41 protein-coding genes (1 of these 41 running past the window's edge) are annotated in these 57,671 nt (G+C 55.5%); 31 read left to right on the top strand and 10 right to left on the bottom strand.

Annotation, left to right across the window (positions count from 1 at the left end):
- The 20 genes from QWI16_RS00730 to QWI16_RS00825 form a co-directional block, all read left to right on the top strand.
- Positions 1–141: EF-Tu C-terminal domain-related protein (locus QWI16_RS00730; protein ID WP_502552980.1), on the top strand; the 141-nt coding region annotated here is incomplete at its 5' end.
- Positions 142–363: 222 nt separating this feature from the next.
- Positions 364–1,416 (top strand): LacI family DNA-binding transcriptional regulator, encoded by a 1,053-nt coding sequence (locus QWI16_RS00735; protein ID WP_302710797.1) that lies wholly within the window; start codon positions 364–366, stop codon positions 1,414–1,416.
- Between the two features lie 280 nt (positions 1,417–1,696).
- The gene (locus tag QWI16_RS00740; protein ID WP_302710798.1) at positions 1,697–4,540 is read left to right on the top strand and encodes an ATP-binding protein; all 2,844 of its coding nucleotides are present in this window, start codon (positions 1,697–1,699) and stop codon (positions 4,538–4,540) included.
- A gap of 15 nt (positions 4,541–4,555) precedes the next feature.
- Complete coding sequence (locus QWI16_RS00745) at positions 4,556–5,290, top strand: response regulator transcription factor (protein WP_302710799.1); 735 nt, start codon at positions 4,556–4,558, stop codon at positions 5,288–5,290.
- 158 nt (positions 5,291–5,448) lie between these two features.
- Positions 5,449–5,703, top strand: coding sequence for a hypothetical protein (locus QWI16_RS00750; protein ID WP_302710801.1), 255 nt, complete (start codon positions 5,449–5,451; stop codon positions 5,701–5,703).
- Positions 5,704–5,736: 33 nt separating this feature from the next.
- Positions 5,737–7,872, top strand: coding sequence for a pilus assembly protein TadG-related protein (locus QWI16_RS00755; RefSeq protein ID WP_302710802.1), 2,136 nt, complete (start codon positions 5,737–5,739; stop codon positions 7,870–7,872).
- Entirely contained in the window at positions 7,869–8,873 is a 1,005-nt protein-coding gene (locus tag QWI16_RS00760; RefSeq protein WP_302710803.1) for a hypothetical protein, read from the top strand. Before QWI16_RS00755 ends, QWI16_RS00760 begins: the two co-directional genes overlap by 4 nt.
- Entirely contained in the window at positions 8,848–9,531 is a 684-nt protein-coding gene (locus QWI16_RS00765; RefSeq protein ID WP_502552981.1) for a hypothetical protein, read from the top strand. Before QWI16_RS00760 ends, QWI16_RS00765 begins: the two co-directional genes overlap by 26 nt.
- Entirely contained in the window at positions 9,531–10,589 is a 1,059-nt protein-coding gene (locus QWI16_RS00770; RefSeq protein WP_302710806.1) for a hypothetical protein, read from the top strand. The genes QWI16_RS00765 and QWI16_RS00770 overlap by 1 nt, the downstream gene beginning before the upstream one ends.
- A gap of 98 nt (positions 10,590–10,687) precedes the next feature.
- Positions 10,688–13,018, top strand: a complete 2,331-nt coding sequence (cpaB, locus tag QWI16_RS00775; protein ID WP_302710934.1) for a Flp pilus assembly protein CpaB — start codon at positions 10,688–10,690, stop codon at positions 13,016–13,018.
- 25 nt (positions 13,019–13,043) lie between these two features.
- Complete coding sequence (locus QWI16_RS00780) at positions 13,044–14,342, top strand: type II and III secretion system protein family protein (protein ID WP_302710807.1); 1,299 nt, start codon at positions 13,044–13,046, stop codon at positions 14,340–14,342.
- Positions 14,343–14,350: 8 nt separating this feature from the next.
- Positions 14,351–16,021, top strand: a complete 1,671-nt coding sequence (locus QWI16_RS00785) for a TadA family conjugal transfer-associated ATPase (RefSeq protein ID WP_302710808.1) — start codon at positions 14,351–14,353, stop codon at positions 16,019–16,021.
- On the top strand, positions 16,018–16,890 hold the full coding sequence (locus QWI16_RS00790) for a type II secretion system F family protein (RefSeq protein ID WP_302710809.1): 873 nt from the start codon (positions 16,018–16,020) through the stop codon (positions 16,888–16,890). Before QWI16_RS00785 ends, QWI16_RS00790 begins: the two co-directional genes overlap by 4 nt.
- A gap of 9 nt (positions 16,891–16,899) precedes the next feature.
- Complete coding sequence (locus QWI16_RS00795; protein WP_302710810.1) at positions 16,900–17,784, top strand: type II secretion system F family protein; 885 nt, start codon at positions 16,900–16,902, stop codon at positions 17,782–17,784.
- Positions 17,785–17,831: 47 nt separating this feature from the next.
- Positions 17,832–18,131 (top strand): DUF192 domain-containing protein, encoded by a 300-nt coding sequence (locus tag QWI16_RS00800; RefSeq protein ID WP_302710811.1) that lies wholly within the window; start codon positions 17,832–17,834, stop codon positions 18,129–18,131.
- Positions 18,116–18,631: a tetratricopeptide repeat protein gene (locus tag QWI16_RS00805; RefSeq protein WP_302710812.1), complete on the top strand. Its 516-nt coding sequence runs from the start codon at positions 18,116–18,118 to the stop codon at positions 18,629–18,631. Before QWI16_RS00800 ends, QWI16_RS00805 begins: the two co-directional genes overlap by 16 nt.
- A complete protein-coding gene (locus QWI16_RS00810; RefSeq protein ID WP_302710813.1) occupies positions 18,612–19,451 on the top strand; it encodes a TadE/TadG family type IV pilus assembly protein in 840 nt (279 codons plus the stop codon). Before QWI16_RS00805 ends, QWI16_RS00810 begins: the two co-directional genes overlap by 20 nt.
- A 401-nt stretch (positions 19,452–19,852) precedes the next feature.
- Positions 19,853–20,827 carry a TRAP transporter substrate-binding protein gene (locus QWI16_RS00815; protein WP_370659902.1) on the top strand — a complete coding sequence of 325 codons (975 nt, stop codon included), beginning with the start codon at positions 19,853–19,855 and terminating at the stop codon, positions 20,825–20,827.
- Positions 20,828–20,836: 9 nt separating this feature from the next.
- Positions 20,837–21,331, top strand: coding sequence for a TRAP transporter small permease (locus QWI16_RS00820; protein WP_302710815.1), 495 nt, complete (start codon positions 20,837–20,839; stop codon positions 21,329–21,331).
- A 57-nt stretch (positions 21,332–21,388) separates the two neighbouring features.
- Positions 21,389–22,693: a TRAP transporter large permease gene (locus tag QWI16_RS00825; protein WP_302710816.1), complete on the top strand. Its 1,305-nt coding sequence runs from the start codon at positions 21,389–21,391 to the stop codon at positions 22,691–22,693.
- A 463-nt stretch (positions 22,694–23,156) separates the two neighbouring features.
- Here QWI16_RS00825 and QWI16_RS00830 read toward each other — a convergent pair whose 3' ends face one another.
- On the bottom strand, positions 23,157–24,098 hold the full coding sequence (locus QWI16_RS00830) for a sugar kinase (RefSeq protein ID WP_302710817.1): 942 nt from the start codon (positions 24,096–24,098) through the stop codon (positions 23,157–23,159).
- Between the two features lie 326 nt (positions 24,099–24,424).
- On the opposite strand from QWI16_RS00830, the gene uxaC reads away from it, so the two are divergent.
- The 6 genes from uxaC to QWI16_RS00860 all read left to right on the top strand — a co-directional run bounded on the left by uxaC (position 24,425) and on the right by QWI16_RS00860 (position 36,080).
- On the top strand, positions 24,425–25,840 hold the full coding sequence (gene uxaC / locus QWI16_RS00835; RefSeq protein WP_302710818.1) for a glucuronate isomerase: 1,416 nt from the start codon (positions 24,425–24,427) through the stop codon (positions 25,838–25,840).
- Between the two features lie 24 nt (positions 25,841–25,864).
- The gene (locus QWI16_RS00840) at positions 25,865–27,340 is read left to right on the top strand and encodes a mannitol dehydrogenase family protein (RefSeq protein WP_302710819.1); all 1,476 of its coding nucleotides are present in this window, start codon (positions 25,865–25,867) and stop codon (positions 27,338–27,340) included.
- Positions 27,337–28,470 carry a pectinesterase family protein gene (locus QWI16_RS00845; RefSeq protein ID WP_302710820.1) on the top strand — a complete coding sequence of 378 codons (1,134 nt, stop codon included), beginning with the start codon at positions 27,337–27,339 and terminating at the stop codon, positions 28,468–28,470. The genes QWI16_RS00840 and QWI16_RS00845 overlap by 4 nt, the downstream gene beginning before the upstream one ends.
- A gap of 122 nt (positions 28,471–28,592) precedes the next feature.
- Positions 28,593–28,829 (top strand): DUF2789 domain-containing protein, encoded by a 237-nt coding sequence (locus QWI16_RS00850; RefSeq protein ID WP_302710821.1) that lies wholly within the window; start codon positions 28,593–28,595, stop codon positions 28,827–28,829.
- Positions 28,830–28,990: 161 nt separating this feature from the next.
- On the top strand, positions 28,991–29,614 hold the full coding sequence (locus QWI16_RS00855) for an energy transducer TonB (RefSeq protein WP_302710822.1): 624 nt from the start codon (positions 28,991–28,993) through the stop codon (positions 29,612–29,614).
- A gap of 268 nt (positions 29,615–29,882) precedes the next feature.
- Positions 29,883–36,080, top strand: a complete 6,198-nt coding sequence (locus tag QWI16_RS00860) for a discoidin domain-containing protein (RefSeq protein WP_302710823.1) — start codon at positions 29,883–29,885, stop codon at positions 36,078–36,080.
- 26 nt (positions 36,081–36,106) lie between these two features.
- Here QWI16_RS00860 and QWI16_RS00865 read toward each other — a convergent pair whose 3' ends face one another.
- Positions 36,107–36,619 carry a hypothetical protein gene (locus tag QWI16_RS00865; protein ID WP_302710824.1) on the bottom strand — a complete coding sequence of 171 codons (513 nt, stop codon included), beginning with the start codon at positions 36,617–36,619 and terminating at the stop codon, positions 36,107–36,109.
- Between the two features lie 239 nt (positions 36,620–36,858).
- On the opposite strand from QWI16_RS00865, the gene QWI16_RS00870 reads away from it, so the two are divergent.
- The 4 genes from QWI16_RS00870 to QWI16_RS00885 all read left to right on the top strand — a co-directional run bounded on the left by QWI16_RS00870 (position 36,859) and on the right by QWI16_RS00885 (position 42,513).
- Positions 36,859–37,416, top strand: coding sequence for an RNA polymerase sigma factor (locus QWI16_RS00870; RefSeq protein ID WP_302710825.1), 558 nt, complete (start codon positions 36,859–36,861; stop codon positions 37,414–37,416).
- Positions 37,409–38,467: a FecR family protein gene (locus QWI16_RS00875; RefSeq protein WP_302710826.1), complete on the top strand. Its 1,059-nt coding sequence runs from the start codon at positions 37,409–37,411 to the stop codon at positions 38,465–38,467. Before QWI16_RS00870 ends, QWI16_RS00875 begins: the two co-directional genes overlap by 8 nt.
- 244 nt (positions 38,468–38,711) lie before the next feature.
- Positions 38,712–41,393, top strand: a complete 2,682-nt coding sequence (locus tag QWI16_RS00880) for a TonB-dependent receptor (protein WP_302710827.1) — start codon at positions 38,712–38,714, stop codon at positions 41,391–41,393.
- A 172-nt stretch (positions 41,394–41,565) separates the two neighbouring features.
- The gene (locus QWI16_RS00885) at positions 41,566–42,513 is read left to right on the top strand and encodes a sensor domain-containing diguanylate cyclase (RefSeq protein WP_302710828.1); all 948 of its coding nucleotides are present in this window, start codon (positions 41,566–41,568) and stop codon (positions 42,511–42,513) included.
- 33 nt (positions 42,514–42,546) lie between these two features.
- Here QWI16_RS00885 and QWI16_RS00890 read toward each other — a convergent pair whose 3' ends face one another.
- Positions 42,547–44,229 carry a carbohydrate-binding protein gene (locus QWI16_RS00890; protein WP_302710829.1) on the bottom strand — a complete coding sequence of 561 codons (1,683 nt, stop codon included), beginning with the start codon at positions 44,227–44,229 and terminating at the stop codon, positions 42,547–42,549.
- A gap of 464 nt (positions 44,230–44,693) precedes the next feature.
- Here QWI16_RS00890 and QWI16_RS00895 point away from each other — a divergent pair, with 464 nt between their 5' ends.
- A complete protein-coding gene (locus QWI16_RS00895; RefSeq protein WP_302710830.1) occupies positions 44,694–45,545 on the top strand; it encodes a transporter substrate-binding domain-containing protein in 852 nt (283 codons plus the stop codon).
- A 133-nt stretch (positions 45,546–45,678) separates the two neighbouring features.
- Here QWI16_RS00895 and QWI16_RS00900 read toward each other — a convergent pair whose 3' ends face one another.
- The 7 genes from QWI16_RS00900 to QWI16_RS00930 form a co-directional block, all read right to left on the bottom strand.
- Complete coding sequence (locus tag QWI16_RS00900; RefSeq protein WP_302710831.1) at positions 45,679–46,473, bottom strand: gluconate 5-dehydrogenase; 795 nt, start codon at positions 46,471–46,473, stop codon at positions 45,679–45,681.
- A 21-nt stretch (positions 46,474–46,494) separates the two neighbouring features.
- Positions 46,495–47,334 (bottom strand): 5-dehydro-4-deoxy-D-glucuronate isomerase, encoded by an 840-nt coding sequence (gene kduI / locus QWI16_RS00905; RefSeq protein ID WP_302710832.1) that lies wholly within the window; start codon positions 47,332–47,334, stop codon positions 46,495–46,497.
- A gap of 11 nt (positions 47,335–47,345) precedes the next feature.
- On the bottom strand, positions 47,346–49,850 hold the full coding sequence (locus QWI16_RS00910; protein ID WP_302710833.1) for a glycoside hydrolase family 88 protein: 2,505 nt from the start codon (positions 49,848–49,850) through the stop codon (positions 47,346–47,348).
- A 611-nt stretch (positions 49,851–50,461) separates the two neighbouring features.
- On the bottom strand, positions 50,462–51,445 hold the full coding sequence (locus tag QWI16_RS00915; RefSeq protein ID WP_302710834.1) for a family 43 glycosylhydrolase: 984 nt from the start codon (positions 51,443–51,445) through the stop codon (positions 50,462–50,464).
- 359 nt (positions 51,446–51,804) lie between these two features.
- The gene (locus QWI16_RS00920; protein WP_302710835.1) at positions 51,805–53,196 is read right to left on the bottom strand and encodes a glycoside hydrolase family 28 protein; all 1,392 of its coding nucleotides are present in this window, start codon (positions 53,194–53,196) and stop codon (positions 51,805–51,807) included.
- Positions 53,197–53,469: 273 nt separating this feature from the next.
- Complete coding sequence (locus tag QWI16_RS00925) at positions 53,470–56,202, bottom strand: TonB-dependent receptor (RefSeq protein WP_302710836.1); 2,733 nt, start codon at positions 56,200–56,202, stop codon at positions 53,470–53,472.
- 301 nt (positions 56,203–56,503) lie between these two features.
- On the bottom strand, positions 56,504–57,671 hold the 3' portion of the coding sequence (locus tag QWI16_RS00930) for a glycoside hydrolase family 28 protein (RefSeq protein WP_302710837.1). 245 nt of this gene lie beyond the right edge of the window; the window shows 1,168 of its 1,413 coding nt (coding positions 246–1,413); its start codon lies off the right edge, out of view; it ends in the stop codon at positions 56,504–56,506.

Here is a 57,671-nt window from a genome sequence, read left to right on the forward strand (position 1 = left end):
GAGATGGTTATGCCGGGCGATAACATTCAGATGAGTGTTACGCTGATTCACCCGGTAGCGATGGAAGACGGTCTGCGCTTTGCGATTCGTGAAGGTGGCCGTACCGTTGGTGCTGGCGTGGTAGCCAAAATCATCGAGTAATCCTGGCATTAAGCGATGTGAAGAAGGCCGCAATAGCGGCCTTTTTTGTATCTGCAGCAATCACGACCCCTGAGGCTTTGGGCGAAAAGGATGGTCGGTCTGTAGTGTGCAATGGCGTTTTTAGGGCATTTGTGTTATCTATGCAACTTCTGAGGTCGGCGCCAAATCGGTCCCTTGCATGCCAGCATGCAACCAAAACAAGCCGCTGAAAAAGGTAGATGAATGAGCAGTCGAGATCGCGCGGGAAAGCCGAAAAAAGTCACAATGAAGGACGTCGCCACTATGGCAGGGGTGTCCATTATGACTGTTTCCCGGGTGCTCAATAACGACAAAGTCTCAGAGTCCACCTACGAGCGGGTGATGGAGGCGGTGACCAAGCTCAATTACCGTCTGAACGTCTCGGCCCGCAGCTTGTCCGGCTCGCAGTCTTACCTGCTCGGTTTTTTCTACGACAATTCCATTGGCAGCTATATCAGTCAGTATCTGATCGGGGTGTTACAGCGCTGCAATGAGCTAGGCTATCACCTGGTGCTTGAGTCGTGCGGCTTTGGTGCCGATAACGTGGAGGAGATCATCAGCGAGCTCACCAGCCGCTATATGCTCGATGGCATTATTCTGCCGCCACCTCTGAGTGAATATTTACCCCTGCTTGACGCACTGGACGAAGCGGGTTTGCGTTACGTCAGAGTTGGGCCCGGGCTGGAGCTGGATCGCTCTGCCTATGTGTCGATTGATGACTACAAGGCGACCTACGAGATGACCGAGCACCTTATCAAAGAAGGGCACCGGAACATTGGGTTTATCAAGGGTGATTGCCATCAGGGGGTTGCCGCCAACCGGTTTCGTGGGTTTAGCGACGCCTTGGCCCATTATGGCATCTCTATGGAGGAGGCCGTGGTGGCGGAGGGCGACTTTAATTTCAACGGTGGCATGACCGCCAGTGAGGAAATTCTTAGCTCCGGTAAGCCTGTTACGGCCATTTTTGCCAGTAACGATGACATGGCCAGTGCGGTTATCGCCTCAGTGCACAAGCGCGGCTTGAGGGTGCCGGAAGACATTGCTGTTGCCGGTTTTGACGATACCTCTATTGCCCGGACCATCTGGCCTCAGTTGACGACGGTCAAGCAGCCCATCGATCAGATGTCGGCCGATTCGGTGGATCTGCTGATAGAGGCCATTAAGGCCGACAGCATCCTAGGCATCAAGCTCAATAAGCGCGCTATCCTGCCGCACTCTATCGTCGTTCGCGGCTCCACCCGCCCACTGGATAAATAAATCCGCTCTCTGGGCCTAAGGTTGACGGCATTACTTTTTGTTGTTATGTTATCGTTAACGGTAACGTAATCGGTTTGTGGTTATACGCCGTTCGGCGGCCTAGAGAAGATATGGGCTCTTCGGCGCCGCCGGGTACGAAGTTCGTTTATACATGAGCAACTTTGTTAGATAGCGTGCACTTTAGCGGGCCGGTTCGGCCCGCTTTTTTTATCTGCCAGTCGCAGATCGGCGTCGAGTGGGTTAAGCTCAGAGCTTAGGTCGGTTTTGGCGACAGGGAACCATGCGCGAGCTAATCAACAGACTTTTTTCCCCAATGGTGCTGGCGATCCTGGCGCTTATAGCCCTTATTGTTTACACCGTTTGGCAGCAGCATGCCGCGCAAGTAACCTCGGCGCCGGAGGTCAGCGATGGCAAAGTACAGGTGCCGGCCGGCCATGCTGACAAGCTGGCACTGAAAGGCTACTGGCGTTTTTACTGGCAGGAGCTGCTGGCCCCAGAGCAATTGCATGGCGATTACCAGCTCGCCTGGCTTCCCGCCCGCTGGAACCAGCCGCTTAAAGGCGGCGAGCCCCTGCCGGGTAATGGCTATGCCACTTATGTGGCCGATATCTACTTCGAAGAGCCACCCAAGGGGCTGGGCCTGCGTCTGCCCACCCTCTACCGCTCGGCAAAGCTTTGGGCAAACGGCGAGCCTCTGGTCTCTGTTGGTCGCCCCGGTACGAGTTTGGAAGAAGAAGTTCCCCGCGACGAGATCAAGCTGGTTCGACTCGGTGATGACATAGGCCATCACTTGCAGCTGGTGGTGCAGGTGTCGAGCTTTCATCATGTCGATGGTGGCATTCACCACCCAATTGTCATCGACCGCTGGGAGCAGTTGGTGAGCGCCGAGAAATGGCGCGTGCTGCGTGGCATTTTTTTGATGTCCTCGACCTTAACACTGGCGATTTACCTGCTGGTTATGTGGGGGAATGCGCACGCCGGTCGTGAGTATCTGTACCTCGGCTTGGGGCTTTTTTGGTACAGCGTGCGTATCTTTGGTACGGAAAAGCTGATTTATTATCTGTTTCCCGACTTTTCGGTGCTCTGGTTAATGCGCGCCGAATACTACGGGATGTTTCTCTGTATCCCGGCTTACATGCTGTTCATTCAGGCCTTGTATCCGCGGGATATTCACTACTGGGTGATTCGCGGCTTCTGGTACGCGGGTGTGGCCGCATCGGTGATAACAACCTTGGTTGGCACTCGCTGGTTTTCCATGTTGCGAGACCCGTTTGAAGCGCTCTGTGTGGTCTACTTTGTCTATTTTATTGGCTGTCTGATTTTGATTGTCTGGCGTCGCCGACCATGGAGTGCGTTGGTGAGTTTTCTGGGCGGAGTCATAGCGCTGCTGTTTGTGAATGAGGTGCTCTATTACCGGGAAGTGGTGAGTGTGCACCTGACCCCATGGGTCTACGTGTTTGTGGCCCTGACCAGTATTATCTTTCTGGGTCAGCGGCTCAATGCGCTATTGTCCATAGAGTCTGAGCAGAAAAGCTACCTGCAAAAGGCAGTCGACCAGAGAACCCAGGAGTTACAAAAGCGCCTGGAGGAGCTCGATGAGGCCAGACGTCACGCTCTTGAGCTGGCACAAAAGCGCAGCGAGTTCATGGCTGTGCTAAGCCATGAAATACGCACACCGCTATCGGGCATGTTAGGGGCAATGCGGTTAATTGGGCGCAGCAACACGGGCGATAAGCAGCTTATTGGCCACGCCATTGAGGCGGGCGAGTCACTGCTTACCGTGGTGAATGACTCGCTTGATGTCAGCCGTCGCAGCTCCCTGGGCAAATCACCAGGCGGCCGGATTCATGTCGAGCGGTTGTTCCGCTCTGTGACAGAGCTGATGGCGATCACCGCCGCCGAAAAGGGCTTGGCACTGGAGCTCGATCTGGACTCCGGGGCCAAAGGGGATGTATGGATTCAAAGCGACCCGCAGAAGATTCGCCAGATAGTGACCAACTTGCTGCACAACGCCATTAAGTTCACCGATCTCGGTGAGGTGGATCTCAAGGTGTCGCTCTCGCAGTGGCGCTCTTCAATTTCAGCAGAAAAAGGGCGTCACGCCTCCCTCACCCTTGAGGTGACTGATACCGGTATAGGCATTGATGAGCAAGACCAGACGAGTGTTTTTGAAGAGTACGTGCAAGTGGGCGGCGGTGGGGGCGCGGCCGGCGCGGGCCTTGGTCTCGCTATTACCCGAACCTTGGTGGAGGAGATGGGCGGCAGTATTGAGCTGCAGTCCACACCCGGTATTGGCTCTAGTTTTACCGTGGTTTTGCCGGTGGTAGTCGTCGAGCCCGAAGCGATGGGGCCGGATGCTGTGCGCGCCGCAACGCCGGTGGAGCCGGTGAAAGGGCTGCGTGTCCTGGTGGTCGAAGACGACCAGGTCAACCGGACTATCGTCGTACAGCTGCTGGAAACCGACGAGCACGCCGTCTCAGCCACAGAGCACCCGCTCAAGGCGCTTCAGTATTTACAGGGTTATCCCTACCAGCTGTGTCTGTTCGATATCCGCTTGCCGGACATGGATGGCATAGAGTTGCTAGAGCGTGCCCGCGCACTCGTGGGCGGGAGGGGTCCATTGTTTGTGGCCTTAACGGCTAATACCAGTGAAGGCGATGTGGCCCGCTATCGCGCAGCAGGTTTTGATTATGTGATTGAAAAGCCCGTGGACAAGGCCCACTTGCGCTTTGTGCTGGCCCGCGCCCTGACCGGCAAGGTGAGCAGTGATATTTTCTTCCTGCATAACGACATGGCCACAGGGCCGGGCCAGCTGCTGGTCGATCGCCGCCTGTGGCAGAATATCGTGGAAGACCTCGGCACGGAAAAGGCGCGCCAGCTGCTGAGCGATGCCCAGGATTCATTGCAGCAGTCGCTCACCGAGCTGGAGGTGGCGCTGGGCAAAGGCAATCTACGCGACATTAGCGAGTGCGCCCACAAAATCAAGAGCGCTTCCAAGTCGGTGGGTATGGTCAGTGTGGCGACCATTGCCCATCACATAGAGTCAGACCCCAGCAGAGCATTCAGCGCCTTGGCCAACCTGGGCAATATGGTTGAAACCTCCTTTGAACAGCTGCGGGCTTAGGGGATAATAGCGCCAATGGACCCGCAAACTCCCAAAATTCTAGTGGTGGAAGACGAGCTGACCGCCCGGCACCTTCTGGTGGGCTACCTGGAGGAGCAGGGCTGGACCGTGGACACCTTGCGTGACGGCCGCCATGTGGTGGCGGCTGTGCTCGAACACGACTATGACCTTATTTTTCTCGATATCCGGCTGCCTGGCGGCGACGGTTTGAGCATTTGCCGCGAGGTGCGCGCTCAGCACCCGGCCGGTATCATTTTTACCACTGCCTTGGACGATCCAGTAGAGCGCATCGTCGGTTTGGAGTCCGGGGCGGATGCCTACTACTCCAAACCCCTGCCCATGCGTGAGATGATCGCCGGTAGCAAGGCGCTGTTGCGCCGGGTGCAGCAGATCAAGCAATTAAGCCGCAGCACCATGGCCGTGCAGGCAAGGCGCTATCTGTTCAGTGGTTGGCACGTAGATGGCGCCCGGCAGCTGGTGGTCGGTGATGGCGAGGTCTCCCTAAGCCACAATGAGTCAGTGGTGTTGCTGGCGCTGTGCGAATCGGCGGGCAAGCCGGTACGGCGCGATACGCTGATGAAATCGTTAGGAAAGTCTGACTGGCTGCCCTTTGACCGCACCTTGGATGTGCTGATTGGCCGGCTGCGAAGCAAGTTGCGTCAGGTCGTGCCCGACGGCGCCAACCTCATCTGCGCCCAGTACGGTAAAGGCTATATGTTGAATGCCGTGCTCTTGGAAAGCACCCCCTAGGACTTTTAGCCTTCTCTCCGAAATGTAACATTTTCTTACATTTGTTGCATTTGCCTGTATATCTTTGCGAAATCTGTCACAGAAAATCTGTTAGTCTTTGTAAAGCGCCTGCATTCAATGGGGGGTGGGCGCGAGGGTGATTATTTCGGAGAATTATTATGAAAATCCAACAAAAAATGAAGCAGCTCGGCCAGGGCATGACCGAGTACATTATTATCGTAGCGCTGATTGCCATCGCGGCCATCACCGTTTACAACCTCTTTGGTGACACCGTACGTAACCAAGTGGGTGATATGGCGGCAGAACTGGGTGGTGGCGACTCAACCAACGAGGCGCAAGGCACTGGTACTGCTGCGCAAGGCGAAGGTGCTGCCGACTACGGTCTGGACGACTTTACCCAAGACGACACCTGATACCTGGGCTCTCGCCGAGCTCTACGTTCATAGATGAATTCCATCAGGTCCGAAAAAGGGCAGGCCTTTATATTTGGCCTGCTCTTTCTTGCCGTCGTGGTGATGGCGCTGCTGATCCTGTACAACCAGGGTCAGTTGGTGTCAAACCGTGTTCAGCTTGAGAACGCGGCGGACGCGACTGTCTACTCCCAGGCTAAGCTTGCAGCCCGCAACCAGAATTTTATTGCCTACACCAACCGCGCCATGGTGGCCAATGAGGTCTCCATAGGGCAAATGGTGTCTCTGTTGTCCTGGGCGAAACATTACAAGCAAGTCCAGGCTTTCACTTCCTACCCGCTGTATCGCTTTCCAGTGGCGCCGCCATCGCCAACGACCTTTGCTGACATCCTCAATGCAACGACTATACCCTATCGCGTGATGGGCGAGGCTGTATCCGCAGCGGCAAAGCCCATGGTCGAGGTGTGGCCTACCGTGGTGTCTTACTTCAATAGTACACTTGGCGTTTTTCAGAAAATGTTCGCCTTGGCTACTCTGGCTGCGCAGGTAGAGGTAGGTATGGGGGTGGTGGAGGATCATGAGGATGATCCTGATGATCCCAATATGTATATACCTGTAGTGGGTTGGTACTTTTTTACGCAAAATGCTCTTTTAACTTACTTTGGTGAAAACTTTAGCCCCACTAACCTCGCCGACTTGGTGGGGGATGCGACGGCAGACAAGGACTGGTCGGCAGACGCGGAAGATTTGTCGCGGGATTTTCTCGGCGGCCAGGTGGGCGAGCTGGAAAATATGATTAACGATAACTCGCCCGGGTTATCGCGTAAAAAGTCAAAGAATACCAGTGGCGGCGCCAATTCCAATGTGAATACTGGCGAGCAAGCCGAGGCCAATGCTATTGAGGCCTACCAGCGCTACATGGCAATCGTCAATCGCAATCGCGCCAGTTTTACTGAAGATCGCCACTGGCAGTTGTGGGCGGAAATACCGGACATCATCCCCGAAATTACTTTATCCCTCGGGATTATTACGCTGACCATTGATTTGGACTTCTCCATCGGCGGCGGGATCAAAAACGATGGCGGTACCGTATATATGTCAAACGATCCGCTAGAGGCGGATTCGGATATTGCCAAGCTCAACTGGTCGGCAATCGATGTTCTGTCTTTTGGCCTGGAATTCGATATTGGTCTATTTGTCGAGATAGAGCTGTGCCTGCCGATTGTTGGCTGCGACTCCTGGACATTGCTGGATTTTAATTTTGTCTTGCCCATTGGCTTTCCGCTTGCGGGCGCCACTCATCAGGTGGTGAGTGCCAACTCTCACGCAAAAAGGGTGCTTTCAGACTGGGGCTTACCCTTCAATAACGACACAGGTAAGTACGGCGGAGACTCAGAGGACCCGGACAATAACGGTGCCTTTGATGGTTTTCATCTGCAAACCCTGGCCTGGGGGCAAGCGTCTCCCAGCTTGTTGCCCGGTATGTATGGGTTGAGAACATCCCAGGATGTCACCGACAGTTACGCTGGGCCCCCTTCATTTTTCAGCCTTGGAGGAAGTTTTCAGGAATCCGGCAAAAGCTACGAGTTCACAACAGCTCTGGCAAAGAGTTTGGATGATGTGCAGACCTCAGATAATGACAGCCTCGGCATCGATTCGAATGACGAAAGTTGGGATGATGGCAGCATCCAGTACACCAATTTTGATGTCAAAACACGCTCGCGCGCAGAGGGAGACGATTTCGCGGCGGACTACCAGCAATTTATATGGAACGATGATCGGCCGATGATGACGGTCAGCTCCGCCGAAACCTATTTTGCCAACCCCATGCAGGCGCTGAGTGACGGAAGTGCGGAGCCTGCGAGTCTGTTCAGCCCGTTCTGGGATGCCCGTCTAAGGGAGCCAAGTGCCATCGCTATTCTCATTGCGACTGGCGAGATTGACTTTGAAGATATGTTTGAAGGTCTGAGTAACACAGCGGTCGGCATGGTGGATTGGCTGCTTAATGCCATCGGTGACCGTCTCGTGGATACTGGTGTGGAGTATCTGGTCGATCAGCTGGACCCGCCGTGGGGAACCTTGGTGGAGGGCCCGATACACGACGGCGCCAGTCAAGTGAAAGATATTGCCGTGGATGCTGTAGTTGATGAGCTGGAGGAGTTTTTGCCATGAGCAGTCCTCAGTCGATCCGAAGAATGAAGCGCAGCCGTGGCCAGGCAATGACAGAATTTGTGGTCAGTGTCGGTTTTATTTTTCTTGTGCTGTTCGTGGTGGTTCCAACCTTTGGCAAAATCATTGATATTAAATTGCAAAATCAGCAGGCCGCTCGCTACGTTGCATGGGAGCGAACCGTGTGGTTGCGGGATATGAATGCCTGGAATTCAACGGGTAACAACAATACCGAAGACTTTGTTATTAGCGCCGATGAGTTTGAGAGCATTGCTTTAAGGGGCGATGATGCGTTGGTCAACACGGTCAATAATCGCTTCTTCAGCGGTAATGGCGCCGCCGCCATCAAGCCGATTCTCTCTTCCGACGTGGATGCCGGGGGCGGCGATACGAGCCCACTTTGGACCTATCATCAATCTGGACAGACGATGTTTGAAGGGGTTGAGGTACTTAACACCAATGAGCAGGATACCCCGAGCGTGGCTTATGATGTCTTGGATATTCTGGAGACAGGTTTAGATGCTATTACAACGCCGATTGAATTTATGCTCAATGCGATTGGCGGCGACAACCCCGACCTGCTGCAGCTCGACTATAATCTGAATGGTTACTTTAGCCCTACGGTGCGAACGTCGTTGAATGCGGGCAACGCCAAAGGTGGCGGCGGTGGTGTATGGGACCGCGACAGTAGCGGCTGGGGCGGAGGTATTGAGGATGCGATCTTCCAGAACTGGGACGGCCGCTTTACAGCAAATTCCGCAATTCTTGCAGACGGTTGGAATGCTCAGAGTGTGGGTTACTACGCCGACAGGGTGGATAACTTCGTCCCGAGTACGGTGTTTGATAACGCTCTTTTTGACGTTTTAAAAACCGCAGCCAGCATTCTTGAGGCGGGCCCTGATAACAGTGCTATTTATCGCCTGGATTTTGGTGATATCGGGGTTGAGCCCATGCCGCAGGGTGACCCAACATGTGACGATGGACATTGTTATTTCGATGAGTAAAGTACTAAAACTGTGCGTCTTGATAACCTTACTGGTTGGAGTCCAGGCTACAGCGGACTGTGACTTTTCCGACTTTCCGACTATGGCGGAAATGAAAGTCAGCGCTTTAATGAACGACGCACAGTACAACAATAGGCCGATGATGGTGCGCTCGTTCAGCGCAGGTACGTCTATAGATTCGGTCGTCGGCTTTTACCGGCGTCAGTGGGATGATCGTTATGCGGAGAGCAAGTTTGGCCCTTGGCAGCAAATCAGCACTCTGGAGAGCGATTGTTTTTTTACGGTTCAGTACGCAGGTGCTGGTGAGGGCGCTTTTGGCCGCTTGCTCATTAGTATGGTACCTGAAAGCGAGAGTAATGCTGTGCTCGGCGTTGGCGTTATAAAGCCAGGGGATGCTTTGGTTGTGTCTGATTTGTTGACCGATGATGGCCCTAAGGCAGGACGCGTGACGGTTATTACCAGTGAGCAGTCAGTTTCTGAACTGGTCAATTTTTACCGTACTGAGATGGCTATGGATAGCTGGTCTCTGGAGCAGAGTTTTAGTGAAGGCGGCGGTTCCGTATTGGTGTTTCGCAAAGGTGTGGATGAAAGCAACATTGTCATTATGCCCGCCGGTGATGCCAGTCAAATCCTGATCAATGAGACGGAGATCAACTGATGCTAAGCCGAACCCGGGCGCAAAGCCGTTGGTGGCAGCTTGGTCAATCGATGGCCGAGTATCTGGTTGTTATGGCTGCTCTTGTTGGTGGGCTGCTGGTGGCGAATCGCGGAGCCTGCCCTGATCACTACGAGGACTGTATTGAATACCTCCTTACCGTTATGCACGATAACTACGATGGCTACTCTGCATCCATTTCAGCCGTTCATGAGTACGCGGACGATTACGAGGTCGCCGAAGCTCCTGCAAGCTCTGATGGGGATGGCTCTGATGATGGAGGCGACGGCGGTGGCAGTGCTGGGGGCGGTGGTTCAACAGAGCCTGAAGCGGCGATCAGCCAATCCACCATTCTTACTTCGAATGGTGGGTTCACCAATTTGGGCGAATACGATCCCTCCACAGGCCTTGTGACTCAAAATGGCGAAGTGGTGGGGAGCTACGATAGCGATACAGGAGTGTTCGAAGCGGTTGATGGAGGAACGACGACTAACGTTGAGCAGGTCGACGTTATAACCGATGAAGACGGAAACATCCTGCAACGAGAGGCGGTCAGCGATTGTGGTGACCCCCCAGGCATTTATGGTTTTGGGTACGAAAGCCAGGCAAACGGGAATTTCTATGATTCACTTCAGTTTAATGAGATGGACATTGACGGTTTTTGCACCGAAACAGCCTACAAGGTGCGAGATCGCCAAGGTAACGAAGATGGAGGTCGCATCGTCGATGGCTACTACTATGCTGTTTCTACTACGCCAGATAGCTTCCTCTCTACCGGAGTGAAAGAGCCGGACGGCGAGGTAGTGTTTTTTGACCTTGGCGGAGGAGTGACTCACTGTGCGGTGATGGCCGCCGGCTGGGACAGCGGTATCGATACTGATGATCTATCAGACGAAGAGATCTATGCTGAGCAGCTAGCGCTACTGCTTGAGCCAGATGAAGAAGAGACAACGGTTATCGGCAGTATGGATGCTGAGCACTATACCGAACAGGTATATATAAATGGTGAGCCTGCAGCGTCAAACGACTGCGTGTCAAACCGGGTGATCACAGCGCCATAAAAGAGTGTTTGAGCTTGAAGGGGCTGAGGGTGTCGGCCACTTCTTAGAACTGTAACTTGGGGAATACAATGAAACAAATGTCTGGCTCGCGCCTCTTTATGATCGCGGTGGTCTGCGGGATTGTGGCTGCTTTTTTGACAGTCTATTACCTGAAATCTGTTGAAGAGAAATACCGCCGCGCTAATCAGCCAGAGCGGGTTGAAACCGTGGCCGTAGTTGTCCCTAAAAGAGATTTGAACAAAGGCGACTCCATAACCTTGGATTCAATTGGTAAGTTAGACGTCCCCAGAAAATTCCTGCCATCAAATTTTGTTCCTGCGTCCGACTATAAAAAGATACTGAATCGAACTATCGCCTCGCCCATGAGGGCTGGTCGAGTGATGACCGTTGAGTCAATTACCGGCACAAAGGCAGAGACCTTTTCCGAGACGGTTGATTTAGGTCGGCGAGCATTTAGTGTCAAAGTAAATCAAGTAGACTCTTTCGATGGTTTGCTTCGCCCCGGTGACTCGATAGATCTGATGGGGCAATTTGACCTTGAAGACCTGGGCTTTGCCGAGGCAGGTCAGCAGCAGGTTAACGAAGTGGTGATGCCGGTTTTGGAAAACGTTGTTGTCCTCTCTGCGGGTCGAGAGGATCATACCGGTCGTCGCTATGAGCGTACGCGTCAGCAAAACTCCGTTGACGGCTTCAATATGGAATTCACTATCATAACGCTGAATTTGACACCTAGGCAGGTTGCTCGTGTCCAGTTGGCAGAGGCCACAGGCGATATGTTTGCTGTGCTTCGCCACCCCGAAGATACCACAGTCTCTGAGTACGATTTTATCCGCGCTGATGTGTTGCTGTCGCCTGAGCCTGAAGCTGTAGTCGATGTGGTGTTGGATGAGAACGGCAAACCGATTGGGCGCGTTATCGGTGACAATATCGTCGATGCTAACGGCAACATCATCGGTAAGGTGGTTGACGGTAAAGCAGTGGGTTTTGATGGTAAGCCACTCGGTACGATTGTTGAGAACGTCAGTGAAGATGATCCCTTGCTGCGTGTGCGAGAACGTGCGGACATTGTGCGCGACGCCAACGGCAATGTGCTTGGTAAGGTCGTTGATGGTCAGATTATTGATCGCGACGGTAACGTGATTGGTCGTGTTGATGAAAGTGGCCGCGCCATTGGCCTCGACGGAAAAGTCATTGGGACCGTGCAGAAGAATGCTGCTCTGGACGCTCAGGGCAACGTCATCGATCTACGTGAGTCATCCATGCCCCAAGGGCGATCTGAGGTGGCTCAGGTGGTGCGCGACAAAGACGGCAACGTGATCGGTCGGGTGGTTGATGGAAAGATTGTCGATACCAATGGCAAGGTAATAGGCCGGGTGGACGAGAGCGGCAGGGCAGTGGGCTTGAGCGGGGAGACGCTTGGCACCGTAGAAGAGGCCGTGTTAGACCGTGACGGCAATGTGGTCGGGCAAGTCAAAGAGGTGGTGCGCGACTCCAGTGGCCGGGTGGTCGGTGAGGTTCAGGAGGTCGTCCGCGATGCCAATGGCAATGTGATCGGTCGGGTGGTTAACGGTCAGCTTGTCGATAAAGATGGCAAAGTCATTGGCAAGGTGAATAAAGACGGCACGGTGACCGGCCTGGACGGTAAAACGCTTGGCAAGGTTGAAAAGGTGGTCGTCGATAAAACTGGCAAGGTTGTCGGTACTGTCGATAAATCCGGCAAGGCCGTGGGCCTTAATGGCGAGGTTCTGGGCCGTGCTGAAAAGGTAATGCTCGATCGCAATGGCAATGTGATGGGCAGCGTTGAGGAAGTGGTTCGGGACTCCAGCGGTAACATTATTGGTAAGGTTGAAGAGGTGGTTCGCGACGCCGACGGTAACGTCATCGGCCGAGTAGTAAACGGACAGGTGGTCGATGACGACGGCAATATCATCGGCTCAGTGAATGATGATGGTTCTGTGACCGGCCTGAATGGAGAGATTCTCGGTCAGGTAGAGAAGGCGGTGGTCGATAGTCAGGGAAATATTGTTGGCCGCGTCAATGAGGATGGCACAGTCGTTGACAATGACGGGCGCGTCATCGGCACCGTTGAGCAGGCGGTTATTGGTGCCGACGGGCAAGAGGTGGGCGAACAAGCACAGGTGGTCAGAGACAAAGATGGAAATATTATAGGTCGGCTCGTGGATGGCAAAGTAATAGACGCTGAAGGCAATGTGGTTGGTGAGCTGCGCGATGGGCAGATCGTTGATAGCAGTGGAAGAGTCATTGCGTCTGAGGTGGCGGTTACGACAGAAGACCGTGGTGCGGTCGCCACGGAGCTCAGAGAGACGAATGCCGCCAAAATTACCCGGCAGGTGGATTACATTGAGTTTATTCCTGGCGGTAGCGGTGAAGAGGGCATAGTGCCAGTCAACCGCGTGCGCTTGCAATAAAGGCCCGATCACAAAGATTACGACGATGGATAATATCGCTATGAAAATTCGATTTTTATTGGGGGGAGTGATCGCGCTGCTTGCGGTCCAAGTTCATGGAAGGGTGCTGCCAGAGGAGATCCAGCTTTATGCCGGTGAATCCAGGGTGATAGAGGCACCTAATGTGACTCGGATTTCCGTGGGCAAAACCGGCTTTGTCGGCTACACCATGCTAAAAACGGGAGAGGTCATTCTTTCGGCGGACTCGGTGGGTGAGACCAATATGCAAGTGTGGTTTGCCGATGGTTCTCGCGAAGAGGTGGGTATCTCCGTGATTGAGGCGTTCAGCAGCAGTAGGGAGCTGGGTGAAATTCGCCACCTCATTGGGGATATTCCCGGCATTGAGATTAAAACAGCCGGTCGGCACGTTGTGGTGGACGGCGTGCTGGAAGCCAGGGATATGGAGAAAGTCGAAACTGTCGCGGAGCTGTATGAAGATTTGACCATTCTTGCCCGCACCGTGGACGAGTTCGAGCAGAAGATGATTTACTTTGATGTTCAGATTGCCGAATTCGACCGCAGTAGAACAGAAGAGCTTGGCATCAATTGGCAAAAGAGCTTCTCTGGTCCATCGCTACGTTATGGCAATACTTGGGCGGCGGCTGGGTCGGGTTTGTACGCTTGGGAGGAAGAAGATCTTCCTGATGGCTATGGGTATGCCACTGGTACTCGCGCTGTTTTGTTCGGTATTGCTACAGAAATCACGTCGATGATTGACCTACTTGAACAAACGGGCTCGGCAATTGTGTTGTCAAAACCGCGTCTGAGTGCAAGAAGTGGAGGTGAGGCTGGACTTACAGTCGGTGGAGAGGTACCAGTCATTACCAGCTCTCTGAGCGGTTCGAGTGTCGAATACAAAGACTACGGGGTGATTTTGAGCATCCTTCCTAAATTGGACTTGTACGGAAACATCTCAGCAAGAGTCGATGTTTCGATCAGTCAGCTCGATTTGGCACAGGCAGTGGACGGCCAGCCAGCGTTTAAGAAGCGCGCCACCTCGAACGATATCAAGTTGCGCCCGGGTGACACCTTGGTGCTCTCAGGCTTGATTACGCGCGAAGAGCAGGCCACCTTGAATAAAGTGAAGTGGTTGGCTGATATACCGATTCTCGGCGCTCTGTTTAAGTCCAAAAGTTTCACCGGTGGCGAGACTGAAATGGTTATTTTTATCACCCCTCATATTCTGAGTGACCTGAAGTCGGGGCCTAATCAGGAAATTCTTAACCGCGTTGATGAGTACGTGGAAGAGCATGAAGAATACATGAAAACTGGTCTGATTGATTAAGGTGCCCTGTGTTCGAGATTAAAGTCAGTAGTAAAGACGGCAAATGGCAGGATTCGGTACGCTGCGGCGCCGACAGTTGCGAGTTGGGCCGTTCACGCGATGTTATTCTTCGGGTTCGCGGCTGGAAAGTTGCCCCCAAGCATTTGCGATTTGAAAAAGAGTTGGCTGGGGTTTTTGTCGTGGATATCAGTCGCGGTGCGGGCGTTACAGTCAACGGCGAGACTATTGAACGATATGGACCTCTGTCCAGCAATGATGAAATCGGATTTGGCGGTTTTATCGCTACCGTAGAAGATCACAGTCCTGACCAGGAGGCTGAGGGTAAGGTCGCTGATCTGCAATTAGAAGATGTGAGCGCAAGTGATCTAACGGCAGCAACCCCTTCGGTGATGGAGCAGCAAGACCAGCTTCGTAATGATTACATGACCTGGGCTAAATATGTGCACAAGCAGCTGGTGCGCCAAATGGACTTAAAGCGTATGCAGATTGATACGCTGAGTCACGAGGAAATTCGTGGACAGCTGGGTGACCTGATTAACGGGGTGCTACAAAGCATAGCGCACAAACTGCCGCCGGGTATTGATCGTGAGCGACTAAAGAAAATCGTCCTGGATGAGACGGTTGGTCTGGGTGCGCTGGAGCAGTTGTTGGATGATCCGAGTATCACCGAGGTGATGGTCAACGCTTATAATGATATTTACATTGAGCGCTCGGGAAGGCTGATTCAGTCTCCGGTGACCTTTACCAGTGACGAGGCCGTTATGGCGACCATTGAGCGCATCGTATCGCCCTTAGGAAGGCGTATCGATGAAAGTTCCCCCATGGTGGACGCACGCTTGCGTGACGGCTCGAGGGTAAACGCCATTATTCCACCCCTGGCACTCAGGGGGCCCTGCATTACCATTCGTAAGTTCTCGGACCAGAAATTGACTGACCGGGATCTAATCCGCTATGGCTCGACAAATGAGGCCATGGTGACCTTTATGAAAACCTGTGTCGAGCAGCGCTGCAACATTGTGGTATCGGGGGGCACAGGCTCAGGTAAAACCACCCTGTTGAACATTCTTTCCAATTTTATTCCTATGGAAGAGCGCGTCATCACCGTTGAGGACGCCGCAGAACTGAGACTTGTTCAGCCTCATGTTGTATCTCTTGAGGCGCGCCCGGCCAACATGGAGGGCAAAGGTCAGGTCACCATTCGCGACTTGGTAAAAAACTGTTTGCGTATGCGACCGGACCGGATCGTGGTGGGTGAGTGCCGCGGGGGCGAGGCGCTCGATATGTTGCAGGCAATGAACACGGGCCACGATGGCTCGCTGACCACCGCTCACGCCAATTCGCCACGCGATATGTTGCGCCGTCTGGAGGTGATGGTACTGATGGCGGGTATGGATTTACCCGTTTCGGCCATTCGCGAGCAGGTTGCCTCAGCGGTGGATATTGTGGTGCAACAAACCCGCTATGGCGACGGCTCGAGGCGCATCAGTTGCATTTCGGAGATTACCGGCATTGAAAGCAATACCATTCAGTTGACAGATATTTTTCGCTATCAGCAGAGTGGCTTTGATGAAGATGGGCGTGTGCAGGGTAAGTACGTTGCTACGGGCATTGTGCCAACCTTCTATGAGGAGTTGCGCAGCCGCGGCGTGGATGTGGACATGAGTATCTTCCAATCATGATGAGTAGTCTATCTGATATCGGTGTTCTCGCGCTGGTTGTGGTACTGGTGTTCGCAGCGGCTATGTGCCTTGCCATGGCGCTCGCTCGAGAGGGCGCCGATTTCATGAGCTTTTATCGGCGCAAGTTTACTTCTAACGCCAACCAGGAGCTGGCGGAGATGTTCATTTTTATGGACACCTCTCAGCTGTTTATTCTAAACATGCTTGCCCTGGTGTTGATTCCCATGGCGGTGCACTGGCTGTTTCAGCTGTGGGTGATTACCGCGGGAGTCTTTGTGGTATTGCTGATAGTCCCTGGGGCCTTCTGGGCCCGTATGCGGAACAAGCGCCTGGCAAAGTTTGAGGAGCAGCTGCCCGATGCTTTTATGATGTTATCCAGTAGCTTGCAGGCCGGTGCCAGCATGAATATGGCCTTGGCGGATATGGTAAAGCAGTCTCCGCCGCCAACCAGTCAGGAGTTCGGGTTGTTGGTTAAAAGGATGCAGTTGGGGGTGACTCTTGAGGACAGCCTCATTGAGCTGGAAAAGCGTCTTCCCCTGCAGAGTTTTATTATGGCCAGCTCTGCAATCCGCATCAGTCGCGAGGTTGGGGGTAATCTGGTTGAGACGATCCAGTCCATGGCCGAGACCCTGCGCCGGAAGAAAACCATGGAGGGTAAAATCGATTCACTGACGGCTCAGGGGCGAGCGCAGGGCACCTTTATGGCACTTTTGCCCGTGGCACTGGCGATATTGCTGAGCTTTCTCGAACCGGAGGCCATGCGCAAACTCTACACGACCCGTGAGGGGCTGATGGTTCTGACCGTGATGATCTTTATGCAGATCATGGGCTTTGTGTTTATTCGTAAGATAACGAGTATTGATAGTTGAGGCAGCCCAATGTCAGATAATCTAATCGCTTTCGCCGCTGGATTATGTGTTGCTGTTTCGGTGATGGCCGTCATTTACTTTATCGCGGCTTTGAGCTACATGCTCACCGATGAAGAGCGCTCTTACATGGATGAGCCTCCCGCTTTTATGCGCCCTATATGGCCGTTGATCAGGCTATTGACGTACGTTCTTGGGAGTAACCTGCCAAGCTCCTATTTGACCAAAGTCGACAACAATCTGCAGAAAAACGGCGTGAGCTTTATGGTCACCGCCGAGGAGTACATTTGTGCCCGCATCGTGATAGCGCTTTTGTTGCCATTGCTCGGTTGGATGGCATTGGCGAGCTCTGGCGATGTCGATCCGCTGCTGCTGATCTTGCTGTTCGCTGGTGGCTATTATTTACCGGTTGCCTGGGTGAAGGACACCCGTCGAAAGCGCGATGCCGAGTTGATTCGTTCTTTGCCGGTTTACCTGGAATACCTCACCATGTGTGTGGACGCAGGGCTCAATTTCGCCGGTGCCCTGAAGCAAGCTGTGGAAAAAGGCCCACGGGGGGCCATGCGCAATGAATTCCGCATCGTCCTAAGAGACATTAGCTCGGGGCAAACCCGCGGCGACGCCTTAAACCGGCTTGCCGAGCGGGTGGATTTAAAAGACATTTCTGTTTTTGTGCGAGCGGTTGTACAGGCCGAAAAGATGGGTTCCAGCATGAAAAATACCCTGCTGGTCCAGGCCAAAACCCGCTTGAATGAGCGCTTCCAGCGTGCGGAGAAAATGGCGATGGAGGCCCCGGTAAAGCTGGTGATTCCTCTGGTGATTTTTATTTTTCCGCTGACTTTTATTATTCTGCTCTTCCCGATTGTGGTGAAGTACATAGAGCAGGGGACCTTTTGAATTCGCGGGGTGTCTGCTGGCGGCGTGCCGGCACCGAAGTGGCTCGTGTGCAGGTAAACTGTGCCCACTCTTATTGGCACCGGTTGCGCGGGTTACTTGGGCGTCCGGCGCCAAAGGCGGGTAGCGCACTGGAGATAGCGCCCTGTCACTCTGTGCACACCTTTTTTATGGCTTACGCGATCGATGCGGTATTTGTTGATCGGGACGGGCAGGTGGTAAAAGTCGCAGAGCATTTGCGCCCCTGGCGTTTGTGCGGCGCGAGAGGTGCCAGGGTCGTCTATGAGTTCGCCGCCGGGCAAGTCGGCGAGCTGGGCATACAAGTGGGGGATCGATGCGATACGGTTTGATATTACTGGCCGCACTGTGGTTAACGGCTTGCGCCAGCCAAAAGCATAGCGCTGAGGAGGTATTCGCTACCCAAGAGCAGGCGGAACAGCTCTATCAACAGGGCGACTACAGTCGCGCCCTGGCGGCGTATCGTGAGGTGACTGAGGCACTGCCCAGTCATACACACAGTTGGCTGCGTCTTGGAAACTGCCATGCCCGGCTGGGCAATTATCCTGCTGCAGTAGCCGCCTATGAGCGGGCGCTGACCGAGGACCCGGATTTCGCCAGTGCCTGGATCAACCTTACCTATGTACAGGCGCAAATTCTTGCGCAGACGGTAGCGCAAATGTACGACCGTGTGCCTAAAACCGACCCACGGGCGCAGCGCGTTCAGAAACTTGTAGATTCGGTATTAACGCCTTTTCATAATGCTCAGGCCGATTCGGCACCGGGTGATGGTACGTCGCCTGGCGAGCTGGGCGGCGCGCAGGAGAGGGAAGATGCCAGCCCTGAAGATTAATAGCCGCGCCAGTCTCGGGCAGGCTATGATTGAGTTTGTGATCATTATCCCGGTCTTGCTATTGCTCATCTTTGGCGCTATACAAATTGCCTTTATTTATTCGGCGAAAACCACACTCAATTACGCGACTTTTCAGGCGGCACGTGTCGCCGCCACTGACCATGCCACTTACAGTGCTCTGCGCCGCGGTTTAATCCGCGGTATGGCTCCCTTGTTCACCAACAGTTCTGAGCTTGGAAGCTTGCGAGATGACATTGATGCGGGCATCGACAGCGGTGGGACGCGGCGCGATGCTGTATCCGAAGTGGACAATTACACTCGTATTGTTCGTATCAACCCGACTTCTGCCATGATTGACTTGGGTGGATTTGGTGTGGAGTCGGAAGATGGGATCGCAGCTTTACCCAATGATAACTTGATGTATCGGCCCTCCAATCTAACGGTAGACGATGTCAACATCCAGGACGCCAACCTTCTCAAAATCCGCGTACAGTACTGCTACAAGCTTATGGTGCCGCTGGTAAACAAGATTATTGGCTCTTTGAGTGAGCTCAATAATCGCCGGGACCCCGGCAGCTACCGCGAGCATCATACAGTGAATGACCCGCGCTTTGCCGATGCCAACCGCGGAGAGGTGAATGAGGCCGCTGGCACTACGGCAACCTACGAAGAGCTTTGCGGTGACCGGGCTGATGGCCGCGAGGGTTTTGTGATCTTTGCTGAGGCCATTGTGCGTATGCAGTCGCCGGCCTATGCCGAAGATACCGATGAAGATTTTGAAGCCTTTATGTGCGATGGCGACAAAATGGCCTGCCCTTAGCCTTCCCTTCCCGAGTTTCGGCCCCCTGCGCATTGGTCAGGCAGGTTTTCTTATTTTGGCGGTTTCCATGCTTGAATTGTCAGGCCTTTTGTGTAAATATTCCTCTTGATTGGTCAGATAGGTTGCTTCGTGTCCTGAATTCTATCGCTAACGCAATGATAGTGCTATTCGGGAGATGGCGGCCTGCTATCGGTCTTACCAATCAAAGTGTGGCTCTCCTTGGGGCTTTAAGCCCGGCGCGGGTCAGGTGAGTGAAGGTGGCCCGGAGATTTTCGGGCCCGCCGGCAAAGACGCTTTGCCACTCCCGGCCCGCCTTTTTTCGCAGGCGGCAACCTTGTATACCAGTTGCCGGACTCTGTATGATGCGCGAGCCCCATAACAATAAACTTGCGAGATGTAGCATGGGTAAGCCCTGGACAACAATAACCGCTTTGCTGCTGGTGGGACTTATGTCAGCCTGCGCCCGCGATGCCGATGTGCGTACCCTGAAGATGGCACACAGCCTCGATCACACCCACCCGGTTCATCAGGCCATAGTTTTCATGTCCGAGCGGCTGGACGAGATCTCCGGCGGCACCATGAAAATCGATATCTACCCGGGCGGCCAGCTGGGTAGCGAGCGTGAGCTCATGGAGCTGCTGCAAATTGGCTCCTTGGCCATGACCAAAGTGTCGTCGAGCCCGATGGAAGGCTTTGTGCCCGCCATGAAAGTCTTCAATATCCCCTATGTGTTTCGCGATAACGACCATTTCTGGCGTGTACTGAACAGTGATCAGGGCAAACAATTGCTGCTCGCCGGTGATGCGGTAAATCTGCGCGGTCTCGGTTATTTTGATGCCGGTAGTCGCAGCTTTTACAACGTCGATACGCCGGTCAACACCCCGGATGATCTTGCTGGTCAGAAAATACGCGTTCAGCAAAGCCAGACGGCGCTAAAAATGGTGCAGGCGCTGGGCGGTTCTCCTACTCCGATATCCTGGGGTGAGCTCTACACAGCTTTATCTCAGGGCGTGGTGGATGGCGCCGAGAACAATCCTCCGAGCTTTTACACCTCCAAGCACTTTGAGGTCTGCAAGTACTACACCCTGAACGAGCACACCTCTGTGCCCGATATCGTGCTGATCAGCAGTTACATCTGGAACAGCTTAAACGCCCAGCAGCAGCAATGGTTGCAGCAGGCCATGGACGAAGCCGTGGTCTACCAGAGAAAACTGTGGGCTGAAAAAACAGAAGAAGCCCTCGTGGCGGTAGAGGCGGCTGGGGTGACCATCATTCGTCCGGATAAGGCGCCCTTTATGGAGAAAGTGCAGCCGATGCACGACTCCTATAAAGGCACAGAGCTTTATGAGTTGATTCAGACGTTTAAATCCATGTAGGTAACCGCCATGCAAAAATTAGCCAATATTCTGGAAAAAATTGTCGGCGGTTTTGTCGGGTTGTTGATGGCCGCCATGGTGCTGGACGTCACCTGGCAGGTGTTGACCCGCTTTATCTTAAATGAGCCAAGCTCCTACACTGAAGAGCTCGCCCGTTTTTTGCTGATCTGGATTGGCCTGCTCGGGGCCGCCTATGCCTATCGCAAAAAGGCGCACCTGGGTTTGGATATTCTCTCGCAAAAGCTTGAGGGCGCGGCCAAGCGCAGGCTGGATATTTTTATCTCGGTCACCTGCGCGTTGTTTGCAGTAGTTATCATGATTTACGGTGGCACCAAGCTGATGCTGCTTACCCTTGAGTTAGAGCAAATGTCAGCCGCCCTGCAGGTGAAGGTCGGTTATTTATACAGCGTTATTCCCTTGAGTGGCGTGCTGATTGTGCTCTTCTCACTCGATCGCATTATCAACGGCGATCCCGAACCAGAGCACCTGGAGTTTTACGAGTAGTCTCTGTGCAGGGTGTTGCTCAAGAGACCCGAGAATAAACATAACTGAGGTAGTCTGATGGATTGGTCCGTCGTCGTTTTGTTGGTGACCTTCGTTGTCTTGCTGATACTGAATGTTCCTATTTCAATTGGTATCGGTATTGCGACCTTTGCCGCCATGTTGTTTACCATCGACTTTGGTCCGGCTGCGGTGACGGTAGCGCAGCGAATGGCCAGTGGTATCAACAGCTTTGCTTTGCTGGCCATTCCGTTTTTTGTCCTGTCGGGTTTGCTTATGGGGCGAGGAGGTATTGCCCACCGGCTGATTGAGTTTGCCAAAGTGCTGATCGGGATGCTGCCCGGTGGCCTGGCTTTTGTGAACATCATCAGCTGTACCTTGTTCGGCGCGATATCCGGCTCTGCCGTTGCGGCTACTTCAGCTATTGGTGGCTTTATGATTCCCACCATGGAAAAAGAGGGATACGATAAAAATTTCAACACCGCCGTTACCGTGGCTTCCTCCACCACCGGCTTGTTGATTCCCCCCAGCAATATTTTGATTGTCTACTCGCTGGCCAGTGGCGGTGTATCCATTGCCGCCTTGTTTATTGCCGGTTATCTGCCGGGTATTCTTGTCGCGCTGAGTTTGATGGCTGTGTGCGCGGTGTATGCCAAAGTGCACGGGTATCCTGTGGGGGTAGTGCCCACCAGAAAAGAACTGTTTAGAAAGACCTTCGATGCCATCCCCAGTTTGTTTCTGATTGTGTTGGTGATCGGCGGCATTGTGGGCGGCTTTTTTACCGCGACTGAGGCCAGTGTTATTGCGGTGCTCTATTCGTTGCTTCTGTCGGTCTTTGTGTATCGCGAGGTGAAGCTGCCAGAGTTGCCGGAAATCTTTATTAAATCGGTGGAAACCACAGCCATCGTAATGCTCTTGATCGCCACCTCTACCGCCATGAGCTGGATGCTAAGCTACGAGAATATTCCACAGAGCATCAGCGCCGCCTTGATGGGTATCAGTGACAATCCCTTTATGATTTTGCTGACCATTAACCTGGTCTTGTTGCTGGTCGGTATCTTTATGGATATGACCCCGGCGGTGCTGATTTTCACCCCGATATTTCTGCCTGTGGCCATGGAGCTGGGCATGTCGCCCCTGCACTTTGGCATTATGATGGTGCTCAATTTGTGTATCGGCCTCTGTACACCGCCTGTGGGCTCAGTGTTGTTTGTCGGCTGTGGGATTGCAAAAACCTCCATTGCCAAGCTGGTCAAGCCTTTGATGCCCATGTACGCGGCGATGATCGTCGTGCTGATGCTAGTGACCTATGTCCCGGCTATTAGTGAGTTCTTGCCGACCTTTTTCGGTCTTTACGAGAAGTGATGATCTGGTAGCAATCGTCGCCTGGTATTGTGAGAACCCCGCCTTACGATGGAGCACACATTCGACAAGGCTCTGTAAAGGCATTTTTGGGCTGGATGCACCGGCAAGGCGGTGATTGAAATTTACCGCAGTTCGCCGGCTCATGTATCGGATTATCCGTCGATGAACCCTCTGAGTCTCCGCTTGGTATTTGTCAGTGGAGATTCTGACGCCGACGCAGGGCACCTGTGTGCGGTGGGCTGTAAGGTGTCTATGATGTTCGGTTAAAAGACGGTTCTGCGTTTCTGATTATGGTTGGGATGCATTGATAAAATAAGTCGCATCAGTGCCTCGTGGGTGGTTCCCGCAACACTTAGCCTACTTACCGGGCACTGGTGGTGCCCGGTAAGTAGGAGCTGTTAGTGACACGGCTTGAGAGCTTGAGCGAGGCACTTGCTGCCAATGCTGTCGGGGCGCTGCTCACCTAACTGAGTTGCGAGAGAAACACCTGCTTGTCAATCACGCCACCGCGGTGGCGAATGATGATACCGGCGCAGCGATTGGCCTGGCGAGCGCACTCCTGTGGGGAGGCTCCCGCCAGGTTTGCGGCCAGATAGCCCGCGTTAAAGGTGTCGCCGGCGGCGGTGGTGTCGACGATATTGGTGACTTTGGGTACCTCGACCGCAAGGCGCTCCTGGCCTTTAAGGATGACCACGTCCTCGGCGCCGCGCTTGAGGACGATTTCATTGATATCGCAGTTGCTGTAGCGAGCTTTAACCGCCTCAATGGCGTCACCCTCGTCGCCCCACAGCAGCTGCTCGTCGTCCAGAGTCAGCAGCGCCAGGTCGGTAACGGCGAGCAGCTCACGATTGGCCTGTTGCGCCTGTTTGGGGTTTTGCCAAAGGCGGGGGCGGTAGTTGCTGTCAAACGCCACTTTGCCGCCGCGCTCCTTGAAGCGGCGCAAAAACACCAACAAGTTTTGGCGGCTGGTTTCGCTAATGATCGCGAGAGTGATGCCCGACAGGTAGAGCATTTGGGTGTCGGCCAGTTGCGACTCCAGCACAGAGATCTCCTCTTCGCTGGCAAACAGCTCGCGCGCCGGTGCGCGGTCGCGCCAGTAGAAAAACTCGCGCTCGCCATCGGGGCTATTGTGAATCATATACAGCCCCGGCACCTTGCCCGCCTGGCGGACAATACTGTCAGTGGCGATTTGCTCGGACTGCAGGCGTTGCACAATCGCGTCGCTGTAGTGGTCGTCGCCCAGGCGGGTGACGTAGCTGGCATGGGCTCCGAGCCGGGCGAGGGTGACCACGGTGTTATAGGTGTCGCCGGCGTAGGAGAGGGCCTTGCGTTCACTGCCGTCGCCGGCGGCCTCTGCGGTTGCCAGTTCGATCATTACTTCGCCAATGCAGGCAATCTGTGCCATGTTGATGTCTCTTTGTCTTGCTAGGATGAATAGGATGCGCGATGGCAAGTTTACAATTGGTCAAGCCGATTTTCCAGGAATGGACTGAGGAAAGGTAAAATATGATATAGTCATAGAAACCATAACCGGGTCGCATTCAGTCGCTATTTTTGTAGCGCCGGCCGAAGAGGACAGAAAAACTGCACCGTCTGGCTGATTGGCGGTGGTTTATATTGACACAGGAGCGGTCATTTGCAAGTATAAATTGGTCATACCTTATGGCTTGCAGGGCGTGAACCTGGTCAGACTGATTTTTCCAACATTACAGCAATGGTAGTTATTTCATCATGAGTGCACTCACATTACACCCCGATCGTCTGTTCCCCGCTGATGAGACTACGCGTGCCATCGCGCGCCGACTCTATCAGGAAATCAAGGATCTGCCCATCGTCAGCCCCCACGGCCACACCGATCCCTCTTGGTTTGCCAACAACGAACTCTTCCCCAATCCGGCTGAGTTGCTGATCAAGCCCGACCATTACGTATTCAGAATGCTATACAGCCTGGGCGTTTCCATGGCGGATTTGGGGGTGCCCAGCAAGGCGGGGCTGCCGGTAGAGCAGGATCCGAAAAAAATCTGGCGCCTGTTCGCCAAACATTACAACGCCTTTCGCGGCACGCCTTCGCGCATGTGGCTCGACTACGTCTTTAAAGAAGTCTTTGGTCTGGATCAGTTGCTCAGCGTCGACACAGCCGATGCTTACTACGAGCGCATCAATTCGTGCCTGCAGACTGAGGACTTCCGCCCGCGCGCCCTGATGGAGCGTTTCAACATTGAATGGCTGGCGACCACGGAATCGCCGCTGGATGATTTGCGCCATCACAAGAAAATCCGCGAAAGCGGCTGGAAGGGCGGCGTGATTACCGCTTACCGCCCCGACCCTGTGGTCGACCCTGAGTTCGAAGGCTTTGCCGATAACGTCGCCCGCCTGGGAGAGATCACCGGCGAAAACACCAGCGACTGGGCAGGTTACCTGGCGGCACTGAAAAACCGGCGGGAGTACTTCAAGTCCTTCGGCGCCACCTCAACCGATCACGGCCACCCTACGGCGCGCACCTCGGATTTGTCGGTTGCCGAGTGCGAAGCCCTGTTTGCCAGAGCGTTGGCCGGCAAGTGCTCGCGCGAAGAGGCCGAAGTTTTCCGTGGTCAGATGCTCACCGAAATGGCGGGCATGAGCATTGAAGATGGTTTGGTCATGCAGATTCACCCGGGCTCATTTCGCAACCATAACCCCCATGTGTTTACCAACTTCGGTCGCGACAAGGGTGCCGACATTCCATCGCAAACTGAGTACGTTAATGCACTCAAGCCGCTGCTGGATAAATACGGCAACGACAATCGCCTGTCGATTATTTTGTTTACCCTCGATGAAACCGTCTACTCCCGGGAGCTTGCGCCCTTGGCGGGCCACTATCCGGTGCTGAAGTTGGGTCCCTCCTGGTGGTTCCACGATAGCCCGGAAGGCATGCGCCGCTTCCGCGAGCAGATCACGGAAACCGCGGGCTTCTATAACACTGTGGGTTTTAACGACGATACCCGCGCCTTTCTGTCCATCCCCGCGCGTCACGATGTGGCTCGTCGCATGGATTGTAATTTCCTCGCGCGGCTGGTCGCCGAGCATCGCCTGCCGGAAGACGAGGCGCAGGAGGTGGCCATTGACCTGACTTACCGTCTGGTTAAAAAGGCCTACAAGCTCGACTGAATGCGAGGTATAAAGGATCAAGTTATGCAACGTTTGAACAACAACACTGTGCAGATGCTGGCCGATGTGGCCAGCCTGCCGGCTTACGAGCGCGACGCGCAACAGGCAGGCATCCTGCATCTGGGTATCGGAGCCTTTCACCGTGCCCACCAGGCCTGGTACACCGAAGCGCTGCTGAACAAGGGCGCACAGAACTGGCAAATAATCGGCGCCAGCCTGCGCTCTGCCACGGTCAAAGATCAGCTGGCTGGGCAGGATGGTCTCTATACCATCGTCGAGCGCGGACCCGATGGTGAAAAATTTCAGGTGGTCGGTGCCGTGAAAGACGTACTGGTGGGGCCGCAGGCGCCCGCTACGCTGCTTGAGGCGATGAGCCATCCCGCGATTAAAATTGTCTCGTTGACGGTGACGGAAAAAGGTTATTGCCACGATCCGGCCAGCGGCAACCTCAATGCTTCGCACCCCGATATTGTCCACGACCTGGCCAACCCCGAGACACCACGCTCCGCCATTGGCTATATCGTCAGCGCGCTCAATGTTCGACGCTTGGCGGGTACCCAGAGCTTTACCGTGCTCAGTTGCGACAACCTGCCCAACAATGGCGAGGTATTGGAAAAGGTCGTGCTGCAATACGCCGATAAACTCGATGGCGACTTGGCCGCCTGGATTCGCGCTAACACGACTTTTCCCTGCACTATGATTGATCGCATTGTGCCGGCCACCACCGATACCGATCGCCAGGAGCTTGAGGGCAAGCTCGGTTTGCGCGATGAGGGTATGGTGCTGGCCGAGCCTTTCAGTCAGTGGGTGATTGAAGACAAGTTCTGCTCCGATAGACCCGCCTGGGAAGACGTGGGTGCCTTGTTGGTGGATGATGTCCACGCCTATGAAATCATGAAGCTGCGCCTTCTCAACGGCAGCCACTCACTGCTCGCCTACACCGGTTATCTGGCCGGGTTTGACTACGTCAGCGAAGTGATGCGCGAGCCGGTGCTGGCCAAGCTTTGCCAGGTGTTTATGGATCGCGAAGTCGGTCAGACGGTGCAGGTGCCGGCGGGTTTTGATATGGAAGAGTATAAAGTACAGCTGCGCGAGCGCTTTTCCAATCCAGGTCTCAAGCACCGCACCTGGCAAATTGCCATGGACGGTTCGCAAAAGATTCCCCAGCGCTGGCTGCAGACTCTCCAGGCTCAGTTAGAGGGCGAGGGTAATATCGACCTCTTGTGTCTGGCCCTGGCCGCCTGGATTCGCTACGTCGGTGGCACGGATGAAAAAGGTCAGAGCATTGATGTCCAGGATCCTCTTGCGGCCGAGCTTCGCTCGCTGTGCGAGGAGCATCACAATGACCCGGTCGCCAGGGTCAATGCAGTCTTGTCAGTGGAAGCGGTTTTCCCGCCGGCTATTGCCAACAGTGAATCGGTGCGCGCGATCACCGCCGACTGGCTGACACGGATTCAAAACCAGGGTGTGTTGGCGGCGGTGAAGGCGGTGCTGTCATGATAAGCCGGGCGCGCATGGCTCATTTGTTCGGCGCAAAGGCGTTGGTGCTGGCGCTGTGTTGCGCTGTGGCCAGCGCCTATGGCGAGCAAGCGGTTTATCAGGCGCTGGTTGCGCCAGCGGGCAGCGAGCTAGTCGCACAGTATCCGGCGTTGCCGCGCTATGGCTCTGTTAATGGTGCCTTGAAGGCTGGCCACCTGCGCATCGCGATTGCCCCAGGCGAGTACTATGAAAAGCTCACCATTGAGCGCGACGCGGTGGTGTTGACCGGCATTGGCGAGATGCGGCCACGCATCACCTTTGATGCCTACGCCAGTATGGCCGGTGTCTATCATCGTGATGATTGGGGCACCCCCGGTTCGGCGACGCTGACCGTTAACGCGGTGGGCGTCCAGTTGCACAATCTGCACATCGTCAACAGCTTCGACTTTCTGAGCAACGATGCCCGCGATAGCGAAGACCCGGCCCGGGTCCGTCACGCGCAGGCGGTGGCACTGTTGCTGGATAAAGACAGTGACCGTACGCTGATCACCGACAGCGTTATTGAGGGGTACCAGGACACGCTCTTTGCCGACGGTGGCCGCAGCTACATCAAAAACAGTCGTATCAGTGGCAATGTGGATTTCATCTTCGGCGATGGCCTGGTTGTTTTAGATCAATGCCGAATTGTCTCTCTCGCGCGCGCAAAAGACTTTGAGCCGGGTGAGGTGCAGGGGCACATTAGCGCGCCTTCAACTCATATTGGGCAGCCCTATGGCCTAGTGTTTATCAACGCCCGGCTTGAGCGCGAGGCGGGTGTGCCGCAAAACAGCGTTTCTCTGGGCAGGCCCTGGCATCCGACCACCACCTTCGCCGATGGCCGCTACGCTGACCCGGACGCTATTGGCTCGGCTATTTATATCGATAGCTGGATGGATGCGCACATCCGTCAAGAGGGCTGGGCAAGCATGAGAGGTACCGCCCGGGACGGCACCAAATCGCGGGTATTCACGCCGCAAGAATCCCGCTTTTACGAGGTGGGCTCGACGGGGCCGGGCGCTGCGACTGATGAGGCGCGCCCGACTCTGCCGGAGACTGAGCTGAAAACGCTGCAAAAATTTATCGGTCAGCTTAGAGGCGAGTTTGGTCTTTAATGTGAGTCGAGATCGGAAAATAGCCGGTAACTCCGGCTATGCTTTGTGCCGCAAATCGCGTGATCCTATGCCCCGTTTCCTATACTCCAATGATCACTCGTCTTTGAATGCAGGAGTCAGTTATGGAACCTCCCGTACATCCGCTGTCCGCACTTTTTGATCAATTGGGGCTTCCGAGCTCTGCGCCTCAGATTGAAGCGTTTATCGCCAGCCACAGGCCTTTGGCTGCGGACATCTCCCTCGCCGATGCAGCTTTTTGGGAGGACAGTCAGCGCCGCTTTTTGCAGCAGGCTATCAATGATGATGCCGACTGGGCCGAGGTGGTGGATGAGTTGGACGCGCTTTTGCGCTATGAGTGAGCGTCGCACGGCGAAATAACCACCCGCCTGATTGCGGATCGTTTTTATTGCCAAAAAGACTTTGCGCGCCAGGGCGGGCTTACCTATGGTTGGTGTGTAAGTGAAAATTATTTGCAACGCTGCCGCTGGGGTTTCCCGTGGCCGCCAAGAGGTAATGGATTATGACTGCACATCAAGCGATTGCCGCTCGTCTTACCGCTGTCCCCCTTGGTCTTGCGACTACCTTTTTCCTGCTGATGCTCATGGCCTCCTTAATTCAAACCGACTTTGTGATTGAGGCGCCGCCGCCTCCCACGCCCATTGCCGATGTCGTAATGCCTAAGCTTGAGATCGCGCCTCCGATTCCGAAGCTCGAGCGTCCGGACAAACCTCTGGATGAGCCCGATACCCCCTTAGTAGATCCAAAGGTTCAGGTGGAGATAACGGACCCCGTAGGGCCGGGTTTCACGCCTCCAAAGATAGATATTGCCTCGAGGAAGCTCAGTGTTACCCAGGCGGGCGATTATCTGCCGATTGTTAAAGTCGCGCCCCAGTATCCGCGCCGGGCACTGACGCGCGGGCTTGAGGGTGAGGTGGTCGTCTCTTTTACCGTCACCACCGCCGGCAGTACCCGTGATATACAGGTGGTGAGCGCGGTCGCGGCCGATGGCTCTCCCACCAGCGTGTTCAACCGCGCCGCGATCAAGGCCGCGGAGGGTTTTAAGTACAAGCCCCGGATCGAGGCCGGGGTTGTCCAAGAAGTTCATGGCGTACAAAACCGCTTTATCTTTGAGTTGAACCAGTAAGCCCCAGGCTTGTGCGGCGAGGCGTCGGCAGATGGCTGCCGGCGCTTTTTTGTTGCGCCCGCCAGTCTTCGCTCGCACCACCGTTTATCACCTTGTGAGAATCCTGCACCATTGTGGAGGATTTTCCGTTCCTGCTCGTCCTAGATCCCATGGCCGAACCTCACATGGGTTCGCTCAGGGGGCCTCAAGAGAGACTCCTTAAATAATAAAACGCCAGCGCTTGGCCACGGGCGTCATAGACAGTGCGCTGATAGATCGGAGAAGCCAAATGAGTCTTGTCGCATGTTTACCTTCTTTTAACCGGCGGTGGAGCCGCTATTTGGGCGCGGCTGCCCTGGCAGCCGCCTCGGTGTTCGGGGCGTCGTTATCGACGGCGCAGACCGTGCCGGATGAAGCAGACTTTCAGCGCGAAGTGGTCGCTGAAGGGCTGGATCTGCCGATGGAGTTTGAGATTTCAGACGACGGCCGGGTCTTTATCGCCAGCAAGTGTGGCGCCGTCTATGCCTGGGATCTGGATACCGGCACGCCATCGCAGGTGTCCACTGTCCCCAATGTGCGCTGCGTGTTTGAAGACGGCCTGCTGAGCGTGGCGCTGGACCCGAATTTCACGCAAAACAGCTACATCTATTTTCAGTACACCTCGCCCGGCAGCCTTACCCGGGTGTCGCGCTTTCGGGTAAACCCCGATAACACCCTGGATACAGGTTCCGAATCCATCTTGCTGCAGTGGACCACGGGCGATGAAGCCCACGGCCATATGGGCGGTTCTCTGCAGTTTGATACCCAGGGCAATCTGCTGATCACCACCGGCGATAACAAGGCCGCCGGTGGTTACTTTCAGCCGTCGGCTCAGGGGACGTCCGGCAACACCAACGATTTGCGTGGCAAGATCCTGCGCATCACGCCCACCGAAGACGGCGGCTATACCATTCCGCCGGGCAACTTGTTCGCGGGTGATGCCCTGCACCGGCCTGAAATTTACGGTATGGGGTTTCGCAACCCCTTCCGCCTGAATATCGACCCGGCTACCAACTGCCTGTACGTCGGCGATATTGGTCCCGATGCCTCCACCGACAGCGCCGAGGGACCGGGCGGGCTGGATGAGATCAACGAGATGTGCAGCGCCGGTAACTACGGCTGGCCCTGGATCATCGGCTATAACCAGCCCTACGCGGGCTTTGATCCGAACAACATCGTCAACAACGCCTCAGACAATACCGGCGCCACGAACCTGCCGGACTCGGTGGGTGCGATCTGGACCATTCGCCACCAGGCGACTATGGCCGGTCCGGTGTATCGCGTTGACGAGAGCATCGACAACCCCTTTAAGCTGCCCGCTTATTACAACGGCAAGCTGATTTTCTGGGACTTTAACAGCAGCCGTTTCAGCACCATTGATCTGGCCTCGCCAGACTCGCCCCCGGTAGCCGAGCCCTTTCCCATCAATACTCAGGGTTTCCAAGGCGCTATCGATGTCGAGTTGGACCCGCGCACGCATCAGTTGTATGTCCTGCAGTGGGGTTCTGGCTGCTGTGATAAAGAGCCCTATGGCGGTGGCGCGCTCTACCGTTTTGACTATGTGGGCAATCGGGATCAGGGCACCAATGTTGCTCTGAGCGGTTTCGCTACGGCAAGCTCTGATGTGGCCGGTAACCTGGCAGCCTACGCCATCGATGGGGATCCGACCACTCGCTGGGAGAGTGAAGCTTCCGATCCGCAGACTCTGACCGTTGAGCTGGCTGAGTCCACGCCCATTGGTTCGATTTCCATTCTTTGGGAAGGTGCCTATAGCTCACGCTATTTGATTGAAGGCTCAAACGACGGCCAGAGTTGGACGCCGCTCGCCGAAGAGTTAGCGGGTTCGGGTGGTACCCGTTTGCACATCATCGACTCCGCCGAGAGCTACCGCTTTGTGCGGCTCACCGGCACCGAGCGGGGCACGGGCTATGGCCACTCGATTTTTGAGTTTGAAGTCTACGCCGGTGAGAATGACGAGCCGGAGGAGCTGACCGAGTACGCCTATCTGAATATGCCGCGCACCCTGGATGCCAACTTTACCGGCGTGCCTCAATTGCTGTCGCAAACCGGTGCCTTTACCGATACCGCCAACCTGGTGCCCAGTGAGAACCTGATTCCGTTTGAGCCCAACAGCAAGCTCTGGTCGGACCGGGCGTTAAAAGCCCGCTGGCTGTCAGTGCCCGCCGAGCGGCAGATCAACTGGCATGAAACGGACAACTGGACCTACCCACAAGGCACGGTGGCCGTGAAGCACTTCGAGCTGCCCCTGGTCGGCGACGGCCCGGGCCTGACCAAGCGTCTGGAGACCCGCTTTATTGTGATGCAGGCCAACGGCCGCGCCTATGGCGTGACCTACAAGTGGCGCGAGGACAACAGCGATGCCGAACTGCTGACCGCTGGCCTGTTGGAAGACATAGTCGTGACTCGCGAGGACGGCAGCAGCTGGACGCAGACCTGGGCTTATCCGAGCCCCACCGAGTGTATCGACTGCCACAACGCCAACTCGTCGCAGATTCTGGGCTTGTCCACCCGCCAGTTGAATGGCGAGTTTAACTATCCGGGGTCAGGCAGTGAAAACCAATTGGTGCACTGGAATAACCTCGGGCTGTTTAACCCCGGCTTTGACAACGCGCAAGTGGGCAGCTTTGACAAAATGGTGGCCATTACCGACACCAGTGCCTCGCTGCAAGAACGGGTGAAATCTTACCTGGATACCAACTGCGCCCACTGCCACGGTACAGGCAATGGCGGCTCACAGTGGGATGCTCGCTACAACACGCCTCTGGCAGAGATGCGTGTGGTGGGCGAGGCCACCACGGGTATTCGCAACTACCTGAATTACTACGGCATCGAAAACGCCGAGGTGGTCACCCCAGGCGCACCCCACGAGTCGATTCTCTACATCCGCGACAAGAGTGAAAACCCGGACGATCGCATGCCACCCATCGGCCGCGCGCTGGAGCACCCGGAGTATATCGCGGTGCTGGAGCAGTGGATCGACAGCCTCGACGGTCCCGTCGACCCGGATCCGGTGCTGGTCAGTGCCAATGCCAGTGCCTCAGCCAGCACGGTAGAGGGTGAGTATGTGGCCGACTTTGCCACCGATGGCGACCCCAACACCCGCTGGTCCAGTGCCTTTGAAGACCCGCAGACACTGACGGTGGATTTGCAGGAGGTCTATGGCGTAGAGCGCATCGTTCTCAACTGGGAGGCCGCCTACGGCAGCGCCTATGTGATTGAGGGCTCGCTCGATGGCCAGAGCTGGGAAGTGGTCTACAGCCAAACCGCAGGCAGCGGTGGTGTGGAAACCCTGGACAACCTCTCGGGCAACTACCGCTACCTGCGCCTGACCGGTACCGAACGTGGCACCGAATGGGGTTACTCGCTGTGGGAGTTTGAAGTCTATGGTGGTGATCCGGCGCCCGCGGCAACCTTGGCGATCGACTCGCCCGCGGTTGGCCAGGTGTACGCCGGTAACACGGCCGTGAGCTTGGCAGTGTCCGTCTCCGATAGTGGTTGGTTTAGCGGCGGCGCAGGCTATCGCTATCAACTCGATGGCGGCACCAGCGTCTCTGTTACGAACGCCAGCGCAGTCAACCTCGGTGTGCTGCCGGCGGGTACGCATCAGTTGCAGGTGCAGTTGGTGGGCGCCACAGGCAATGCGGTGGGCGATGCCCAAACGGTCAGCTTTAGCGTGCAGGCACCGGCGCAGGCTGAACTGGTATCCGAAGGTAAATCGGTCACTGTGTCCAGCGTGGAGGGCGATTACGTCGGCGCGCTGGCCGTGGATGGCGACCCGACCACCCGCTGGTCAAGCGAGTTTGAAGATCCGCAATCGATCGAGGTGGATCTGGGCGAAGCCTACAACCTCGATCGTATCGAACTTCTGTGGGAAACCGCTCACGCCAGCGCTTACGTGATTGAGGGCTCCGCTACTGGCAGCAGCTGGACCGAACTGGTAAATGTGACTGCCAGCACCGGCGGGGAAGAAGTGCACGCAGGGCTGGCTGGCAGCTACCGTTACATTCGCTTAACCGGTACCGCCCGCGCTACCGAGTGGGGTTACTCACTGTTTGAACTGCAGGTGTGGGGCAGCTCGGGTGAGGTCGTGCCTGGTCTGACCATCACATCGCCGCTTGCCGGCCAGCAGTTCACCGAGGGCGATAGCATCGGTGTGACCGCCAGCGCTTCCGATGGCAGCTGGTTCAGTGCCGGCAGAGGTATGCTGGTCAGTGTTGACGGCGGGGCGGCCAATTTTGTTGCCGGCGCCACCACCAGCCTTGGCGCCCTGCCCGTGGGCAACCACAGCATTAACGTGCAGCTGGCCGATGCCTCCGGTAATGCGGTGGGCGCGATGAGCAGTGTCAATGTTGAGGTCAATGAGCGCACGACCAACGAGGCCGAGCTATTATCACTGAATAAAGTCGTCACCACCTCGGAAATTGAGGGTGACTTTATTGGCGCCAATGCGGTAGATGGTGATCTTGGCACCCGCTGGAGCAGTGCTCACGGCGAAGACAACCACTATCTACAGATTGATCTCGGTGCCAGCTACAGCATCGGCCGCGTGGAGCTGGAGTGGGAAGCCGCTTATGCCACGGGTTATCGCATCGAGGTATCTGACGATCAAGACGCCTGGAGCGAGGTGTACAGCACCAGCAGCGGCGACGGCGGCATGGATGCGGTTGATGTCTCTGCCAGTGGTCGCTATGTCCGCCTCACCGGTACCGCTCGTGCCACTCCTTATGGTTATTCTCTGTGGGAGATGCGGGTCTACGGTGAAGGGGAGGTGACCCCCGGTGCCGACATCAGCATCGTCTCACCGGCCGATGGCGCCAGCTTTGATGAAGGCCAGGCCGTGAGCTTCTCCGTCGCCATCAGCGATGCCGATTGGTTTACCGACGGCGGCAGCTATCGCTACACCCTCGATGGCAATGCGCCGGTCGAGCGCACCAATGGTGCGGCCGTATCGCTCGGCGCATTGAGTGTTGGCAGTCACACCCTTGAGGTGTCCCTGTCGAGCGGTGGCAGCGAAGTCGGCGAGAGCGCGAGCATCACTTTCTATGTCAGCGGTGGCGACACACCCGTGACGCCCAGCCCTGCACAGCTGAGCCCGGTGCTCGCCACAGCTTCGTCGGAGCAGGGCGGCAACCTCGCCAGCTACACCATCGACGGTATTTATAACTCGCGCTGGGAAAGTGAGTCCGCAGACCCGCAGACCCTTGAGCTGGATATGGGCGAGAGTGTCTACCTGACCCGTGTGCGCCTGGATTGGGAGGCGGCCTACGCTCGTGCCTACCGGCTGGAAGTGTCGGCCGATGGCGACGACTGGACGCCCATCTACAGCGAAAGCAGTGGCGATGGTGGTATTGACGATATCGCCCTGAACGGTGAGCAGGGGCGCTACCTGCGCGTCTACGGCACCGAACGGGCCACCGGCTACGGCTACTCGCTGTTTGAGGTGGAAGTGTTCGGTTTGCCGGCCGATCCTTCGCTGGCGCTCATCAATGTGCAGAGCCCCGCCAACGGAGCGAGCATTGCCGAGAGTGACGAGGTGATTCTATCGGTGAGCATTAGCGACAGCAGTTGGCTCGCCAGCGGTGGCGCCTATCGCTATCGCCTGGATGGTGGTGCACCGGTCACGGTGAACAGCCTGGCCGATATCAACCTTGGCACCCTGCCCACTGGGCGGCACACCCTCGCGGTCACTCTGGTGGACAGCAATGGCGCTGAGGTCAGTGTGCCGCGCACCCACAGCTTCACCGTGAACTGTGGCGCCGATTGCCCGAACGTATTGGTGTTCTCCAAAACCTCCGGGTTCCGCCACGGCTCCATTCCGGCCGGGATCGCGATGGTCGAGGCGATCGCCAATGACTACGGCTACGGCTTTACCGCCAGCGAGGATGCCGCGTTGTTTACCGAGGCCGGCCTCGCCCAGTACGACACCATCGTGTTTATGAACACCACTGGCGATATCTTTACCGATAGCCAAAAAGCGGCGTTCCGCAGCTACATAGAAAACGGTGGTGGCTATGTGGGCAGCCATTCGGCGGCCGATACCGAGCACAGCTGGGAGTGGTACACCGATGTGCTCTTGGCCGGCGCTGAGTTTATTCACCACGGCGATGGCATACCCATGGCGCGTGTTGAAATCGAGCAGCAAAGCGATCCGCTGGTGAGCCATATCGGCAGCGAGTGGAATCTGGCCGACGAATGGTACTTCTGGGAGTCGAGCCCCCGCGGTGTGGGGAATGTTCAGGTGCTGGGCAATCTCGATCGCAGCAGCTACAGCTCCAACTACCCGGTTGAAGATCACCCGGTGATCTTCAAGAACACCGTGGGTAGTGGCCGCGTGTTCTACACCGCTATTGGTCATGTGGATGCGAACTTCTCCGACCCGAATATGGTGGAGATGATGCGCAAGGCCATTGAGTGGACGTCTCAGTAAAACCTATCGCAAGCGCGCCCTAGTCTCTAGGGCGCGCTTTGTGTTTTCCCTTCCCGCATAACCATCGATTCCCACAGCGCTTTGATTTCTTCGCGGTAGCGCTCAAGGCGTGTCCGTGCCACAGGTACCGCAATAAGCCAGACGTAAGCCTCAGGGGCCTGCACCAGACAATAGCTGACCGCTTGGCGGTTATAGCCCTCGTTGAGCGCCAGAGTGCGGCACTCTGTAGGCATGCCACTTTGCGTGGCAAAAGTGAACCTGTCTGTGATTGAGGCGTTGTCTGGCGTGCGCCGCCGCTTGATGGTCTGCATTAGGTCGAACCAGAGCACCTGGGTGCTCTTGTGGACGGCTTTAACCCTTGCGCTCTGGATCAGGTACACCGGTTCGCCGTCCAGCAGCCGGCCCAGTGCCGGGCTTTGGGGATTGGTGGTGGCTAGGGATTTGAAGACGGCACCGGCCGGGGGCGTGACGCAGATCTCGTCTGTCAGACAAACAAGCGCCAAAGCTTTGCCACTTTGCGCAATTGCCAAAGGTGGCATACACAGCGCCAAAAAACTTGATATACCGATACTGACAACTGCAATCAGACGTTGATGGCAACGGGTGTGAGCCGACGGTGTACGAACGAACATGGGGTTTCTTCTTAGCGTTATGGAGGAATTCCCGGCCTCTTTCGTCTTCCTGTTACCGCGAAAGAATAATGCCACGTCGTCTGCGTGATTGAAATGCCCGTGGCCTTGGGCACAACGAATAATAACGACAGGCATCAGGTGGCGACATGCACTACTCTCGTGGTATTGAACAATTTTACTTTAAGGCCCTGGGGCTGATTACCCGCACGGTGGGAAAGGTCGTGCCGCCGGACGATGTGGAAGATATTGTGCAGGAGACCTATGTCAAGGCGTGCCAGATCCGCGGCGATCACAGCATCCAGAATCCGCAGGCCTTTCTGGTGAGAATGGCTCGCAACCTGGCGCTCGATCACGTCAAGCGCGCCGAGTTCCGGCTTGCCTCCAGTTTGACCGGCTGCGCCGTAGAGGTGGAGGCGCAACTGACAACACCCGAGGATGCGACTGTGCAGGTGGTTGCCAGTGATGAGGAGTTTGCCAATTTTTGCGAAGCGGTGCGCCAGTTGCCCCTGCAAAGCCGACGGGCGTTTGTGTTGAAAAAAGTCTACGGTTATTCGCAAAAAGAAATTGCCAAAAAGCTTGGTATCAGCGAAAGCACGGTGGAAAAGCACATTGCCACGGGGCTGCAGCGCTCGCGGCAGTACATGAAGGAGAAAACCATGGCCGATTCGGCAAGGGTGGTGACAACGCGGGGGCGACATGACTAATGTCTATCGCTTTCGCAGCAGGGATGATATCGATGCCCAGGCGGCCCGCTGGATTACCGCCATGGATCGAGAACTGAACGAGCGTGAACACAAACAACTGCAGCGCTGGCTCTCACAAAACCCGGCACACAGGGCTGCCCTGATCGACATGGCCGAGTGCTGGGATAAGCTTAACAGCTTGTCGCGCCTGGCAAGCTTGTTCCCTGAGGAAGACATCGGCCGACGCCGCCAAAGTGCACTGCGACGCTATGGCGCGGTGGCGGCATCCACATTGGCGCTGGCGCTCGCCACCCTCTTGGGGGTGTTTGTCAGCGGCGGTGACTGGCACCGATTGCTGCCCGGTATCAATGGCTATGGCGACAGTTATCTGGTCACTCAGGTGGGTGAGCGTACCACCTACGCGCTGGACGATGGCAGCCAGCTGACCCTGAACACCAACAGCCAGGTTCGGCTGGATTTTACGCCCCACTACCGCGACTTGTACCTGGGCCGGGGTGAGTTGCATGTGCAAGTGGCAAAAGACAAAAGTCGGCCCTTGAGAGTGTTCTCGGCCGATAAGATGGTTGAGGCCGTGGGTACGGCGTTCAACCTTGAGCTTATGGAGGGCGATAAGCTCGAGCTGATTGTGACCGAGGGCAAGGTGAAGGCGTCGCGGGTGAAAGAATCGGTTAGTGGTGCCCGCGCAAGCGCTAAGGCACCCGCCAGTTTTGAACCCTTGGCCAACTCGGTGTCTGTGGGTGAGCGCGTGGTGCTTAGCGATCAAAGGCCTGAAGTTGAGTCAGTCAGTGAATCGGAGCTGCGTTCTCTGCTCAGCTGGAAAAGCGGCGAGCTGATCTTTCGCGGCGAAACGCTGGATGTGGCAATTGCCGAAGTCAGCCGCTACACCAGCACTCAGATTCTGTTGTCCGATGCGGCGCTCAGTGATGTCAAAATTGCCGGGCTCTATCGTGCCGGTGATGTTGATGGTCTTTTGGAAAGCCTAAAGAAAAATTTTTCAATTACACACAAGTATTTGAACGCGAACACCATTGCGCTGTATCGAACAGAATAATCGCTCTGCGTTTTCAAACCACTTTACCCCGAGAATAATAATGCGCGACCAGCAGTGGGGGAAATGCCCGGACGTTTCGTCTTTCTCTCTGGTGGGGCGGCAGCCCGCCCGGGACGCTGTAAAAAAATTGCTTTGCAATTTCTTGATTCTCTTTTTCGTTTTTTGCGTTGGTATGAATTGTTTTGCTCAAGCCAGCATTCAACAAAAAAGAGTTGTTTTCAGTATTCCCGAACAACGAGCTGACGTGTCATTGACCGAGTTTGCCTCCCAGGCAAAGATGACCCTGGTGTTTCCGTACGACAGTGTCAGTCGAGAAACGGCCAATGCGTTGCAGGGAAGATACACCATTGCCAAGGCTTTGGAGATCCTGCTCAAGGGAACCGCTCTTGAATACTCCGTCAGTGAAGACGGTCAGCTCACCATACTGAAGGATCATTCAAAGAGAGAGAGCGATGATATGAATAAAAAATACCTGTCTCTGGCGGTAGCCGGAGCCTTGAGTACTTTGAGCAGTGCGACCTCAATGGCGCAAGAGGCCAGCCAGGTTTCGGCCAGCGGTCTTGAAGAAATCATGGTGACCGCAAGGCGCAAAGAAGAAAACTCCCAGCAGGTGCCCGACACCGTGGTGGCGTTCTCCAGCGAAACCATTGAGCGGGCAAATATTGAGGCGGCGCGTGATATCACGGTAAGAATTCCCAACGTGGCCATCACCGAATCCCTGAGCCCGACCTCCACGTTCCTAATTGTTCGCGGTATTTCTTCCGTACGTAACTCAGAACCGGCTGTTGCCGTTGTTGTCGATGGTGTGCAAATTGGCAGTGCCTCGGAAGTCTCTCAATCGTTTTACGACATTCAGCAGATTGAACTGCTCAAGGGGCCGCAGGGCGCTCTCTATGGGCGCAACGCCCTCGGTGGCGCTCTGATTGTGACCTCGAAAAAACCCACCAGTGATTTTGAAGGCAAGTTCACTGTTGGCGGCGGCAGTGGGGATTTGTTTGAAGTTACCGGCTCTTTGTCCGGTGCCCTGACAGATGAGCTGCTGTTTCGCTTTGCCGGTAATCACCGCTCCTTTGGCGGCACCATTGAGAATGAATACTTAAATCGCGTCTATGAGAGAAACGGCCGGGCGGTCACAGGCTCGGCGCCGAGCAACAGCTACATGGACTTTGAAGAGAACCGCGATTTTCGCGCACAGCTGCTGTGGGAGCCGACCGACGCCACTCGTTTTGACTTGCGCTACTCACACAATGGCTTGGAAGCTGGCGCCATGTGGTACCGCAACCTCTATCGCCTGGAAACCGACCCGAATGAAGTCTACGAGTTTCCCATTAATTCCAATGGTAACCCTACCGCTCACCGCACGATTGATACGGGCACCTTGAAAATTGAGCATGATTTTGATTTTGCCACCTTCACATCGGTTACCAACAGTACCGATACCAACGAGCGCTATGGTGTGGCTGGCGAAACCAAGGGGCATGATCGCACGGGTAATGTTCTGTTTTTTACCGAGCCTTTCGTCGATGAGTTCATCGCGGGGCTGGACTCGGAGGTAGACCGCGACTTTTTCAGTGCACAGCTGGGAGATTGGGCCGCCGGCAACTTTGTCGGTTCGGATCAGTACTATGATGTGCAAACGCTCTCACAGGAGTTTCGCCTGACCGGCTCGGCGGAAAAACTCGACTATGTGCTGGGCGCCTATGCGCTTTTGACCGACAGAGCGGATACCTTGCGCTCCACCTGGGAAACGCCCAACGGTGAACCTTTCGATTGCCAGCCCGCCTACCCGGGTGGTCCGGTGGTTACGGACTTCACGTGCAACGGTTTAATCGATGCCACCCAAAATGAGCAGGACAATGAAGCCTGGGCCGTATTTTTCAGCACCGATTATGACCTGTCCGATACTCTCACCCTCACGCTCGCCGGCCGCTACGATGTGGACCGGCGCGAAGTCACCCGTATCGATGGCCCAACTGTGGACACCAACGGCTTGGGGGTGGGCAACAAGTGTGACGCCGAAACGGACCCGGAAAACTGTGCGGCGGCCGGCTCTACCATCAGCAAAACCTTTGATGCCTTCCAGCCAAAAGTATCGCTGGCCTATACACCGAGCGACACACTGACGCTTTACGGTACAGCGGCGCGCGGTTTTCGCAGCGGCGGCTTTAACGCCTCAGGTGCCCTGCTGGCGGACAGTTACGACCAGGAGACACTGGACAGCTTTGAGGTCGGTTTCAAGTCCACACTGCTCGGCAATCAGCTGCGTCTGAACGGTGCGCTTTTTCACCAGCGCTATGAAAACGCCCAGCAGTTTGAGTTTGACGGCAATATTTTTGTCCAGAGTCTGTACAACATCCCCAAAAGCGAGATCAACGGGGTGGAGCTCAGCCTAGACTACGCGGTGACGGACAATCTGCTGGTCACGGCCGGGGTCGGTATTATGGAGTCCGAAATCAAACAGTTTGATACCGAAATCCGCGACCGCATGTACTCCGAGCTGATGGCTCGCACCGCCAATACGGTGAAATTGCCAGAGGGGACGGCACAGGCCTTTGAGAACAACTTTGATGGCGAAAAAATGCCCAATTTCCCGCACCAGTCGGCCAATGTGTCAGTACGTTACGATCTGCCCATCGGCGGTGATGACAACCTGATCACCCAGATCGACTACAGCTATACCGCCGATCGCTACTGGTGGATTGACGGGCAGGATGTACAGGACAATGTCGGTCTTCTCGCGGGCAGCCTCACCTATGTGCTTAACGACAGCCTTGAGTTCCAGCTGTGGTGCAAGAACTGTCTCGATGAGATTTACGACTCCGAGTACGCACCCACCGAAAAAGAACTCTTTGGTGGCGCGGCCAAGGACGTGGCCTACCGAGCGCGCGGCCGCACCTTTGGTCTGCAGGCCAACTATCGGTTTTAACCCGACCGGGGCAGTCCTGTCCCGAGGGCTCCTCGACTTGGCGGGCTAGCCCCGCCTTTTTTACACCCACGGCCTCAGGCGTCACGGCGCTTGAGGCCGACTCCCCACCCGAGTTGTGCTATGTTGTAAGTGGTGCCAAACACCACCTTACTCAATGCACAGGAAAACGCCATTGCAACCCTCTTCTCCCGGTGAGACTAAGGCTCAGACCGATTTCGACCGCTCCTTGCTGAAGGCCATACAGGAAGCATCGCCCGATGGTATCCTGGTGGTAGACGCGCGGGGTCATATTGTTTCTTACAACCGCCGCTTCCTTGAGACCTGGCGGATTGATCCCGAGTACTTGCACTTGCAAAAAGACGCCGACGGTACCCTGACCGAGCGAGCGCTCATGGGCCAGGCGCTCAGTCAGTTGCGCGATCCAGAGGTTTTTCTCGCCCGGGTTCAGGAGCTTTATGCCTCGCCCGATGAAGAGGATTACACCGAAGTGGCGCTGGTGGACGGGCGAGTGGTCGAGCGCCATTCGGTGGGCCTGCGCGGGGAAGACGGCCTCTATCTGGGGCGGGTATGGTTCTTCCGCGACATCACGCCACGCAAACAGCTGGAGGCAGCGCTGCGCCAGAGCGCCTCATTTGATCCGCTGACCGGCCAGATGAACCGCCGCCATTTTATGGACAGCGCCGAGGAAGAATTCGTGCGCGCCCGGCGGTTTGCTCAGCCGCTGGCACTCGTTATGCTGGATATCGATCACTTTAAACCCGTCAATGACCAGTTCGGCCACGCCGCTGGTGATTTTGTGCTGGAAGTGGTTTGCCAGCGCTGGAGCGGTATTTTGCGCAGTGTTGATTTGCTTGGGCGCATCGGTGGCGAGGAGTTTGCCGCGCTCTTGCCGCAATCCCGCGCTCGGGAAGCTGAGGCCGTGGCCAGGCGTCTGTGCGAGGCGGTCAGTGAACAGCCCTTTGAGTTTGAAGCCTTGAGTATCCGCTGTACGGTGAGTGCCGGGGTCGCCGTGCTCGCGGCAGATGACCGGCGGGTACAGGATATGATGCGCCGCGCGGATGATGCCTTGTACCGTGCGAAGGCGGCGGGGCGCAATGCGGTGATGGGCGAAAAGATTTAACCGGGCCCGCCAGGGGCGGACCCGGTTATCGGCTTACTGGTAGACTCGCACGTAATCGACGTACATACGCTGGGTGGTGAAGTTGGCGTGGTCTGGATCGCCGGGCCAGTTACCGCCCACGGCGACGTTCAGCAAGAACCAGAAGGGTTGATCGTAAACCCACTGCCCGTACTGCTCCACCTGAGCACGGCTGACGCTGTAAAAATTGATGTCGTTGACGTACCAGCGGATACCATTGGCGTCCCACTCCACCGCGTAGACGTTGTAGGTCTGCTCAATGGGTTGGGCGTGGTCGAGGTGGCCGGTGATGGGCGTGTTGCCGGAGTACCCCGGACCGTGCAGAGCACCTGAGGTGACGTTGTTGGTGCCCACATGCTCCATGATGTCCAGCTCGCCACCCTGCGGCCAGCCCTGGGTATTGAAGTTGTCCCCCAGCATCCAGAATGCGGGCCAGATACCCTGGGCCTTAGGCAGTTTGATGCGGGCTTCCATCCGGCCGTACTGAAAGGATTGGTTATAGCGGGTGTTCATGCGCGTAGAGGTATAGCCGCAGTTGCCGCCCCACCAGCACTGGCCGCCGGTTTCCTGTCTCGCTTCAATCACCAGCACGTTACTGCCGGCTTGAGGGTCGAACTGGATGTAGGCGTTGTTACCATTGGTGTAATACTGCAGCTCGTTGTTGCCCCAGCCGCCCCCGCCAGTCTCAAAGTTCCAGACATTGGTATTGATGGTGTCGAACTCATCGCCCCAGGTGACTGTTGGGTCCGGGTCCGGATCGGGGTTGGTACCGCCGGCGGGTACCACCTTCAACCAGTTGAGGTTCCAACCGCCGGTGGTCGCGTAAACCCCCAGGCTGTGGCTGCCCTGAGGCAGATAGGCATTGAGCGTGACGGTTTGCCAGTTTTGCCAGCCGCCAGTGTTGGGGATGTTAATTTCACCGAGGGTGGTGCTACCGCCGTTCAAATCGAGCGACAGAACACCGCCGTTGCCGCTGGCGACCCGCGCCTGTATCTCGTAGTTACCGGCGCTGGCCACTTCCAGGCCGGGATAACTGAGCCATTCCCCCGAATCTACCCAGCCGACGTTGTAGCCGCCGCCGGTGTCCTGGGCCGCTTCAATGTCCACATCGCCACCGCGGTAGGCGCCGCCGGTGTTGCCCGGGGTGGTATCGCTGGCGTTTCCATAGTCTTCAGCCTCAAAGGTCTGACCTGCAGCGGGTGGGTTGACGCCGGTGGGCTGAACTTCAATCCAGTTGAAATTCCAGCCTCCTGTGGAGGCATAGACGCCGAGCGAATAGGTGCCTGCGTCCAGCTGAACCTGAGTTTCCACGGTTTGCCAGCTCTGCCAACCGCCAGTGGCGGGTATGGCCAGCTCGCCCACCAAAATGGAGCCGCCGTTGAGGTCCACCGACAGTGTGCCGCCCGAGGGGCTGGCCACTCGCGCGCGAACGACATAGGTGCCGCTGGCGGGAATGCTCAAGCCGGGGTAGGTGAGCCACTCGCCGGTTTCTACCCAGCCGATGTTGTAGCCGCCGCCGGTGTCGCTGGTCGCTTCAATGTCCACATCGTCAGAGCGGTAGGCGCCGCCGGTATTGCCGGCCGAGGTGTCGGAAAAGGCGCTGTAATCTTCCGCCTGAAAGACTTGAGCGCTGGCTGCCGTGCTCAGCAATAGTGCGCCGCCCAGTGCCAGGCGCAATGAAGAGAGGGGATGGGTCATAGTGTGCCTCCGTTAGAGTGCGTTTTTTATGGTGGCGCTGAGGCTAATCCGCCGGCGGGCAGGCTTCGCCCCACTTTCTCGCTGTGTCGAAGTGGGGCGTTCCAAAACCAGTAAGACTTCGCGCCGGGCCAAGTTTGACGGGAGCTGGCGCGAATGTACTATTTTGGAATATGTGTATTAAATTGTTATTCCGATGAGGATTTTGGTCTCCCGTGGACGGCGCTAGGCCCAGGGGCTGGCCCCTATGCTATGATTGGCGCCACCTCGATATTCTTTGAGAGTTTCTGCCGGGCGCTACGCAAGCCCCGGCCTTTTGGAAGGCCAAGTGCCGAGCTGCAAATGCCGTTTGTTTAAGGCAGGCGCTTGCGCGGCAGCGGGCTGCAAGCTCGTTTGGACTTTGGCTTTCCAGTACGACAATGCCGACCGGCGCGACGGAGGTGGGAGAATAAGGTGGACCGGACTCTATGTTGAACAGTCGTAATTCCCTTGCGCGCCTTTGCCTCGGCGTTTTGCTGCTATTGGTTTTGCCCTTGAGCGCCGCTGCTACCAATGACACTCAGGGGCCCGAGTATGTGCTTTGGGTCGGGGGCAATGCCCCGGGCAGGGCGCAGCGCGAAGTAGAGGTGATTACCGCCGCGCTCGAGCGCACCCGCGCCGAGTTTGGCCCCTACCAGCTGGCAGTTTCCAGCGAACCATTGGCCGCCGGCACCTGGCGCCAGCAGCTCACTGAGGGTGAGCGTATCCACATTGTCCCCACCCCCTATCTGGATTTTCCCGAGGAAGACCTGACGTTGATTCCGGTGCCCATTTCCGGAGGGCTACTGGGTTACCGTAACCTGGTAGTGCGTCGTGACAGGTTGGAGGAGTTCTCGGGTATCGACGATGCTGCAGGATTGCGGCACAAGGAGGCCGGTCAGGGGCGTGACTGGCCGGATATGTGGGTCTATGAAGCCAATGGTTTGCCGGTGACCGGTGCGGAGGATCTACCGCAATTGGTGGCCATGCTGGAGGCTGGCGACATCGATTATCTACCGCTGGGGGTCGAGGAAAGCGAGTCCATTATCCAGAAGTTTGCAAGCGATCCCCAATCCTTGAGCATCGTGCCCAATTTATTGATCTATTATCCGCTGTCGAGCTTTCCTGTGGTGACCAACAAGAAGCCCCAACTGATTGAGCGGCTGAGCGCGGGTCTTGAGGCCATGCACACCGACGGCACTTTGCGACTGGAAGATCTGTCTGATCGGCGGCACCCGCAAAGGCCTCTCTGTCAGGTTATCAAACTGGAAAACCCGAGCCGGTTGTTTCCGGTGCTCTAGAAAAACTCTGCACTTGATCGCAGCAAGCTGACGCGACGCCCGTAAAGTGGGTAAGCCTGCCTCGTGCTTAGGTGTGGTCGGCGACCTTCACCCAAGCATGGGATACTCAGGTTTAGGGCCGCCGATGCGATGCTCAGGCTTCATTGGCCGGCCGGCCAATGGTGGCGAGTATACCCCCGTCGACATAGACAATCTGGCCGGTGACAAAGTCGGAGGCTTTGGAGGCGAGAAATACCGTTGCGCCCTGCAGATCCTCTGGGTCGCCCCAGCGCCCGGCGGGCGTGCGGCTGATAATAAACTCGTTCATCGGGTGACCGTCCACGCGAATCGGCTCGGTCTGGCTGGTGGCGAAATAGCCGGGTCCGATACCATTGACCTGCACATTGTATTTTGCCCATTCGGTGGCCATATTGCGGGTCAGCATTTTCAGGCCGCCTTTAGCGGCGGCGTAAGCACCCACGGAGTTGCGTCCCAGCTCGCTCATCATCGAGCAGATGTTAATGATCTTGCCAGCGCCGCGCTCTACCATCCGGGCGGCGACGGGCTTGGTCATGGTGAACACACCGGTCAGGTCGGTTTTGATCACCTCTTCCCACTCGGTCAGAGGCATTTCCAGCAGAGGAGTGCGGCGAATAATGCCGGCGTTGTTGACCAGAATATCGATGGGGCCAACATCACTCTCGATGGTGGCGATGGCTTCATTGACTTGAGTTTCATCGGTGACATTAAACAGGTAACCGTGAGCGGTAATTCCCGCGCTACGGTATTCTTTAAGGGCTGCGTCGACTTTTTCCTGGGACGAGTGGCCGTTGATGACCAATGTGGCGCCTGCTTTACCCAGCCCCATGGCCATGGCCATGCCCAGCCCGTGAGTGGCGCCCGTCACCAGCGCCACCTTGCCTTGCAGTGAAAATAGTTCGGTAGACATAGTCGTTCCTGTGTTGAGCGGTTACTTCAGCGTGTGGGGTTTGTGAAAATCCATATCCGTGTAGTCGAGGTTTTCACCGGCCATACCCCAGATAAAGGTGTAGTTGGCCGTGCCCACCCCCGAGTGCATGGACCAGGGCGGTGAGACCACCGCTTGCTCATTGCCCACCCAGATGTGGCGGGTTTCATCGGCCGGGCCCATAAAGTGGCACACCGCCTGCTCTTCGGGGATGTTGAAATAAAAGTAGGCTTCCATACGCCGACTGTGAGTGTGAACCGGCATGGTGTTCCAGATGCTGCCGGGCTGCAGTTCGGTCATGCCCATTTGCAGTTGACAAGTTTCTACCACGTCGGCAATGAGCAGCTGGTTAATGCGGCGTTCGTTGCAAGTATCGCTCGAGCCCATTTCCAGTACTTTCGCATCGGACATGCCCACCTTTTTGTGGGGGTAGGCGTGATGCGCCGGGGCCGAATTCAGATAGAACTTGGCAGGCTGCGCCGCGTTCTCACTTGAAAAAAGCACTTCTTTCGCACCGCGCCCGATGTACAGAGCTTCTTTGGTGCCCAACTCAAAGCGCTCGCCATCTACGGTAATGGCGCCCTTACCGCCGACGTTGATGGCACCGAGTTCGCGACGCTGTAAAAAGAAGTCGGCTTTTTGCTGGTACACCGGCTCGAGGGCCACTGTGGTGTTCACGGGCATAGCACCGCCGACCATGATACGCTCATAGTGGGTGTAGACGAACAGCACTTCGTCGGCCGCGAAGATGTTTTCAATCAGAAAGTGCTTGCGCAGCTGTTCTGTGTCGTAGTGTTTGTAGTCGTCTTTGTGAACGGCAAAACGTTCTTCGATAATCTTCATTGCATCTCCACTTACGGTTGCAGAAGTTTGTGCATTTCTACGCCGGCGAGAATGAAGGGGCCTGTGCCCTTGGGGTCATTCTCATAGACCGGCTCGCTCATGTAGTAATGGTAGCTACCGTCGCGGCCAAAGCCGAGGCCGGCCACGTAGCAAATATTGGTTAAGCTGATTTTGCCGTCGGCGTGTACGGTAATAAACTCGCGTACCAGTCCGTCGTAGGCCTTTTGCGCCACGGGGCGATATTCCTCGCCGAGATAACCCTGATGAACGGCTTTGGCGTAGAAGTAGGTGAACATGGCCGTGGCACTGGACTCGCGATAGTTGCCGGTGGCGTTGGGCATGTTCATGATCTGCCACCAGGTACCGGTCTTGTCATCCTGGTAGTTTTTCAAATCCGCTGCCATCTCCTTCACCATATCGAGCAGCGGTTCGCGAATTTCGGTTTCGGAGGCGGGGATGATCTCCAGTGTGTCCACCAGCGCCATTGCCAGCCAGCCCATGCCCCGGCCCCAGAAGTAGCCGGATAAACCAGTCTCGCTATCGGCCCAGGCCTGTTGCTTTTTTTCGTCCCAGGCGTGGTAGTAAAGGCCGGTGTTCGGGTCGCGCAGATACTTGCGCGTCAGTTCAAATTCTTTGGCGACTTCTTCCAGACTGGCACCGTCTTCAAACATCACGGAATAGCGAGCGAGAAACGGCATGCCCATGTAGACGCCGTCCAGCCAGAGCTGGCTGTCGTACTTTTGCTTGTGCCAGAAGGCGCCCTCTGTGGTCTTCGGGTGATGTTCCAATTGTTCACGCAGGGTGTCAGCGGCGATTTTGAATTTTTCTTTGCCGGTTTGCTCATACAGGCGCAGCAGGTTGCGCCCAGGTGCGACAGAATCAATGTTGTAGTTGCTGAGTTTGTAGCGTCCGATTTCGCCTTTGTCATTGATATAACTGCCGGTCACCTTGGTGATCACCTGGGCGTAGTCATCGGCGGGAGCCACCTTGTTCAGCTCGTCGTAGGCCATAGGCAGCAGGCCGACAATGTCGTACTCAAACTTGGGGTCGCGTTCACGGTTAACGTCCCAACCGTCGTGGTGGTAACTGAGCGTCTTGCGCTCCAGCTCGGAGTCGGCCAGGCGCTTGCTCCAGTTGAGCGCTTGTGCGGCGTCTATGGGGTAGATTTTTTGCGCTTCACTGTGAGCGGTGGTCACACTCTCGCGCAGCGGTAAGGTGAGCTTTTCCGCCTCGCGTTCCAGGTAGCGGACAAAGTCCTCGCGCGATTGCAGGCCGTCGATTTCACCCTCCCAAGCCGCCAGGAAATAGTAATCCACGTCTTCACCGGCAGCGTCCATGACCGAGACATAGTTGTGCTCGTCCGTGGTTTGTTCATCCCGGTCGGCGTTTCGAAACAGCAGGGCCATACCCAGGTGATCGTCGTTCAAGGTCTGCTTGCCCCAGCTGGCGACATAGGTGTAGGCCTTACCGGTAATATCGACATTGCCTTCGATAAGCTCGGTTCCCGGGTGTTTGACCAGGCCGATGGCCAGGTTGTCCAGAGGCTGACTCAGCTCCAGACGCGTATGCACCAAGCGGCTGCCGCCGTGCATGGAGAGACTGGCCTTGAGGTTCAGTGTACTGTTGGCAATCTTCCAGTTTTTGTAGTCGATGCTGAACGATGAGTAGAGCTCGCCGTTGTCCAGAATTTTGGTATCCCAGCCCTCGACATCGCTGACGCGCACGACTTTCTCGCCGTCCCAGTAGCCGTAGCCGCCGGCCCCCACTGAGCTGCCGACTTTGAGAATGTCCATGCCCCAGTCAGACAGTTCATGATAGGAATCAAACCCATCCTGCCCGATGTTTTGCAGCACCATGTCGTGGGTTTTCTTACCGAAAATATCAAACCCGTTGCGGCGATCGAGATAAATCCGGTAGCCCACTTGGTCCGATTCTATTCCCGGGCCTTCGTAGCGAATGAAGTAGGAGTGATCATCGTGCTGAGGCGGCGGCGTCAGCTCGTTCACATTGATAAATTCGCCGCCCACATACACCTGCTTGCCCGGCTTTTCCGGGTCCTCCTCCCAGGCGCCGCCGCTTTTGTGGGAAATTTCAGCTTGTGTTCGCTTTTTCCCTTGCGGGGGCTCTATGTCGTCGTGTACTTCCAGAGTAATTTGAGCGGCGGCGGGGATATTCAGCAGGGTAAACAGGCTGTCGTACTCGCCGTCACCATCGCGGTCGATGCGCTGGCTGGCGATTGGCTCGCCGTTATGCACAAAACCAAGTGCTGCCGAGTCTGCAGCCGCCATACCCAGCTCGTCAAAGCTGATCATATAGGGTTCGTCGTCGCGCGAGAACTCGGAGGGATTACTCAGAGTAATACGGGCGATACTTGACGTTTTTTTGTCGGTACTCTCGGCACTGCTTGCAGTGGAAACGGTAGGGTTTTGCGCAGTGGGCGTTTCCGATTTTTGACAGGCGGTTAACGTCAGCGAACTCAGCGCGATCAGCGCTGCGACAGATGCATGTTTGGGCATAGTAGTTACCTGTTTTTATTGATGCACGGTTAGCGATACAAACAGAGGATGGGAGGTCAGGTCGGGCGCCAGCCTTCACCCCAGTGCTCTGTCTTGCCGGGTGAAAAGGACTCTCCCGGCTGCCATGGTTTTCTATTGCGGCGCTCTAAATAAAGGTTGATGACGAAGCAGACTCCGCTGGCAACCGGGCGCCGATAACAAATGGGCACCCTTTGCGATGCCCATTGTCACTTAAAAACATTTGGAGATTGACGAGACTCTTAGTGCCCTAAAGGAGTAAGCGCTGACAGCAAAAGTCGGCCCCTAGGGCGGACACTTTGGTTGTTAGGCTAACTCCTGATGATCTCCCATCTCCTCGGTGTGAGTGCAACCGGAATCCGTGTCGGTCGGTTTGATCAATGGCGTCGACCCACATGGTTAATGCCAGTGGTTTGATAATGGCATAAATTGGTAAACCAGACAACTGCTTCTGTATTACCAATTTTTGGTTGGCGTTCAAATCCACATCTCGATGGCGTGTATAAGCGCGACGGTTTGGCCCATCATCAAAGAAGAGCCCATGTTATGCCTAGCTGCAACCATCCCCTAACCACCGGGCGATGCTCTGACCGTTAATTCCGCTTAATGCGATTGGCAAAGTCGGCGACGCCTTCCGCCGTTCGCTGGACGGGCTTGATTGTGCCATCGGCATTGAATTCGATGAATTCAGCGGCGCTGTGGCGCTGACGTTTGCGCGCTTTGCAGTCGGACTCGGGCGTCTCAAGCCAGCGGTGGTAGAAAAGTAACCACTCGCCCTTGTACTCAACCACTGAGTGGTGGTTGTTGCTCTGGTGCTCCTGCTCCATAAACACGCCTTTGTAGTCCCAGGGGCCGGTGGGCGAATCGCTCATATAGTAAGTCAGCACCCGATTGTTCTCTGGCATGGTGAAGTAGTAGCGACCCTCGCGCTTGAACACCCAGGGGCCTTCCATTTTTGGTTCGTAGCCACCCATGTCCATCTTGATAAAATCGCCTTTGACGCTGAGCAGATCATCCTCAAGCTCGGCGACGTAGTAGTCAAAGTCTTTACCGTGAAAATACAGGTAGGGCTTGCCGTCGTCGTCGATAAACAGGGCTGGATCATTCGCGTAGGGCTCGCGCCAGAGCGGCCCGCCAATGGCATCCTTGAACGGTCCGGTAGGGGAGTCGCTGACCGCAACGCCAATGCCCATCCACTTGGTGCTGTTCTCCGGGTTCTTACGGTCTTTGAAGCCGGTACCTGCCGGGAAGACGAAGTAATACTTACCGTTCTTGTAGGCCGCATCGGGCGCCCAGGCAAAGTTGTCCGCCCAGCTCAATTCCTCTACGCTCAGTACAGCACCGTGGTCAGTCCAATTGACTAAATCCTCCGACGAAAATACATGCCAATCTCTCATCCAAAAGTCCAGTTGACACTCTTCGTCGTGCGAGGTGTAGAGGTACAGGCGTCCGTCCGGCCAGACATGAGCCGAGGGGTCGGCGGTGCGAATGTCACTGCCAAAATCGAGAGGATTTTGGGCAAGTGACTGATTTGAAATAATAAATAGTGACAAGAGTAGTGAGAAAGCGTATTTCATTGACGTATCCAGAGGTTGGGCATTTGCAGAGCAACACGCGCTCGGTCAGTTAATGTCTATGATCTGTTTTACCTTGGCAGTTTATTGGCCTTACCGGTTTGAGTATAGCTCGGTCGGTCTGGTGTTGAAAGGGGTAAAAATGAGCTCAGAGCGGTTCCGTTATCGCAGTGTATTTGAGTTTTAGGCGGGCTCCAGTGGCCTGCACTGGAAGATCAGCTGGGACACCTCACAGCCAGCTCTCCAGGAGGGCTGGCTGTAATCCCAAAAATGGGGTTGAGGGTAACTTCGGCTTTTAGCGCCGAGAGTCTGGGGCGTTTCGCGGCCTCTCACTTCTTGCGGGAGTGCCTGGTCTTCGAGCGCTATTCCTGTTTGGCATGCCAGCTTAAGTTGCCATTCACTACTTGGTCGCCAATCTGTACATTTTCAAAATGCAGGTCTTTGGCGTTTTCCAGAATCAAGGGTGTCTCGACGGATTTGACCACAATATTTTTGAAGGTGACGTCCTCCAAGGGGGCGGCAGCGGGGGCGTGGACTTCCAAGAAGGTGCCGGCACTCTCTACCTCAATATTTTCAAAGACGATGTTGCGGTAAGTGGAGGGGAAGTTCAAACCCAGCTTGCTGGGGTAATACATCTGAAACCAGAACAAGGTGTCAAAGGATTCCACTGTAAAATTGCGTACCCGTATATTTTCCACCAAGCCGCCGCGATCCAAATTGGATTTAAAGCGGAAGGCCGACAAGCCTTGGCGCAAGACATTGTCGGTAAAAAACACATTTTTGATACCGCCGGACATTTCGCTGCCCAGGCCAATGCCGTCCTCGCCACCCATATCATTATTGCGTACCACGACATTGGTGCTGGGGATACCAATCGTGCGGCCATCCAAATCACGACCAGATTTCACCACCACCGAGTCATCGCCGGTGCGGAAGTAATTGTTTTCCACCAAGACGTTGGAGCTCGATTCCACGTCGATTCCGTCATTGTTGGGGAAGTGGCTGTCCACCTTCAGGTTACGCACGGTGGCCGACTGAGTGTACACCAAGTGGTTAATCCAGAAGGGCGCGTTGATGATACTGTAGCCGTCCAGTAGCACACGCTCGGCGTCCATAAATTGCACGAACACCGGGCGCAAATATGTGCCCTCGCCAAAAATGCGCTGCTCAAGTGGTACGCCGGTGGCACCCATAGTGCGCAATGTGTGAATATCATCATCCTGCTTTTTATGCCATTTCTTGAACTGGCTCTTGGCGTTGCCATCCAGCATTCCTGGGCCGGTGATTGCGACATCATGCACCTTAGCAGCGTAGACCAAAGGCGAATAACCCATCACCTCCGTACCTTCCCATTTGGTTTTTACAATGGGAAGGTAATGTTCGGTTTTGGCGGAAAACAAAATTTTGCTGTCTTTGGCCAGGTGCAAGTCAATTTTGCTTTTTAGGTGAATCGGTCCTTGGGATAAAAAAGTACCCGTAGGTACGATCACCCGCCCCCCGCCGGCAGCTACTGCCTCATCGATGGCGGCTTTAATGGCTGGCAGGGCATCTTTTTTTCCTCCTGCCTCTGCGCCAAAATCCGTAATGACAAATTCCCGGTCAGGGATGTTTGGTAGCTCAATACCGGCCAGGATTTCATCCATCATGGCCCAGTCGTCGGTGGTATCGGTGTCGTTGTCGGCGTTTACGTGTGCTGCAGCCAACAAGCCCAACCCTAAAGCCGCAACTGTCAGCGCTCGGAACAGTGTTTTCATTGGTTTCTCCCAAGGTGTTATGGTTTTACAGTTTGAACCTGCTGCCAGCCTTTACCGGACAGCGGATAAGGTATCCTCCGCTTTCCTTGGCGAAACTCCCTGTTCCGCTTATTTTGCCGTGGAAAGTCTAACCACTGCTGCCATGGCGCACTTCATCCCGGTGGATGTCTTGTCTATCATTGTCCTGAGTGCGAACACGGTAAGGCCAAAAAGTTTACGGGCAAAAAAACGCCGGCATCATGCCGGCGTTTTACTTAAGACAGCAATTTGACACTAGAGGCTGGCACGAATACCAAACAGCACTTCTGTACCGGTTGTGTTGTATTCACGAACCAGGTTTTGATCGCCCACAGGTCCAGTGGTGTACAAACGCTCCTTTTCGTTGGTCAGGTTGATGATTTCCAGAGTCAGCGCAAAGTGCTCATTAATAGCATAAGAGCTAGAGAAGTCCACGCGGGTCGGCCCAGTGGTCCCTTCTTCAGCATTCGCATTGGAGCCGGAGTAACTTGTAATATAGTCATCACGGCTATTGACCAGAACTCTTGCCGCCCATGTATCATTCTCGTAGAAGGCCCCCAAGTTGTAGGAGTTCTCTGACAGTCCGGTAATCAGGGCATCACTGTCGATGTGGGTGTAATTCGCAAGGAAGCCAATACCCATCGGCAAGACATAGTTGAAGCCAATCTCTACACCTCTGATCTCATCAACTTCGGAGGCATTGGTGGACTCAGAAATGTTCCAAACACTATCTGGTGGAATTGCACTGGCATCATACGCCGGATCGGTTGGGTCATACACCGGATCCTGAGCGATGACCGCTTGGTAGACCGGCGAAAGGGTCCCTTCTCTGGAAACCGTGGTGATTGCATCAGAGATTTCTTTCTGGAACAACGCCAAGCCGACATACGATTCCGGAGCAAAATACCATTCAACTGCAAGATCAATCGCGTCCGCTTTTTCCGGCTTCAGGCCGGGGTTGTCTACGCTGAAGTTGCCATTAATGGGGGTATAGCTGAATGCCCCAGCGAGGTTCTGGGGGTTTGGACGAGCAATATTCTGTGAGTATGCAGCCCGGAACAAGAGGTCTTCAATCGGCTCATAAGTCACGTTAATAGCGGGCAGTGTATTGGTGTAACTTTGCTCGCCTTCAAGGCTCTTGTTACCGTTTACCGTAGTTTCAACGAAACGAACGCCACCATTCAGTCTCCAGTTGCCGACAAAGTAGTTACCTTCGACATAGGCACCCATAGTGTCTTCTGACACTTTATAGGTGTTGCTGTCGTTTGGTTCAGCATTCCATTGTCCGGCATTGTATTCGTTACGAACTACGTCGAAATCAGCAACAAGGAAGTTGGTGGGGAAGCCGCTCGGACCATCGATGCCGTCACCATAGTTATCCACAACATCAGACAGGCTGTTGGTGTTTGCTGCACTTGGCGCGTTTGGTGATGTTAAATTCGCTGCGTCATCGGTAAAACGCGAATCAATCGAGCGCTCGTTGGCAATAACACCGACCATCAGGTTAGAGCCGTTATCATCGAACTCCCAAGTTAAGTCGACTTTAAAGGTTTGGTTTTCGCGTTTAACCGTTTCATCCCGGTGGGTTGGGCCGGTAAAGACGTAATTCGATGGGTCAAGAATATCGAACCCGAAATCCATTTCTGCTATGTCAGAGTCCTCCAAAAAGGAGTAGCTGAACGTGTGGCCTTCGGTCGCGGTCAAGTTGTAGCGATACTGCTGCTCGTTATGCTCAGATTCAGCCGTACCAAGCATGACATCCAGTGTAAGCGCGTCAGTAAACTCATAGCTTACATTGGCAACGGTTTGCGTAAATTCACTCGTAGAAAATTGGCCTCGGCTTTCGGAGCGAGGCTCAACATTGTTAAAGGTGCCCGCCGCTATGTAGCGGCCGGATGGGTCTAAAGTCACCTCTGTTGGGACGATTGAATTGTGCAGGTTACGGAACTGGGCAAAGTAGTTGTATGAATAGACGTCGGACTCAAGCTCAGAGCGCATATGACTTAAGTTCATGTCCAGCTTGTCGGTAGGCTGAGCTTGAATGGCCGCCAAAACACCGGTTCGTTCTTGCTCGTGGTTGAAAGAATCCATACGCGGCAAACGCGGCGCCCACATGTAGTCAAGCGGGCTCAGGTTGGGGTATTGCGCCTGAATGTCTTGATAGTCTGGGTAGTTGGCTCCTGGATTAGGGGTGCCGTTAATGACGACATCAGGGTTATCGCCCCAGCCATAGCCTGCAGGGTCATTCCCACGAAAGTTATCTGCGGGGCCCGTCCAGCGTACGGTGCCGAAGCCTTCTTGGTGTACGTTACGCTTGGCGTAGTTCACGCCGAGCAAAACGCCTACCTTGTCATCCATAAAAGAAGTACTCACCACGCCAGACAAAAGCGGGTCCGTTTCACCGGTGTGAATGTTGTAATTGGTCTGGAGTGAGCCGGTGGCGGACAGCCCGGCGTTGTCCAGCGGGCGCATGGAATACAATTCCACCGTCGAGGCCAGGCCGCCTTCCTCGATACTGGCCACTTGGTTCTTGTTGATGTCCATGCGGCGGAAGAGGTCTGCACTGAAAACATTAAAATCAAAGGAGCGACCACGGTTTACACCACCGGATGAATCCAGGCCGCCGCTGCTCGCGGGAACTTCCATACCATTGAGCGTGACGCGGGTATATTGGGGGCCAAGGCCGCGGACAGTAATGTTACGTCCTTCACCGCCTTCACGGGTAATTGCCACACCTGGTTGGCGTTGCAGGGATTCTGCAAGGTTCAGGTCGGGCATCTTACCCACATCTTCAGCGATGATACTTTCAACGCTGTTCGCAGATTCCCGCTTGATGTCGAGAGCCGCTGCTTGAGCGGCCCGGAAGCCGGTAACGACGACTTCTTCAAGCATACCTGCATCGCCATTGTCTTCTTGGGCATAAGAAGACGTGGCAACGGCTGCTAAGGCAATCGCAACTGCCAGTGGTTTTACGCTAGGAGTTCTCATTATTCTATCCCCATTCCGATGGTTGTTTGTGAGCTAAAAAATTATTGCGTTGACCAATTTTTATGTTAGCGGGTTGATAATCGCACAAATTGGTAAACCAATCAATACTTCCTGCATTACCAATTTAGAGGCCAGGATGGGTAAGTGTTTAAGAGTTATAGTACAAAATATGGGCTTTTACCGCCCGAATTTCGCCGATAAAAAAGGTTGAATTATGTGACGGCGCGGCTCAGTGAAAACGTGGTAACCGCTTGCGGAAGGGGCGGCCCGCAATTGGTCGGGCCGCTTTTGGTCTTTTTGACTATGTGAGTCGAAAGGGCTTGCCGTTGATGCTGACCTTGTGCAGGGTCAGGTCGTCGACGTTTTCGATCACCCCCGGATCATCGGCTTGCTTGAACTGGCAATTGATCAGTCGCAGGTCCTGAATGGGGGCGCGGTCAAAGCCTCTGACCTGGAAAACCCGGTTGGCCTGATCGCACACTAAGTTGCGAATCTCCACGTGGCGGACGGTAGGGTCAAAGTTGCCGGCATCGCCTTCCTCGTAGTGAAAGTTGATGACAATGGCATCCTTGACCGTACCGATAGTGCAGTTGCGCATGTACAGGTGTTCAAGTAGTCCGCCGCGGACCGAGTTGGTCTTGATGCGAAAGCCGCGCTCAAGATCCGGGCTGCTCATGGTGTTGTTCTCGGCAAACACGTAGCGCACGCCGCCGGAGATCTCGCTGCCAATGACCACGCCGCCGTGGCCGGCTCGCATCTGGCAGTTGCGGATCACCACGTTTTCAGTGGGGGTGTTGACCCGCCGGCCATCGTTGTTGCGACCGGATTTAATGGCAATGCAGTCGTCGCCGGTATCGAAGTAGCAGTTTTCGATCACCACGTTTTTGCAGCTTTCGGGGTCGCAGCCATCGGAGTTGGGGCCGAGGCTTTCCAGGGTAACCCCCTGAACGGTGACGTTTTCGCTCAGCACAGGATTGAGTAGCCAGAAGGGCGCGTTAATGATTTTAACTCCTTCAATCAGCACGTTGTGGCAGCGGTAGGGCTGTACAAACGGGGGGCGAAAATAGTAGCCCTCGCTGTAGTGGCGGTCTTGCGGCGGTACGCCAGCCTCGGCTTCGGCAAAGAGTTTGTCGCGCCCCTCTTTCTGGCTGGGGTAGCCGGCCACACCCCATTCTTCATTGCCTTTCCAGGGCCACCAAGTGGTGAGGTTGGCGCGTCCGTCCAGCACGCCCAGGCCGGTAATGGCGATGTTTTCTTGCTCAAAGGCGTATATCAGTGGGGAGTAGCCCATAAACTCCACCCCTTCCCAGCGAGTGAAGACGGCCGGCAAAAAGCGCTTGGGATCGGTGTAAAAGGCGATGGTAGCGCCCTTTTCCAAATGCAGGTTCACATTGGACTTTAGGTGAATCGGCCCGGTGAGAAAGGTGCCCTTGGGTGCCACCACCCGGCCCCCGCCCGCTTCGTGGCAG

The sequence above is a fragment of the Gilvimarinus algae genome, assembly GCF_030518215.1.
Taxonomy (GTDB): Bacteria; Pseudomonadota; Gammaproteobacteria; order Pseudomonadales; family Cellvibrionaceae; genus Gilvimarinus; species Gilvimarinus algae.

What these genes read in the sequence shown, in the direction of transcription:
- QWI16_RS00735 (WP_302710797.1), top strand. Translation starts at nt 364, where the DNA reads ATGAGCAGTCGAGATCGCGCGGGAAAGCCGAAAAAAGTCACAATGAAG.
- QWI16_RS00740 (WP_302710798.1), top strand. Translation starts at nt 1,697, where the DNA reads ATGCGCGAGCTAATCAACAGACTTTTTTCCCCAATGGTGCTGGCGATC.
- QWI16_RS00745 (WP_302710799.1), top strand. Translation starts at nt 4,556, where the DNA reads ATGGACCCGCAAACTCCCAAAATTCTAGTGGTGGAAGACGAGCTGACC.
- QWI16_RS00750 (WP_302710801.1), top strand. Translation starts at nt 5,449, where the DNA reads ATGAAAATCCAACAAAAAATGAAGCAGCTCGGCCAGGGCATGACCGAG.
- QWI16_RS00755 (WP_302710802.1), top strand. Translation starts at nt 5,737, where the DNA reads ATGAATTCCATCAGGTCCGAAAAAGGGCAGGCCTTTATATTTGGCCTG.
- QWI16_RS00760 (WP_302710803.1), top strand. Translation starts at nt 7,869, where the DNA reads ATGAGCAGTCCTCAGTCGATCCGAAGAATGAAGCGCAGCCGTGGCCAG.
- QWI16_RS00765 (WP_502552981.1), top strand. Translation starts at nt 8,848, where the DNA reads ATGGACATTGTTATTTCGATGAGTAAAGTACTAAAACTGTGCGTCTTG.
- QWI16_RS00770 (WP_302710806.1), top strand. Translation starts at nt 9,531, where the DNA reads ATGCTAAGCCGAACCCGGGCGCAAAGCCGTTGGTGGCAGCTTGGTCAA.
- cpaB (WP_302710934.1), top strand. Translation starts at nt 10,688, where the DNA reads ATGATCGCGGTGGTCTGCGGGATTGTGGCTGCTTTTTTGACAGTCTAT.
- QWI16_RS00780 (WP_302710807.1), top strand. Translation starts at nt 13,044, where the DNA reads ATGGATAATATCGCTATGAAAATTCGATTTTTATTGGGGGGAGTGATC.
- QWI16_RS00790 (WP_302710809.1), top strand. Translation starts at nt 16,018, where the DNA reads ATGATGAGTAGTCTATCTGATATCGGTGTTCTCGCGCTGGTTGTGGTA.
- QWI16_RS00795 (WP_302710810.1), top strand. Translation starts at nt 16,900, where the DNA reads ATGTCAGATAATCTAATCGCTTTCGCCGCTGGATTATGTGTTGCTGTT.
- QWI16_RS00805 (WP_302710812.1), top strand. Translation starts at nt 18,116, where the DNA reads ATGCGATACGGTTTGATATTACTGGCCGCACTGTGGTTAACGGCTTGC.
- QWI16_RS00810 (WP_302710813.1), top strand. Translation starts at nt 18,612, where the DNA reads ATGCCAGCCCTGAAGATTAATAGCCGCGCCAGTCTCGGGCAGGCTATG.
- QWI16_RS00815 (WP_370659902.1), top strand. Translation starts at nt 19,853, where the DNA reads ATGGGTAAGCCCTGGACAACAATAACCGCTTTGCTGCTGGTGGGACTT.
- QWI16_RS00820 (WP_302710815.1), top strand. Translation starts at nt 20,837, where the DNA reads ATGCAAAAATTAGCCAATATTCTGGAAAAAATTGTCGGCGGTTTTGTC.
- QWI16_RS00825 (WP_302710816.1), top strand. Translation starts at nt 21,389, where the DNA reads ATGGATTGGTCCGTCGTCGTTTTGTTGGTGACCTTCGTTGTCTTGCTG.
- QWI16_RS00830 (WP_302710817.1), bottom strand. Translation starts at nt 24,098, where the DNA reads ATGGCACAGATTGCCTGCATTGGCGAAGTAATGATCGAACTGGCAACC.
- uxaC (WP_302710818.1), top strand. Translation starts at nt 24,425, where the DNA reads ATGAGTGCACTCACATTACACCCCGATCGTCTGTTCCCCGCTGATGAG.
- QWI16_RS00840 (WP_302710819.1), top strand. Translation starts at nt 25,865, where the DNA reads ATGCAACGTTTGAACAACAACACTGTGCAGATGCTGGCCGATGTGGCC.
- QWI16_RS00845 (WP_302710820.1), top strand. Translation starts at nt 27,337, where the DNA reads ATGATAAGCCGGGCGCGCATGGCTCATTTGTTCGGCGCAAAGGCGTTG.
- QWI16_RS00850 (WP_302710821.1), top strand. Translation starts at nt 28,593, where the DNA reads ATGGAACCTCCCGTACATCCGCTGTCCGCACTTTTTGATCAATTGGGG.
- QWI16_RS00855 (WP_302710822.1), top strand. Translation starts at nt 28,991, where the DNA reads ATGACTGCACATCAAGCGATTGCCGCTCGTCTTACCGCTGTCCCCCTT.
- QWI16_RS00860 (WP_302710823.1), top strand. Translation starts at nt 29,883, where the DNA reads ATGAGTCTTGTCGCATGTTTACCTTCTTTTAACCGGCGGTGGAGCCGC.
- QWI16_RS00865 (WP_302710824.1), bottom strand. Translation starts at nt 36,619, where the DNA reads ATGCCACCTTTGGCAATTGCGCAAAGTGGCAAAGCTTTGGCGCTTGTT.
- QWI16_RS00870 (WP_302710825.1), top strand. Translation starts at nt 36,859, where the DNA reads ATGCACTACTCTCGTGGTATTGAACAATTTTACTTTAAGGCCCTGGGG.
- QWI16_RS00875 (WP_302710826.1), top strand. Translation starts at nt 37,409, where the DNA reads ATGACTAATGTCTATCGCTTTCGCAGCAGGGATGATATCGATGCCCAG.
- QWI16_RS00890 (WP_302710829.1), bottom strand. Translation starts at nt 44,229, where the DNA reads ATGACCCATCCCCTCTCTTCATTGCGCCTGGCACTGGGCGGCGCACTA.
- QWI16_RS00895 (WP_302710830.1), top strand. Translation starts at nt 44,694, where the DNA reads ATGTTGAACAGTCGTAATTCCCTTGCGCGCCTTTGCCTCGGCGTTTTG.
- QWI16_RS00900 (WP_302710831.1), bottom strand. Translation starts at nt 46,473, where the DNA reads ATGTCTACCGAACTATTTTCACTGCAAGGCAAGGTGGCGCTGGTGACG.
- kduI (WP_302710832.1), bottom strand. Translation starts at nt 47,334, where the DNA reads ATGAAGATTATCGAAGAACGTTTTGCCGTTCACAAAGACGACTACAAA.
- QWI16_RS00910 (WP_302710833.1), bottom strand. Translation starts at nt 49,850, where the DNA reads ATGCCCAAACATGCATCTGTCGCAGCGCTGATCGCGCTGAGTTCGCTG.
- QWI16_RS00915 (WP_302710834.1), bottom strand. Translation starts at nt 51,445, where the DNA reads ATGAAATACGCTTTCTCACTACTCTTGTCACTATTTATTATTTCAAAT.
- QWI16_RS00920 (WP_302710835.1), bottom strand. Translation starts at nt 53,196, where the DNA reads ATGAAAACACTGTTCCGAGCGCTGACAGTTGCGGCTTTAGGGTTGGGC.
- QWI16_RS00925 (WP_302710836.1), bottom strand. Translation starts at nt 56,202, where the DNA reads ATGAGAACTCCTAGCGTAAAACCACTGGCAGTTGCGATTGCCTTAGCA.